This is a genomic window from Aerococcus sp. UBA6277 (assembly GCF_002440555.1).
In the GTDB taxonomy this organism is placed as follows: Bacteria; Bacillota; Bacilli; order Lactobacillales; family Aerococcaceae; genus Aerococcus.
The window spans coordinates 1-56,421 of record NZ_DJUR01000004.1; the positions used below are offsets into that span (position 1 = coordinate 1).

Below are 56,421 nucleotides of genomic sequence, written 5' to 3' on the forward strand. Positions count from 1 at the left end.
CAGTTTAACGGTAGGGTTTCAATATGGCAAAAGCTAAAAAAACCAATGTAATCCGTAAATTAGACCAACAAAAAATTCCCTATACAGAAATGACTCTTCCTGAAGATTTCACACCACATTCCAGTGAAGAAGTTGCTGAAGTCCTTGGCATTAATCCAGACCAACAATTTAAAACACTAGTCACACATGGAAAATCGAAAAACCATTATGTCTTTCTAGTCCCAGTTAACCATGAGTTAGATCTAAAGCTGGCCGCTGCTGCCGTTGGCGAGAAGAATATTCATATGATTGCTCAGAAAGATCTTGAACCTTTAACTGGCTACATTCACGGTGGGTGTTCTCCAATTGGTATGAAAAAGGCCTTCCCAACCGTTATTGATGCCACCGCTAAAAATTATGAGACCATTATTTTTTCGGCCGGAAAACGCGGTTTCCTAGTTGAAGCACCCGTTAATGACTTGGGAAAAGTGATTGCCCAATTAGATTTTGCCGACATTCTAGCCTAAAAAAACTAGCCAAGAGAAAAATGGCTAGTTTTTTCCTATTTCTATTCTACTATTTTATATCCATGTAAAGTGTATTTGACGGCACAATCCGTGCACCAAATGGCACAAGCGATAGTAGGGCTAGTTTAAAGTGTTGTTTGGCAAATGGGATACCGATAATGGTAATAGCTAAAATAACCCCCGTAAATAGGTGCATGGCTGCTAATTCAAGACCACCAAAGATTAACCATAGAATATTCCATAGCAAGCTCCCAAAGCCACTTTCTTCACGGACAACGTCCTTGCCAAATGGCATTAAGGATAATTTGGCCATCTTGAAACATTGTAGGCCTACGGGGATACCAATAATCGTTAAACACCATATACAGCCGATAAAGAACCAAGAAATGGCAGAAATAATCCCACCAAAGATCATCCAAATTAAATTTCCTAAACAACCCATGGGCGTTCATCCTTTCATTTTCGTTTTTAATTGTTTATGGTTATAATATAGCATAGATGAGTTTACTAGCCATCCGTCTAACGATGTAATTTTTAAATTAAAAGTAATTGTAAGCGCTATATGATCGTCTACAAAAGCTCGCTAGTAAAAAATTCAATTGGAGGATTTACATGACAGACATCAAATTAATTGCCATTGATATGGATCACACCCTTTTAAATGACAAAGGACAGATCCCTGAAAACTTTACTGACCAGGTCCACGCCTTAAAAGAAAAAGGCATACAAGTGGCCGTCGCATCCGGACGACCACTTTATGCGCTGGTAGATATGTTCAGTCATATTGAAGATGATTTGATTTTCGTATCTGATAATGGTGCAGCCATTACCAAACAAGGAGAACAATTATTTAATTCAATCATCCAACCAGATGACTACCGCAAATTGATGGCCTTTACCCTTGAGCAAAATGAAGCAACTGGCATTCCTATCTTGTGTGCTCTAGACGCAGCCTATATTCCAAAAGCCCATGACCAGTATGATCAAGTCTACCGGACTTTCTATACCAATATTTACTATTACGACGACTTTGCATCAGTGGATGCTGTTGCTAACAAGTTTACAGTGTATACACCAAATAACGATGCTGTTGACCAATATGAGAACATTTACGGCCCGGCTTTAAACAAACAATTTTCTGCCACCACATCTGGTAAAGAGTGGATTGATATTATGAACAAAAATATCAATAAAGGCCAAGCCATGTATCAATTGAGCAAGTTACTTAATATTACCACTGACCAAATGATGGCTTTTGGTGATAACTATAACGATATTGAAATGTTGGCTGCGGTGAAATATTCATATGCTATGGAAAATGCCCATGACGATATTAAGGCACAAGCTAATTTTATTGCCCCTTCTAATAATGATCTAGGTGTTTCAGCAGTCATTCAAAACTTGTTAGATGGTAATTTATAAAAATAAAATAAAAACACAGAAAGTAGTTGAACCTCACTTGATCAACCATTTTCTGTGTTTTTCACTCTAGTATGTTCTTCCTTATTCACCTGAAAACATCTACAAAGTGACGTAAAGGTCTTTAAACATGCCAAAGATTGCTCTTTTCAAGTATTAATCAAACAAACCTAATTGTTCACAGGCTTTATAAATGCCGTCATTCCAAACTTCAGAGGTGATGATATCAGCGGTTTTCTTAACGTTATCAGTTCCATTACCCAAGGCAACTGAGGTGCCGACTTTGGCCAACATTTCAAGGTCGTTATCAGCGTCACCAAAGGCATAAGTTTGTGAAACATCCATATTCAAAATTTCTAATACCCGGTCAATCCCATTTGCTTTAGACACGTCAAACGGATAGATATCCAAATGAGATGGCCCCGTTTGAACGACTTTCAATTCAGTCAACCAGTCGCTCACAATCCGGATATTTTCAGTGGTCACGAGCATTTGAAGGACGTGTTCAGGATATTCACTATCATGCACAATCTTAAACGGTTCACCGTAATCTCTGGCACGAACGACATTTGGTAGTAAGTGAAGGCCTTTCTTGGTGTCAAAAAAACCTGGCACATCGCGGGAACGCATCTCGTCAATCGTTCGTTCAACTAATGCTTGGTCAATATAGTTTTGATAAACAAGATCATTTTCGATATGAACTGCCTGACCATTTGAAGTGATGAATGAATCAATCTTTAATAAGTCACCCAAATTCTGGGCCCGATTCTTCCAGCGACCTGTCGCAATAATTGGCAATACGCCATTAGCTTTTAACTTGTCAATGGCAAGGTAGGTTGACTCAGGAACCTGTTGTTCAATGGGTAAATGGTACTTGCTTGAGTCAAATAAGGTACCGTCAATATCAAAAAATGCCACTCGTTCAATCTTCATAGAAGAGCCTCCTGTAATTTTCTTCCTTTCATTATAGCAGATTCCGCTTTCAATTGATCTGAGTGATTACATTGACTAAAATATTTCTGCTTTCAATTGATCAATAATTGCTGCGAATTTCTTAGTATCTGCCATTGGCATCCGGTTACTTTCTAATCTATCAGCTTTTAGATTGGCGTGTACATGGGTAATTTCACCATAAAAATCATCGACAACATTTAAGATTTCATTGTTAGTGACCTTATCGCCTACAATGAAGTCAAATTTAGTTGGTCGGTGGAAGTCATAAATCACGATTTCCCCTTTCGACCCTTTAATCACTGCTTTTGCGTCTGTTAATCGGTCAAAACCTGACTCTAGCACAGCTTCCTTACCGTTCACGTCAAATACCGCATTCACATATACTTCTACTTCTACTTGACTTTCATGTAAATGGTAATCCAAGTGTTTCAAGATAAATTCACCTGGCAAGAAATCTTCTAGTAAGGCCACGTTATAGACACCCATATCTAATAAACAACCACCTTGACCTGGTTCAAAATGGTAAGAAGCATCGGCTTCATCAAACTTTCGGCATAAAGAAGTGGTTATTGCTTTAATCTCACCGATTTCACCTTGTGCAACCAATTCTTTCACCGCTTGATAAGTCGGTGTAAAGCGACTCTTCATGGCTTCCATAAAGAAAACCGGTTTCGCATCTAAAGCTGCTTCAATTTCTGAAACTTCAGATTGGTTGATAGTCGCTGGTTTTTCACAAAGAATGGCTTTCCCTGCATCAATAGCTTGCAAGACCCATTCCAAATGGTATTTATGCGGTAAGGCAATGTAGACTGCATCCACTTGATCGTCGTCCAATAATTCCTGGTAAGACCCATAAGCTTTTTCACATGGATGGTTAGCTTTAAAAGCTTCAGCCTTTTCAATCGTCCGGTTGGCAACTGCGTATAATTCACCGTCAGTTACCTTCTCTAGACTATCCGCAAAACGGTTGGCGATATTTCCTGCGCCGATAATTCCCCACTTAATCATCTAATGCTCCTCTCTGGATTCGCGTAAACTTCTTGGCAATTTGTTCGTTATTTTTTTTGTAATTGGTCATAAAAATCATGGCATATAAAACGTTGAAAATATATTCAATGGCAATTTGCGAAGAGAAAGTCCCTATTTTCAAGGAGTCTGACCGCTCCAAATCAACAGTTGTCAGCCAATGGTCGGTCATCCCTGCTAAAACTTTAGCGTTTAGGGACGAAATCAAAATAGTTGACACACTTTCAGCTTTCAAAATCTCAATAAAATGTTGGTACTTGACCGAATCTGCCCGGTAAGAGGTAAAAATGGCACAGTCTGTCCTTGTAATATTGGACGCCACCCAAGCCTCATCCGCGTATTCTTCCGCAATCACAATGAAAATCCCTAATTTAGCCAGCTTATTCTGAAAAGACCGGGCTGAAATTTGCGTGTCGCCTTTGGCAAAAATAAATATCCGTTTGGCATCTAGCATAGTTTTCACACAGGCTTCAAAAGTCTGTTCATCCAAATTGACTTGCATAGCTTCAATCGTCTGCTTGGTCAAACTAGCCATTTTGTTGGCAATATCACTAGTCGAATCTTCCGGTACGAAGGGAAAATTGGCATCCACTGCCCCTTCTTTGAACCGATACTGCTGGGCATAGGCAATTAAAGCCACCCGAAAATCCCTGAAACCTTCAAAACCTAACTTTTGGGTAAAACGGACAATCGCTGAATGCGAGGTATAAGTTTTGGTCGCCAAGTCCCTTAAATTGAACTGGCTGGTCGCTAAAGGATTGCTCAAAATATAAGCCGCTATCCGTTTTTCATTGGGGGTAAATTCTTGATCATTTTTAAGTGCTTGCACTAAATTCATTTTCTCACCTTTTCCTGAAAGGGTTTCCTACTCTTAGCATTGTACGCTATCTGCCTGAAAATTGGTATGGAAGATGTCTTTTTGGTCAAAATGTTCAAAAGACCCCATCAATTTGACCCCTTATTGGCAGTTACTACCAGAATAATCAAATCGCTATCATTTTCCCATCAATACCGCTATATTTAAGATAAATACATTTATGGAGGTTATGTTCATGTTAAATATTGCTTATATCGGAAACGGTAAATCCACCAACCGCTACCACCTACCCTTTTCTAGCCGCCTACCGGAAATTGCCAACATTCAAACGATTTACTCACGGTCTGGGAAAAGTGCTTGGCCAGCCCTTGAAGGCGTCCATTACACGAGTAACCTAAATGATATCTACAAAGATGAAGCTATCAACCTGGTTGTCATTACAACACCTAACGCCAGCCACTATAATTTAGCCAAACAAACCCTTGAAGCCGGTAAGAATGTCCTGGTGGAAAAACCATTTGCGGAAACCCGAGACCAAGCCCAAGAATTATTCGACTTAGCCAAAGAAAAAGGACTTTTCATCCAGTGCTACCAAAACCGCCGCTACGATTCTGACTTCCTAACAACACAAAAAGTCATCGAATCAGGTGTTCTTGGCGACTTGATTGATGTAGAAATCCACTACGACCGCTATAATCCTGAATTTTCAGAAAATTCAACTTACACTTTAATCGATTCCTATACTTACGGCCTGGGTTCTCATTCCCTTGACCAAGCCATTTCTTACTTTGGTATGCCTGACGACGTCCACTTCGACACCCGTCAAATTCTTGGTGCCGGTAAATTGAATGATTACTTCGACTTTGATTTAAACTACGGCAATTTAAAAGTGGCTGTTGCGGGATCATTAATGCGGTTTGAAGCCAGACCATCTTTTGCCATTTACGGGAAAAGAGGTGTCTTCATCAAGCAAACAAAAGACCGTCAAGAAGACCACTTAAAATTAAACTATACCCCAGACCAACCTGGTTTTGGACAAGACTTGCCTGAACACTACGGTACTTTAACCTACCTTGACGACAATGGTGTCTATCACAAGGAAGCGGTTGTTTCTGAATTTGGGGACTACCGTCAAGTTTACCGTGATATTTATGAATCGATTATTAATGGCAAAGAGAAAGTCGTTAAAGACGAGGAAACATTGTTAGTGATGCAAATTATGGAAGACGGACAAGTCGACTTACATTAATTTTGACCCACTAAAGAAAGGAAACGATTATGAAATTAGGAATATTAGGTGCTGGTAAGATTGTCGTGGATTTCCTATCAATGGTCCACGATATCCCAGCTATAGAATTGGTTGCCCTTTTGTCATCTGAAAGATCATTGGTTAAAAACCAAGCAATGGCGGACGAACACGGGATCAATCAGGTGTTTACGGACGTGGCAGACTTACTGGCCAGCGATATCGATACCATCTACGTGGCCTTGCCCAACCATCTACATTATACCTTTGCCAAAAAGGCATTATTGGCCAATAAACATGTGATATGCGAGAAACCATTCACCTTAAACTTGGCGGAGCTAGAGGAACTGGAAACCATCGCTTTGGAAAAAGATTTGGTATTAGTAGAAGCAATTACCAACCAACACTTCCAAAACTTCAAAGCACTGAAAGCAGACTTGGCTAAACTGGGGACCGTCAAAATTGTTGAAGCCAACTACTCACAATACTCAAGCCGGTATGATGCTTTTATGGATGGTGAAATTTTACCAGTCTTTGATCCCAAAAAAGCTGGTGGTGCCTTAATGGACATCAATATTTATAACGTCCATTTACTCGTCGGCTTATTTGGCGCACCAAAATCAGCGACATATTATGCCAATGTAGATCGGGGAATCGATACATCAGGCATGTTGATCATGGATTTTGAAGATTTTAAAGCGGTCTGCATCGGGTCAAAAGATACCGACGCCCCAATTAAATCAACCATTCAAGGTCGAAACGGTGCCTTAATTATCGATGGCCCAACCAATTCATTGGCTTCTTATGATTTGGCCTTGCGCAAAAAGTCTTCACAGACAACCGACAAACGAATTCATAGCCACCGCATGTATGAAGAATTTGTTGAATTTGAAGACATCATCCGTACTCACGATATGGACCGGGTTAAAGCAAACCTAGCCCACTCTAAGGCGGTTATGGCAGTCATTGACCAAGCCCTTGATTCAGCAGATCTACAACTAGGATAATAACCACTAAAGTATACGACAAAAGCCTATGGCATCCACGATTGGGACCATAGGCTTTTCCTTTGTAAATTATTTTGATGCGTTTAAAGTCTCTAGTCCTAAGGCCACATCATCGGTAATGATATTGGTTACTTTAGCATTAATTAGTTTTTCCATATCTTCAGCTCGGTTTACAGTATAAGTGTTAATCCCGATTTTATTGGCAGCAAGATTGTCAAAATCTTCTGACTCTAAAGTCATGAAGAATGGGTGGTAGAATTCATGACCGTGACTAGCCATATAATCACCAGGATTCAAAATACCACTAATGGTTAAAAGTCCTGTTTTCAAATCTGGATTAACCTTTTTGGCATTGTTCATCGTGTGATGTTGGAAGGATGATAAGACTACTCGGTCATTTAGGTCGAAACTTTGAATTAAATCATTCACCTTTTCAACCAGACCATCATAGCGAAAAATATTGGTTTTTAATTCAATATTGACCATGATATCTAAGGGTTTAAACCACTCAAAAAATTCACCTAATGTTGGCAATTGAATGTCTTCATTTTCTTCAACTTGACCTTGGAATTTGCCGTAAAAATAGAAGGTTTTTAATTCAGCCAACGTCATATCTTTAATAAAACCTGTGCCATTTGAGGTCCGGTCAATCATTTCATCGTGACAGATCACAACATGACCATCACTGGTTAGTTGTACGTCTAGCTCAATTCCTGTGATATCAAATTTCGCCGCTTCTTTAAAAGCGAGCATGGTATTTTCAGGAAATAGCTTTGAATAGCCTCGGTGGGCGATGATGCCAGTCATTAAATAGTTACACTCCTTAATCTTCGTGGTAACGACGGTTTAAAATTGAATTACCTGTTGTTTTATCAAATAAGTATGCCTTATTTATATCAATTTGTAAATAGACATCAGCATGTGTTGGTACTCTTCGCGCTGGACTTAATCGTGCGGTCATATCAAGTTCTGATGAATGGAAATCAAAGTAGACATAAGTATCTGCACCGACTTGTTCAACATTTTTTGTTTGCACTAAAATCGTTTGCTTGTCAAAACGGTCATTCTTATATTCAAAGTGCTCTGGGCGTAAACCAATTTGAATTTCTTGACCAGTTGCTTCTACTAAAATGTTATCCTGCATCTCTTGAGGTAACGGAAAAATTTCTTCGCTTGATTCAATTGCCGTACCATTTTCCGTTTTCACTAAACGACCGTCAATCAGATTCATTTGTGGACTGCCAATGAATTCCGCAACAAAACGGTTCACTGGGTTATTATATAAGTTTTCTGGTGTATCAAATTGTTCAACGCAACCAGCATTTAACACGGCAATACGCGTCCCCATTGTCATTGCTTCTGTTTGGTCATGTGTGACGTAAATGAAGGTAGTTTGTAATTGACGATGCAATTCAACGATTTCAGAACGCATCGATACACGTAATTTCGCATCCAAGTTTGATAATGGTTCATCCAATAAGAAGACTTTTGGATTACGTACCATCGCACGACCTAAAGCCACACGCTGACGTTGTCCACCAGATAAGGCACCTGGCTTCTTGTCTAAGTATTCTGTTAGTTGTAGTGGTTTCGCTACGTCTTCAACTTTTGCATAACGTTCTTTTTTAGAAATACCTTCCATTTTCATGGCGAAGGCAATATTATCACGAACATTCATATGCGGGTATAAGGCATATGATTGGAAAACCATTGCGATGTCACGGTCTTTTGCAGGTGTGTTGTTGACAACCTCATCACCAATACGTAATTCCCCTTCAGAAATAGTTTCTAATCCTGCGATCATACGCAAGGTTGTCGATTTGCCACAACCAGATGGTCCTACAAATACGATAAACTCTTTGTCTTCGATGTCTAAATCGATATTATGGATAGCTTTAAATCCATCTTTATAAATTTTGCCAACTTTGTTTAATTGAACTTTTGCCATTTTAACCTCCTATTAACCTTTCACTGCCCCTGCAGTTAAACCTTTAACCATGTTCTTGGATCCGATAACGAAGATGGCTAGACTAGGTATCATTGAAACAATAACACCCGCTACCATTAAAACTAATGATTGCGAGTCTACACTATTCAACATTGAAATCCCGATTTGAACAGTTCGCGCATTATCATTATTCGTTACTAATAACGGCCACATGTACATGTTCCAACCAGCAAGGAATGACTGAACAGCCATTGAACCTAGCGTCGGTCTTAGTAGTGGGAACATAATTTCAAAAACGAAACGTAAATCTTTGCAGCCGTCCATTTTAGCTGCTTCATAAATTTCATAAGGGAAGTTTTGTAGCGCCTGTGTACATAAAAAGATGTTAAATGCTGAAGCCATAAAAGGTAGAATCAACACAATAATTGAATCATTTAAGCCCCATCCAGATACCATCAAGAATTGAGAGATAATCACCGCTTCACCCGGAACCATCATGGTAGAAAGGATTAAGGCATACACTAATTTACTGCCTTTAAAGTTTACAAATCTAAAAGCAAAACCGGCTAATAAAGATGTCAGAATCTGTAATAAGGTAACAGATGTTGCTACAATAATTGAGTTAATAATATAGCGACCTAATGGTGCAATATCAAAAACTTGAACAAAGTTTGTTAACGTTGGGTTTTGCGGGAATAGCATTGAATTTGGATCATATAATTCAGCTGATGGTTTCACAGCCATTAATACGGCATAAATTAAAGGAAACATCATAAAAAGCCACATGATCACGTTAAGGACAATTATGCCTACCCGTTGAACGCTTTGCTTCATCAAATATTTCTGATCTTGTTTATTACGGTTAGTAACTGCTGTTGAAATTGCATGCGTGCTGGCCATTATTTATTACCCCTTCCTCGAATGATGAACATCATAATGGTTAACACCATAATGATGACGAATAAAACAACTGATTCTGCTGAGGCAAAACCATACCGGTAGTTCATAAAGGCATTCTTGTAAATATCATAAACAATGACGTTTGTTGCTTCACCTGGACCACCTTTAGTCAAGATATTGATTTGACCAAAACCTTGGAAGGCATTAATTACGTTGGTTACAATAACAAAGAAGAACGTAGGGCCTAATGAAGGAATGGTAACATTGATAAATTTTTGAAAACCGTTGGCCCCATCAATTGAGGCACTTTCATATAAAGCATCATCAATACTCGCTAATCCAGAAGAGAAATATAAAAAGTTCATCCCCGAATTCAACCAGCCAGTTAAAATCCCTACAACTATCAGAGACCATGTTGGATGCGTTAAAAGGTTCTGATTAGTGCCGATTAACTTGTTTACAATCCCTACTGTCGGGTTTAACATGACTTGGAAAATCATGGCCATACCTGCAGATGCAATAGCCATTGGCATCGCATAAGAGGTAGAGAAAAATCTAATCCCAGGGAATGACCGTTGACATAGCATAGCCGCTATTAGTCCAACTGTCACACCAAAAAGTACAACAATCAAAACAAACTGGAATGATACCATCATTGCATTCCAGAATGATTTACTGGTAAATAATTCTGCATAGTTTCTCAATCCAAGAAACTGGGACATTTGACCGAAAGAATCGGTGAGATATAGCGAACGGAAAATCGTTTGGATAAAAGGCCAAAACATAAATACTGTTAAAACTAACAAAGCTGGTAACAAGTACATATAAGGTTGGATTCGTTCACCCAGGGTCTTCTTTGCTTTAATGATGACAATTTCATCTGTACGTTCCAAAATTGTGCTCCTTTCAAAATTTAAAACAGCCGGAAAAAGATTCCGGCTGTACAAAGTCTAAATCTTATTGATTCGTCGCATTGTAGTTCTCAAGTGCTGCATTTGTTTGATCAGCCATATTTTGAACTGCCTCTTCTGCAGTGATTTCATCATTTAAAAGACGTTCTAATTCTGCTTCGAAGTACATACGCGCTTCTTGGTTTACACCAGATAAAGCACCTTGATCTTCAGCTGTTGCATCATGTAATTGGTCGATCGCTGTTTGGAATTGAGGGAAATCTGCTAAGTTATCTTTGAATACTTGTTCGTCATGGGCATTTTTGTTTACAGGGAAGTAACCTGTGTCTGCATTCCATTGCGCTTGAACTTCTGGTGTTACGAGGTATTCCATGAAGTCCCAAGTAGCATCTTTCTTAGCTTCATCTTCAGATTCGATCATCCATAGTGACGCACCACCGATTGAAACCCCACCTTCATCTTCCGCAGATAATGCTGGGAAGTAAGCAGTACCTACTTCGAATCGGCCGTCAACTTCTGTTAAGATTTGACGTAATGTTGCTGTTGAAGCTAAAGTGATTGCAGATTGACCTGAAACGAACTCAGCTTGTCCACCTGTACGTCCTACGTTAGGTGCTACACCTTCGTCTTGTGCTTTTTTCCAAGTTTCTAAGGCACGTAACATGCTACCATTTTGGTCGAATACAGCTTCTGTTGGTGCAGCTTCACGGCCGTTACCATTGTTGTACATATCTTCTTCAGTTTTGTTGATAAATTGCTCGATGTACCAACCATAGATAGTTAATGACATTGGCATTTCAATGCCTGCTTTAGTTAATTGTGGTGAAATTTCAATTATTTCTTCAAATGTAGTTGGTACTTCCTCGATCCCTGCTTGTTCAAATAGGTCTGCGTTGTAGTACATTAACGGTGTAGAAGAGTTGAATGGCATAGAATATAAAGTATTACCTTTTGTATAGTAAGCTAATAAGTTTTCTTCTAAGTCAGCTAACTCGAATCCAGATTCGTCAACGTAATCTTGAACAGGAACTGTCAAACCTGAGTCGATCATGAATGTCATCCCTTGTTCAAATACTTGAACCAAGTCGGCACCAACATCAGAACCAGATGCAGATGAACGTAATTTAGTTAATGTTTCATCATACGTTCCTTGGTATTGTGCGTTTACAAAAACTTCGTCTTGTGACTCGTTGTATTGATCAACAATTTTTTGTAACGCTTCACCAGTAGATCCACCCATACCATGCCAAAATACTAATTCAGTTTCGCCTTCCGTAGCACCAGTAGACGCATTAGATGATTCAGAACCTGCACTAGCATTTCCACATGCAGCTAATAACGCAGCTGATAATAACCCTACACCAAAGCGCATCACATTCTTGTTAAATTTCATTGTCCTTATTTCCTCCCGAAAAATTGATCTCAAATTTTTAACTCCGCTATTTATCTTAAACTACCAATATTAACTTCCAATCAACTTTCAGTATTAGTTTTGAAAATAATCAGTAAAGTCTTTAATTCGAATTATTTACACTTAATTGATTTTATTTAACATATAAAAACGAATAAATCCCTATCACATCAAGCACGTCACTGTATTCAAGGGTTGCTGATTCCCAAATCTAGATGTGATTTTTGTAAATATTAAGTGAATTATTTACAATTACCCGGTATTAACATCCCGTATTCCTTTATTATGGATATTTCGATTAGAATATTCATAGCTATTCCCAGTTAATCTCTATTTTCCATTTCGTTCTATATATAAGATTTAAGTTTTCTAGACTTTTAGGTTATGATAAAGGGAATTCATTTTGTAAGGAGGATGGTCATTTATGACACAATTACATCAATGTAGTGTGGCCGATGTGGATGAGCTAAGAGCTGTCTCTATCGAAACCTATACGGATACTTTTGGAGAATTTAATTCAGATGAAAATATGCGGATTTACTTGGAGGATGCCTACAACCGCGATAAGTTGCTAGCTGAATTAGCAGAAACTAACAGTCAGTTCTACTTTTTGAAGGAAAATAATGAAACAGTTGGCTACTTGAAACTCAATGTTGGGGATGCCCAGACTGAATACATAGGTAACAACTTACTTGAGGTTGAACGGATTTATGTGCGGACAGCCTTTCTACGTAATGGTTACGGAACCAAACTAATTCAAACGGCTGAAGAAATCGCACGTGAACTTGGTGTAAACGGTATGTGGCTTGGCGTTTGGGAACATAACCAACGTGCCCTAAATTTCTATAGCAAAATGGGCTTCCGTCACATAAGCCAACATTCTTTCTTCATGGCTGACGATGAACAAATTGATTTAATATACTATAAAGACCTATGAAATAAATGACCTAGAAGAAATAGAAAATCCCTGGACATGAATCCAGGGATTTTTGCTTACTATTCTGTTTACGCTACCTCTTGCAATCTAAATTTCTGCCAAGATTTGATTTCATCGAGAATGAAGATTTCTTCCTCACGAATGCGTCCAACCACATTACTTTTACCATAATTTTCCATGTCTTTCAGCGCAATTTGTAGTTCACCAGCGTAATGGCCGTTTCACTACTTTCGATAATAATGTCCCCTCGATTAAAGTGCAGGGTATCGAATAAGATTCCTCTTTCGCTTGCTGGCAAGTCAGCGACTGGTTCAAAATCAAAATAGTTTATTTTAACCATATCTAAAGCACAATGATTTTTTTATCATTAGTAAAAGCAAAAAATCGCTTAAATCTATTGACTTTTATAGTGAAACGTTCATAATTTGGTAATCTTGAAAAAATTTTGAATATTATTGGAGAGTATAATGACAAGTAAAAATAGTATAAACAATAAACTTTCTTTTGCGGGATTGTTGATTGCAATGGGCGTTGTATATGGAGATATAGGAACTAGTCCTTTATATGTAATGAAAGCAATTATAAATGATAATGGTGGATTAACGAATATTAGTCCTGACTTTGTTATCGGTTCTGTTTCATTAATTTTTTGGACTATTACCCTACTAACCTCAATCAAATACGTCTTAATAGCGTTAAAAGCAGATAATAAAGGAGAAGGTGGTATTTTTGCCTTATATACTTTAGTACGAAAAAGAGCCCGCTATCTTATCATCCCAGCGATGATTGGTGGGGCTGCACTTTTAGCTGACGGCGTCCTTACGCCCGCTGTGACCGTAACAACTGCCATTGAAGGCTTGCGTGGTGTGCCGGCATTTTATAATCATTTTGGTGAAAGTCAACAAATTGTAATTGCCATCACCTTGACTATCATACTCCTACTTTTTGGGATTCAACGATTTGGTACTGATGTAGTAGGCCGAGCATTTGGGCCAATTATGTTTGCGTGGTTCACCTTTTTAGGTATTGTTGGATTATTAAACTTTATAGGCGATTGGACAGTTATTAGAGCTTTGAATCCTTACTATGCTTTTAAAATTTTATTTAGTCCAGATAATAAAAATGGTATTTTTATCTTAGGTAGTGTCTTTTTAGCAACTACTGGTGCTGAAGCTTTGTATTCCGATTTAGGCCATGCTCGATTAGCAAATATTCGTGCTAGTTGGCCATATATTAAAAGCTGTTTAACCTTGAATTACCTTGGTCAAGCAGCTTGGTTGTTGAAGGTTAGAAATAACCCGGACTACCAAGAAATTGAAGACTTAAATCCCTTTTTCGCAATGCTTCCAGAAGGTTGGCTAATATTTGGCGTAATATTTGCTACGGTTGCGGCTGTTATCGCCTCTCAAGCGTTGATTTCAGGCTCATTTTCTTTAGTTTCTGAAGCAATTAAGTTAAAACTATTACCGAGACTGAAAATATTATATCCAGGCTCTTCTATTGGTCAAATGTATATTCCAACAATTAATTTACTGCTATGGATTTTTACATCTTGTGTAGTAATCGCCTTTCAAACATCTGCGCGTATGGAAGCTGCGTATGGTCTGTCTATAACAATTACCATGCTAATGACAACTATCTTATTACATGCATATCTGATGCAGATTGGTCAACCTAAACTAGTCTCACATACCCTTACCTTATTCTTTGCGTTAATTGAAGGGATTTTCTTTATTTCGAGTATCACTAAATTCTTTCATGGTGGATATGTTGCTGTGATGATTGCTGCCATTATTTTATTCATCATGGTGATATGGCAATGGGGCAACCAAATTGAAGCCAAGACAGAAGATCTTATTGATATAGATGATTATTTAGACCAAATTGGTGAATTACGAAAAGATCCCTCATTGCCTTTAAATCAAACAAATGTCGTTTTCTTAGTTGCGCATATGAATGACTCTATTATCGGGCGTCAATATATCTATTCGATCCTTGATAAACGGCCTAAAAAGGCAAGAGTTTATTGGTTTGTAAATGTTGTTGTAACTGACGAACCTTATACAAAAGCCTATGAGGTTGACATGATGGATACGGACTATGTCGTTAAAGTGAAATTACATCTTGGATTCAAAGTCACTCAAGAGATTAATGTTTATATTCGCCAAATCATCCATGACTTAATGACAAGTGGCCGATTGCCAAAACAACCACAGAAATATACCATTACACCCGGTCGAGAAGTCGGTGACTTCCAATTCGTTATTATTCATGAGAAGCTTTCTCAGACTTCTGAACTAACATCTATTGAGCGTCAAGTTATGCAACTCAAATTATTTATTAAAGAACACGTTCAACCAACTGCTTCAGCCTTTGGCTTGGATTATTCAGAAGTATTAAACGAATATGTGCCTTTAGTTATTGGAAATGAGAGAAAAATAACACTAACTGAAATTACTAATAACAATGTACAATAGTAGGAGCTAGTTATATTGATTAATAACTATAAAATGGAACTCTATAATGTGTCCCAGAAGTCAGGCTAATTTTAAGAGCGTTGACCAATCGGCCAACGCTTTTTTATTACATAAATTAAATTGCTTCCTACATCTTTATATTCAACTAACAATATTTCGAGTTCGATCACTCTGCATAACGTTTCCACCTTCCAATTCCTTTCATAAATATACGCAACAAAAAAGCAACTTATTATTTTAAGCTGCTTAAAACCATATTTCTAAAAATTAAAATTATTAAATTCATGAATATCAATTAAATTTTTCGCTTTATCATTTATACCAGAATTATTTTTATACCGTTCTAACCATTTTTCCGTACCTTCAATAATTTCTTCACAGAATTCATCTACTTGTAATTGGAGGACATCATTAATCCTATTACGGTGTATAAAATTATTTGTATATTGATCAGGCTTTAAAAATATAAAATTACTTAGATGTTTTCTTGCCTTTTGATTAATAATTTCTGTCTCCCCTTGGTGTAGCATAGAACAACGTAATGCATAAAAATCTCCCCCAGTTAAGAAACTGACTTCCTCATGGTCTGCTCCTACCTCTTTTATATACTCTCCTTGCATATAATCTTCGAACCATTTTACATAACGCTCCCCAGTATATTTATCAGGGAATTGCAACTTTGATGTTACATCAGGCAAAGTAAATGCCACAACTAATGCACTGTAATAATTTCTAATATTTAAATCCATTCTTACAGCTTCAATAATAACACGAATTTTATCTTCTACAGTCGACATAATTTCCCACCCAAACTTTTACTTTAATATAGCACATTATTTAGAAGTATAAAAATGAAGAACTACAATATATAGGACTGATGACAAAAAACGAGGGTTACCATTATCATTAAGTTAATCATAATAAAAAATAAGACCTCATAAACATTGATTAAACGATGTTTATGAGGTCTTTTAGTACCATTATAGTACCGCTATTTTTTGGAAGCTCTAATATAGCAAGGATTGAGTGGTTTTTAAATTATTCCCACTCGACGATATTAATTTGCTACTAATTTAAAAATGCTTTTAAATCAACGTCCCTACTATGAGTATTATACATATTATTTGTAGTTTTATGTGTTTTAAACTGCTTTTGGTATCAAAATGGTATCATTGAATCTTTTTTCAATCTGAAACAATTTCACCCATTGGAATAAATGATTCATATTCATTCTCAAACTCTTGTTCAATGTCACGACTATCTTTATTCATCTCAAAAATGTATAAGTTACCAAATACCGCTGCTACTGTGTAGGTAGTATAGACATCATTATTTAATTTGTAAATTGCATACGCCGGACTAACATAGCACTCTGCTAACCAACTGTAATCAAGGTTAGGTTTATAACCAAGCGATTGTAACCAAACTGGTGTATTGAAATCTTCTTCTACTGGTGTTGTTGAAATAAGTTTCATGTCTTTACCCACCTTTTATTGTGATGATTGAATTATAGCATAAAAAAATGCCCTTACCTCTAATTAAGAAGTAAGGGCATTTAACGTGCTAAGTGGGAGCGAAGCACATCAGTAATATGAGTTATTTTAATGGAAAAATTTGCCACCACCGTTTAGGGTGAGGGTAATAATAAGTTATATGTAATCTAGAGAATAATCGAGAGGAGGAAAAATGTCACTAAACAACAAAATTTTCATATCGTTAATGTACATCTGATACGTTCTAGGGTGGTCATCCGTTTCTGGAAACGAGCTATCTTTATAAAGGTCATATTGCGTTGCATTAAGATTCTCAAACCCCACTTTTTCTTCATAAAATGGCACTGCTTCTTCAAGTGCTTCCAAGAAAACACCTTTTAATTCGACAAAAGGGCTTATAGTATTCATTATTCTGAAAGCAAAATTGATTAAATAAGTTCCATAACCCTCTCGAGCACTATGTTTGTCCACGGCAATAAAGTTAATTTTTAAAACTGGTATCTTTTCTTCTTCAGTCTTAATAATGTCTTTTGCTAATCTAACACGATCTAAACTATACACCATGTATGCAACTACCCTATGGTTTTCTGTAAGTACTAACATTCTATTTGTTCTTTCATAACCATTACCATTAGGGGTAATACGGTTAATCAGTACCTCATTCAATTTTGGAACTCCACAATCAAAATTAATATAATCCGATTCCGAAAAAATCAAATTATCTACATTAGCTATATTTACGTTCGCCATTATTATAAATATTTCCTACTTTAATATTTTTAGTCTTTTTTTGATTTTGAATAAAGTGTTCTTTTGCTGAAGATGACATAGAAGTAGAACTAAACGCACGAGTTACAGCAGCTCTATCTCTACTATTTTTAGGGTTTATTGTTAGGTTTTTTGTGATTACTGCCATTTTGCTACCTCCATACTTTTCTGACACACCCCGTGTGGTTGTCTAGTTTGTTCGTTAACTAAAATATACTACATTAAATATAAAAATGAAATAGATATGCTATAAAAATTAGCATAATTCGATAAAATTTAACATTATCTATAACGAGTAACAAAATAAAAAAAAGAGGTAGCAGACACTTAGTCCACTACCTCTACTAATTTAGAACTATTTAACTGTCGCACCAGTACCTGAACCAGCATAAATTGCTACTCGTCCTTTGACGTCAGTGTCAATTAAGTAAATATCTTTTGCCGGATTACCAACAATGTTATAAGTCAATCCACCATATTTCTTAGGTGTTAATAGATGAATCTCATTTCCAACTGTATAAGGACCTTTGACACGATACACTCGCCAAGTATCAGCGCTTGCAGGTAAATACAGTTTCTTAGTAGTATTAGCCACGCTACCACCCTTACCTGTGATAGTAGCACCCGTTCCTGGTCCTGCATAAATGGCAACAGTACCTTTGACGCTTGTCTTAATTAGATAAACATGAGGGGCTGGGTTGCCTAAAATGTCATAAGTCAACCCACCGTAAGCGCTAGGTGTTAACAAGTGTACCTCATTACCAGTGGTGTACGGACCACTAGCATTGTATACTCGCCATGTTTTAGCACTCACTGGTAAATGTAGCTGTTGACCAGTTGACGTTGTAGTAGCTGGATTAGCCACATACAGTTTTGATTCTGGGAAAATTAAGTTAGGGTTTTCTAGTTTATTCCACTTAACTAGATTATCAACTGTCACACCGTATTTCTTGGCGATCGCACCTAAAGTTTCACCAGTTTGAACCTTGTGCATTTTAGCTGTAACAGAAACATAGCCATCGTTTTGAGTTGTGTTAGCAGCTTTTTGAGCCACCTTGTAACCGGCCAATTCAGCTTTAAAGTTCTTCCACTTTTTCCAATCATTCCATTGCCAGTTACCTGGGCATAGCTTACCAGACACGTCGTAGTGTCGAATAACACGTTCGTCTGGAATATTATATTTTTTCTGTAATTGCTTAGTAAGCCACTTTGCACGCTTGATAGTTTCAGGATGAAAGTCCCAATGCCAAACGTCTGAACCAGTGGTAACGTCCTGACACATCTCAATACCGATTGAGTTGTTATTAGTCGCACCGTAGCCATGATAACCATTATAAGCACCCTTACCAGTACGGTATCCATCACCAACATGCCAAGCGGGCGTATCGTCTTCTACCACTTGCACAATACCGTTTTTGTCAACGAAATAGTGAGCTGAAGAACCACGATATACTGACTTAAAGTAATTAGCATTTCCCCACGCTTGTCCTTCAGCACCCACAAAATGTTCAATGATCCATTGTGGGTTGTTCAAGCCTTTAGCGCCTTTATTGATTAAAGTTAAGGCTTTTTCGATTTTGTAAGACATTATTTAACATCTCCTTTACTTGATTGTTTAATCAACTCGTTACCAAATACAGTTACACCAGCCACTAGCACTGCCTGCACGATGTTATTTGCAGTATAAGCACCTAGTAACAGTGGTGTGAATCCTAAGCTAACTACTAACAATACTAGCGGTATCCATTTGTTACCTAATAATTCTGTACCTTTTATAATCTCCCCAATAATAAAAAGGACTGGAATCATGACCAGTCCTTCTTGCACGACATAATTTAAAATGTCCATTATTTTTCTTCCTCCATTTTGATAAATCCATTCTTAACTTCTAACCGATAAATGCGCTTGTCGTGGTTATCCATTTCCTCGTCTAGCTCTCCAATTGCTTTAACATTCACATCAGTGATTTTATGTAGGTTATCGCTATCACGCCGTGTGTCCTCAATGAGCTGTTTCAAGCTATCAAGTGCTTCAACTAGCGGTTTCTGATTTTCTGAGGTCTTTTGCAAAATGCGTTCTTGAAATGCGTTCTGTTCTGCAATTTTTTCATCATCTTCTTTTTTTCGCCGTTTTTCCAATGGATTTAAAACGAAATATTTAATTGCCGTGAAAATCGTGACGATATAACCTGCGTTTACTGCTATTCGTTCAATTACATATTGCCAATCCATTTACACGCTCCTTTCAATAAAAATAAAAGCGCCCAAATCAATGAGCGCTAGCTATACTACCCAACTGACCCATTTAAGCTCACGTTAACCGCATTAGCTACTGACTGTTTGATATATACGATATCGCCTGCTTCTAAAACGATATTAAATGGCAACACTTCGTTCGTTCCTGCTAATACTTCATAGTCATATAAAATATCTGCACCGTTCAAAGTGATTGTGATTTTAGATGGTTCTGTTGAAGTGTTAGTAAACGTTGCTGATGTTAGCATACCTGTGCTACCTTGGGTGACAAAGGCTTGTAATTTGTCAGTTTGTGGTGTGTCAAAGTAAAACCTTTTAGCGTGTTGATTTAAAAATGTCATCATAATTATCTATCTCCTCTATTAAAAACCGTATGTACCGTCATGTATATAATATGTACTCTCAATCATATATTGAACGCCTCTTAAGCCCACTCCAGAAAACCAAATAAGTAGGTAATCATCGTTTTCTGATACTCGGATACCTAAGTTGTTATTATCTTCTGGATTGTTTACATCTTTCTTCCGCAGCATGTCGTTAGGATTAGATGCAAGTATAGTTTGTGCATCAACAGAATTCGGACCAATTGAACCATATACACTTTGAAGTACACTAACGTTATATTCTTGCATTACTAAATAAGCAGTTATTTTGAAAATTCGAGTGACTACTTTCCCGCTTGGTATTTCATTTGGGAAATGCAAACTATTACGCTTATGTACAACAACTTGCTCAGTTTGATTTAATTTGCTTTCAAAGTTTTTTCTGAAGTAATCTAAATACTCGTATTTCCCGTTAACTTCACTTCTTAGTGGCGTTCCAAATGGTTGCGTGATTAAACCTCCAGCGGTTTTTATCTTGCCTCGGAAATAGTTATCATTCCCGCCAATTTGCGTTACAACACCATCATGAGGTACAGAAGTAGCGTCAACATCCTCCAACGAATCCCATTGTCTGAAAAGATAGTGGTTAGTAGCGTCATCTTGTGAAAATATTCTTCCTCTGCTCACGTACCCTCTACTTACTGGTAAACCAATTGGCTTAACTGGATGGACGTAGGCGTTCCCTACTTTAATATTAGTAGCTCTTTCCCTAGTGGTATCGAAGATACCAGTTGTTTCGTCAATGTAACAGTCCATTAAATAAGCCTCTGGATGTCCTCCGGCTGTGTCCTCAAACCAAGATCCACTGAAATCAATATCAGAGGTGTTATAAATTTCAGTATCAACTGTGTGCATATACGCACCTAGCCAGTTATGTTCGAATACCGCTGCAATGTTGGCACGTTGGATATTAACTAATTCAACACCAAATTTATTATGCGTAAAGTAAGAATTTGTTACCTTAACCACGTTACCCATGGTATTTAAATCTTCATACTTACCAGTGAACAAAATACCTGTGGAATTGTTTCTAGGTACTCGGTCACCTTGCACTTGTACGCCTTTTGGTACTTCGGCTGTTATACGGTCTATATCAACTTCGTAAGGACTTACTACCGTCAAGGCATACTTCGGATAGTCGTTAAATTGTACATTACGAATTAAAACACGGTTACCCCATTCTAAAGTATTTCCATCGCTAGACCTACCGGTAAACCAAACACTTTCCGCTAGGGTTGAAGTTGTTTTCACAGTAAAATTAACCATTTCAAAAGTGAAGTTACGACCGTTAAAAGCTCTCGATTCAAAACCATTTTCTACACTATCTACAATAGGTTCATAACTTAGTTTCGTAGAATCTCTGCTCTCCCCAACCATTCTAATATGTTTAGTTACTTTAATAGGCCTAGTCCATACGTAGTCACCATTGGGAAAGAATAGTTCCTTAGCTGTTTCAATAGCAAAGTTAATAGCGTTAATAATAGCGTCTGTATCATCAGATTGTCCATCCCCAGTAGCGCCAAAGTCACGAACGTTAACTCGCCCAGTCTTATTGTCAGTTGAGTCCATTCTACTTCCTATGGTCGGGAAACTTTCTTCAGCCCCAAAAGGCCGTCTAGCAGAAATCACTTCATCGCTGTTAGTGGTGCCAGCTATTTGGTCATCGAAACGGTTCTGTGTGTCTTTAGACAGCAAATCCGCATTACTAGCTTTATTTATAGCTTCGCTAGCAATCAAACCAGCATATTCAACGCCTCTTGCAAATGATTCAGTCATATCTGGTAAATACACTTTTCTACGTACATTTTCAGCATGATTCTTAGATACTTCCGGTACTTTGCTTTGATCATATTCAACTGGGCCTAATTCTTTTAAATCTTCGTCCTTTAATTTAGGCACATACTCCCTTAATACGCTAAGCGGTATCATTCTGTCGTCCAAAATTATCAACTCCTTTTGTTTAAAATAAAAGAGCAGCCAAACGACTACTCTACTGGTTCCAATTCCTCATCTTGTTGTGGGTTTTTGATATTTTCAATCGCTTGTAAAACCTCATCAAAACCTTCTTGAGTGATAGCACCTTTTAACATATAACCACTTGCATAAATGTTTACTTGGTATTCATTGAAGGTTTTTGTTCTATACCCTTCGATTAAGTTTTCAACAATAAATTCTTCTAAGTTGAACATTAAATAGTACCTCCTAATGCTAATACGGCTTTTCTAAGTTGGTTAATTTCATATTGTTGAATATCGTCACGTACAATAGCTAACTCGTCAAAATATCCGTTGGTGTTAATTATCCAGTCCATGGTTTCTTTAGTAGGTTCGTTACCTGCACCAAAAATTTTGGTTAGGTTTAGCAGAATGACGTTGTCTATAAAGAAAGAATATTGGTCACTTATACTGTTCTTTGTAATGAAATACCTTGGACTTAACATGCTTGTATCACTTGTTTGAACAACACTGACTACTCCATTAAAAGTTGGTGAAATTTTCACTAGGTTGGTTCTACTAGCGTATTGAAAGTTTAATGTAATGTCATGATCATTCGGGTTATAAACGCTAACATTTGTATAAATAATATCATTCGTATCATACTTAACATTTATAGGTTGACTAACACCCGAATAATTAGTTGGGGACGTGTCGATTTTTAACCTAGAATCTACAACTTCAATTACACCCCCTTGGTGGCTCTTCCACCCTAATAACCCGTCGCTAAAATCACCGTTTTCTACAAGGTTAACTAATTTAATTTTAGTATTATTGAAAACTTCATTTCTGATTTTATTAATTTCTAATTCTCGCTTAGTTTCATTTTCAACACGCAATGTTTCCGCTTCGATACGTTGCTGTTCAGCACTTTGACGTGTGGTTTCCGCATTTGCTATTTCTAATTCTTGTTTTGCTAAAGATTCTAGCTCAACTCTTATATCATCAATCAATCCGTCTGCAATAGTACGTAAATTTTTCCAGTTGTTAACTTCGGTTAGTTGTGGTGGTCTATCATTGCTTAAGTCATTCTCGATTCTAAAAGCAAATTGTTTAGACGTAAAAACTTCCCCGTCTTTAGTAAATTGCAATTGTCCTATCCATTCTCCGTAATGAGCGATAATATCTGATTCTAATTCATACCAGTATTTATCTTGACCCTGCGTAACTGATCTAACAATAAAGCTTCGGTCATCTTTGTTTAATAATAAAATTTCAGCACTATCAAAGGTGTGTTCTTTTTCTAACAATTCAAACCCCAGCCACAATTCAGTGTCTGATGTATAAAAAGTTGTTGTATTTTTGACTATTTGAACTGACGACTTATTAACTAAATCAATATTAAATAACTTTTCTTTTTTCAATTTTTGACCCCCTTCTTAAACCGGTCTTGGTAATGTTGTTGTATTGTCTGCCGTAATGCCTAAGTAGTTCTGTGGATTCACTGTATTTCCACCACTGTGGAAGTTCCCATCTGGACTTAATTCGTAGTGCAAGTGCGGCGCATAGTTTCCGCCCGTACCACCAATTACACCAATCACATCACCAGCTTTTACAGTCTGACCAACTGATACACTGATTGATTTCAAGTGCATGTAGTTAGACCAGTAACCGTCAGCAGTATGTTCCACGTACACTGCATTACCAATTCCACCCGTCATGAATTCAGCCTTACGGACAACGCCATCAGTCGTTGCGTAGGCTTTATAGTTTCTATCGCCATTAGTACCAATGTCATGACCACTATGTAGCACGCCATCGCGCATGCCATAGGTCATGTCATATTCGATTGAACCAACTGCTTTACCTTCACGAACGAAAAAGTTAACGCCCTCTAGAGTGTAGTCTACTGGGAATACACGACTGGTTGCATATCCATTTTCGTCTGTTGGTGGTGTTGGTGGTTGTTCTAAAGATTCTAGTCGTTTAATTAAGTCTGGTAGTGTTTCGTCTTTAAGAGTTTCATAGTAGCTTGTTGCCGTACTTGCCAATCCACTAACAGTAGTTACTTGTTTAGTAATTCTTTTGCCAAACACTTCAACGTTCTGTTGCAGTGATCGAGCGTTTCTAAGTTGCTTCTCAAGGTCGATTTGCATTTCAGTTGCAGTTTTGAATTTATCGCCAATTGTTAGTGAACTATCTTCTGGATTCATAATATCGATTGTTTTACCGATTACTCTTAACCGCTCAAATATATTCATCACTTGATTAATCAGCATATAACTATTACCGACTTCAAAACTTTCATAATCTTTACCTATTAAATATAAATCTAGTGCAGTGACCATATACTGGTTCAACACTAACTTTTGATTTTTGAAAAAGTTTTCTCCAGCAGTAAGTAATGCTTTCTCAGTAGTTATATCGTCATAGACTTTTACACCGCCACGTATACCAAACACACTTATGAGTTCTTGGTTATCGATGTAATCTTTTCCATTATTAACTGACTTAATATCCAACCTAGGATATTTCACATCTCTAGGCTCGTTTTCGTCATAATCTTCTGGATCTAATGTTTCACCAAGTGGCTTTAATCTAGTGACTATATCTGTTGGGTCTACAGATTTGCTATAAGACTGTAAATTCTTGTCGAGATCGATTATCACATCACTATCATGACCTCGCCTTACAACATAGTCTAAATAGCGTATGCCACCTTCTTTTCTCATGACTAATTCTCCACCGTACACATCAATTAGCGTACGGTGTAAAGTATCCCAAGTGGATTCAGATTGTTCTAAATACACATAGTAAAAATTGTTTGGATCGGTAATCTCGACGTTTCCAACTACAAAACATTTATATGGTTCGATAAATTTATTGTGGTTATCAATAATCAATTCAAACAACTCTTTAGGCGTTCCCCTAAACTCATAGAAACTTTGGTAGCTATCGTGTAGAAATGCCAATTCACTATCACATTCGACTTCGAAACCTATGTCGTTTTCAGATAAGAACTCCTCGTAAGTGTGAACTCGACCTTCAAAATCAAACTTACCAGATAACGTATTAAACACTTTGATTAGTGTCGTCATTGGTTTGATTTTAGTATGAATTGGATTGTCTGGTAGATATGAGAAATTAAAACTATCTATATCATTAATCGATTGATTAATCTTACCTTCGGTTAGTTTCAAATCTGACATATTCGGACTATGGATAACTTGACCAGTAGTGTCCTCGAATCCGTTGTACATCATCACTTGGTACATTAGATCAGCTCCTTATGAAAACTGAAATCCAACTCAAGTGTCACATTGGCGATATAAGCTTGCATTTTATTGATTCCTGGATTAAGTGTAAGCTCACCGTTGCCATAAGTACCTGGCATCAAGTTATAGATTTCATTATCACGCATAATCGTTACCTTATGACTAGTTGTAATAATTGGTGTCACACCAGTAATGCCTGGGTTAACAAGAACGAATTCTAAGTACTCTGTTTGAGCTTGCACAACATCTTGTTCAAGTAGCCAACCGCTATGACCTGCTAATTTATAAGCATACCTAGATGGTCGTCTATCAGACATAGCCACCGATATTTTATCTATAATTTCATAAGTGTATCCGTGAAATTGTGGACTTATACTTGCACCACCACCAGTAGAGCTATTAGGATCATAATATTGTGTACTCCAAGCGCCATAAGTCGCATAATCGCCAATGTTCAATTGCTTAAAACTAGACCATGTAGATTTATAAGTAAAATTCGTACGCTGACGAACATCAAAAGGAATTTTCATGAAAGCGACTAAGTCATGACCTTCAGGTAGCATATCTATCATAAACGGATAACACTCGAATACAATTTCTAAAACACCGTCATGCACATGTTGCAAGTCATATTCCACATCACTAACTAATTCCGCCATGAAATAAAATCCAGGTATTTCTGAATAATAAAAAGGTCGACGACCAGAAGCCATCAACCAATTAATTATTTTAGAATTTTGGAAATATACTGAACTTTCTGACTTGTTCATAATGTGAAGTGGGAATTTGAGTAAGCGGTTGGTGTATTTCTGACCGCCATACAACTTACTAAAGTCATATTGCTTATTTGACCAAATCGCATCTTTAATCTTCTTATCTTTGCTTGGGTAACCAATCTCGACATCTCTGCCAATAGTTAGTCCAAAATCTCTTGTCGATTTACCGTTAAATTCGAAATATGGTATTAGCGCCATCTATCAACCGCCACTCCTCTCCTTATTGCATTTGTTCTATTTGCAGACTTCTGGTCAATAGCTGGTATCAACTCTTCGGTCATTTTTCTTCTGTTCATAACAATTTCATTATTAATGATTTTACCTTCTTGAATGCTATCGTTAATTCGTTCTAAAAGCGCTTCTAACGGCTTTAAATCAATAGTAGGCATACTTACATTAGTTGGTACATTAGCACGTTCTAAACTGATGGAATCTCTAATAAACTGTGCATCATTTGTTATACCAACACCATCTGCGTATTGTGGTAAACCTGGAAACATTGTGGCAGTACTTGAAGCTTTCAATACTTTCGAACCGCGAGGTAAATCCATAATTACGTTTCGGCCGGTAGGTATATATTGCGTACCATCTGGATACTCAATCATTTCACGGAATCGTGAACCTTTTTGGTCATTTACCATAGCAAAACCACCCGGGTGGAAATTAGTACCTCGTTCATATCCAACTAAACCTTTTACAGTGTTCCATGCACCTCCAACCAATTGTGCAATAAATTGAATATTTCTTACTGTAGGTACAGAATAAAAAGCGCTTCTAGCTAATGATGCTGTGCTTGACACTTCTTCACTAGCTAAGAAATCTGTTAATTTACTGGTTGGAACGCTTGAATGCGCTGTTTTTGCGTTACTAGCTTTATTGGAGACATCTTCACTTGCATTAAAATTAGTCTGCTTACTAGTCGGTACACTGGCATGAGCTCCCTTGGCGGAACTTGCGTTTGTTGATACTTGTTCAGATGCACCAAAATTCGTGTGTTTACTTATAGGTACACTACCGATTGCGACGTTCACATTTCCAGCAACTGGAGTTAGGCTCTCTTGTGCAGTAAAGAACGTATTTCTAGCTTCTGGAACTGATAGAATATTGTTAGTTGCGGTGGCTACTCCATCTGCTGTTTGGTCAGTTGCATGCAGCATCTTTTCAGCATCCGGCAATTGCATAAATTCTTGTACAGTCTCAATAGCTTGTTGGCCATTGTCCTGGCTATCAACTACTAACTTCTTATATTCTTCAGCAGACATTACGCCCCATTGTTCAAGCAATTTGCCGATTTTATCGGTAGCATCATCCGCATTGGTGTCAATCGATGCAAATTTATCTACAAACTCAGCGTTTGACCATAACCCCATAGACTGAATTCCATTTGCAACTTCTGGATCTACTTCACCTTTTAATACTGCTGATTTCTGTTCAACTGTTAAATCATTCCATTTGCCCAAATCTTGTAGAGCTTTTTCTAAATCTTCGCCATTTTGTACTTGATATAGTAACTCTTTTTCTTCAGTCGTCAAATCATTCCAAATACCTAAGTCTGTTAATAATTCTTCAACTTTTTGGGTAGAGTAATCTGTATCAATTTTCATTTCTTTAGGCGGAAGTTCTTTAGCGCCATATCTATCTAAAGATTCAATGACGATATTCATCGCTTCTTCAGTAGTTTCTGCATTTTTTAAATTCTCAATTGCTTCATCATTTAAGATGCCCATTCGATTCATTGATTCAATTGCAGTCTTACTGGTTAACAATTCCATATTATCGCCCAACATCGCCATCAATTCATCGTTTTCAGTTAATGACTCACCGGTAGCTTCAGAAATTTTATTCAAGCTAAGGATCATCGACAATGCTTCATCTTCTGTTAGCTCTCGTCTTTCCTTAGCAGCATTTGTTAAAATTTCCGTAATCGATTGTTGAGATGTTTGGATTGCATAAATCTCATTTTGAGTACGTGCATTTATTGCATCTATTTCCTGTTGGTACTGCTCTGGACTATACATATCTTTTCGAGCTTCCAAAGCATCTAATTCGGCTTGTCTGCGCTCTTGTAAAGAAGTAATTGTTTGGGTTGTGACACTTTCAACAGCTTGGATTTGAGCACTAGCCCATTCTGGCGACACTTTTATGCCATCTTCTAAAGCCCGCATTACTTCCGAGCTAGCATTACCTAACATCGTTCCATAGTTATTGAAAGCTTCTGCGACCCGATTGATTTCTTCTTCGGATGCACCAAATTCTTTCATTTTTTGGTTAACTTCATCTAATTCTAAAGTAAATTGTTTGGAGATAACGCCTTTAAAGAACTGATGTTGGTTATTAAACAAACCTTCATCAAACATTGCATCAAGTGAATTTTGAATATCTGCGTTCGCTTTTTGAATATCTCTAGCAGCTTGCTTATATGCTTCAGCACTTGCTTCCGCACCATCAACCGCTACGTTTCCGACTTCTTTCACTGAATCAATTCCTGAAGTAACACCGTCAAACCAGTCTTGGTAGGCCCCGTCTGTCTCTTCAACTGATTCTTTAGCACGCCTTTGTGGTTCTGTTGCTTCATGGTAAATGGCATAACCAATTCCACCAATTGCAGCTACTGCTAACCCAGCTCCAATCACCCAAGGATTGAATGCTGTTGCACCTAACCCAGATACTTTTCCTGCTTTACTACCAACATCATCGAGTCCTTTACCAGCATCTAAAGCACTGTCAGCAATATCTTTCATTGCTTTTTTACCAGCATTGTTAGACATTAAGTTGATTAAACCTTTACCTAGCATACCAACCCCAGTGGTTAATTTACCAAAAACGAATATTCCTTTACCCGCTATTGTAAGTACCGGTCCAGCTGCCGCTGCAATACCAGCCCATTTTAAGATATTATTTTGTTGTTCTTCCGATAATTCGCTGAAGGATTCAACTAGGCCAGTTATATATTTAACACCATCATTAAACATTGGTAGCAACTTCTCACCAACTGTAATTGATAATGTTTCTAATGAACCTTGTAATTCTTCCCAATTACGTGCTGATTCACTCATTTGTGAATCTGCTGCTTCTTGTGCCGCAGTTGCATCTTCAGTAGCTTTTTTATATTCTCCTAATCCAGCTGAACCTTCGTTCATAAATACTGTTGCAGCACGAACCGCATCACTACCGAAAATAGTAGCCATAGCTTGTTGTTGCTGTTCTTGTGATAGTCCAGTGAATCCATCTTGTAATTCTTGAGCGACGTCAGTCATTGATTTCATATTTCCATCAGCATCATATAGATTAATACCTAAATCAGCCATTAATTCAGATGCCTTAGAAGTTGGTGCTGACAATCTTTGGAGCATTGATTTTAATGATGTACCAGCATCCGAACCTTGAATACCGGCATCCGCCATCGCAGCAATTGCTGCAGTTGTATCTTCAACTGACCATCCTGCCGTGTTGGCTACTGTACCAACCTGACTCAAAGCTTGACCCATGGATTCCACACTAGCGGTAGATGCATCCGCACCTCCGGCTAAAGCATTAGCGATTTGACTTGAATCCTCAGCTTCAATATTAAACATGTTCATCCCTTGAACAGTCATTTCGGCCGCATCCGCCAAAGCAATATTACCAGCCGCTGCTAAGTCCATTGCAGTCTTTAGACCACCAGCTTCAATTTGAGCGACACTCATACCACCTTTAGCCAATTCAACCATTGCTTCGCCTGATTCTTTTGCACTAAAAATAGTATCTTCACCCATCTGAATAGCTAGTTCACGCAATCGACTCATTTCTTCGCCTGAAGCTTTAGAAGCGTATTGTAACTGGCTCATGGAATCTTCAAAAGACATCGAAGCCTTGATTGCTGCCGCACCTAATCCGATGATTGGAAGTGTGATACCCGTGGTCATTTTGCCACCAATATCAGCAACTCCTTGACCGAATTTAGATATCTTTTCGCCACCAGTGACTAAATGATCACTAGCTTTATTTAGAACACCAGTCCAACCTTCAGTTTCGACTTTAGTACGAGCGATTTCGCCTGCTGTATTTTTTAATTGATTTTGATAATTGAATAATTGGGATTCAGCTTGTTTCAGTTGACCAGCTAACTTTTCAGTTTGAGCGGTAGCCTTACCATCAACAAATGATCCTTCGTAAGATTTTTTTAATGAATCGACTTGTTTCTTTTGAGCTTCAATGACTTTGGTTAAACCTTTGAAATTAGCTTCTAACCCTTGCATTTTATTACCCGCAAGTTTAGCAGCATTCATTTCAGATTTCATCGAATTCGCCCAAGTCTTTACTTCTCTTTTTGAAGATTGTAGACCTTTACCAAAATCGGAACTATCCAATCCTAATTCAATAATCATTTGTCCCAAGGGTGCATTCCCTGCCATATTTTACCTCCTTTCCTAAATTGTTTTGATAAAGTCTGCTAAATCAACTGCATCTTGTTTAGTAGATTTTTGACTAAATAGCACACCCATTAGCATGTCATAATCAGTGTCTAACACATCATTAATTGTGTAGCCATCTATACCCTTAACGATGTTTCTAACTAAGCTGTAGAGATTATCTAAAGCCTCTTTAGCGGTTATTTTTCCGCCGCCTCCTCTTTTTTTGGGTCAAGATCAATACCCAGAACTACCCAAATTTTTTGTTGAATCGCTTCTTGGAAATCACGAGCATCTAGTCCATCTAATAAAGCTTCTGGTGTCACACGTTCGTCATCAAATAGACCAGCGACAAATTCAACTTTTTTAACAATCACGTCTAAGCCTTGTTTAATTTCGCCCTCTTCAATCGCCTTTTCAATTTCCATCCATTCAAATAATTTTCGCATTGGAATATCTTTCTGAATAAATGTATTAATGTTGCCTTTTTCATCTTTTAATTCTAATCGTAATTCTTTTGCCATATTTTTAACCTCCAAAAAAATAGGCTACTCCATATGGAAGTAGCCGTTAACTGTTGTAAAATTATCCTTCTGGTAACGTTGGGAACACTTGGTTTTCCAGTTTTGTGATTGATTCTTGCGCATCCCCCACATATTTACCAACTACTTGACCAAATGATTCGCCTTCTTTAGTATCTTCAATCGCGCTGAATACATAAGTTTCGGCCTCAGGCGTAAATGCTTCATTGTTCAATGTATTTAATGTGATTGATTCTTTTGAGATTTTACCTTTGAAGAAACCTAGCATCGCTTTTTCTCCTTGTAAGTTTCCTGATTCAAGCATAATCGCTACATAAGGCGCTTCAGTATCGTTACCGATATATGAAATACCTTCAGTTGAAGTTTTATAACCTAAAATTTTATCATTTGCTGCATCCGGTAAATCTAATAATCCTAAGTTGACTGAGACATCACCAGTACCACGTTGCGATACGTAGTAAGCAATATCTGAACCGTACACTCGAGTTGCTTCTTTAGATAATCCTGTAATTTCTGCTGTGGTAGTTGCACCTTCTTCAGCCTTACCTTCAACAATAATTTTTTCAGTTACTGTACCATCTGATCCAAAAATACCGATGGTAGCACGTTTAAATCCTACTAATGTCATTTTATCTCTCCTTTAATAATTCGTTTCGTATAAATTAGTCACTTTACGGTATCTTCTGACATCAACAAATCGTTGAACATCGTCTAAATACTCATCCAATCCAAATTCCAGTTGACCAAAACCTAAATTCCACATTATATTTTTAATTTGATAAGCAAGTTCTTTAACTTGTTTGCGATTGCCACCTTCAACACTCAACTGATAAGTCATTTCTATTGCCAACTCTTGGTTAGATCCATAGACTGCTGGGATTGGTGTTGAGAATGGTGTGATGATGATAAATGGTGTTACCATTTCATCATTCTCGTTGTACGTGTAATAGCGTATACGCCCTTTAACTTGTTCTTGTATAATCTCATCATAATTCAATTCATCATAAATGATATCCAGCATATCTAACATCTATTTCACCAACTCACTTAAATTTTCACGCATATTTGACAAGAATTGATTTCTTGAACCATCAATATACCCTTGGATTACACCCATTCCACGAGGACTGTACGAACGTCCATGACGAACATAGCCAAATTCGTTTAAATGAATTAACTTATACCTTTGCATTGGACCACGCCAACCAACCTTAGCAATATGTCTACCGCTAGAGTTTTTAGTCGCTCTACCATGAGTTGTCTCCTCAACTGTAGCCCCTGTATCCTTGTATGAACTAATTGCCTTCGCTAACCCTTCAGTATATTCATCTGCTGCAGTATTAATAGCTTTATTGACGATACTTGAGACACGCCGTTCAGAAAATTGCTTTTCTAAATTAGCAACAATTTCATCAGCACCTTTGATTTCAAAATTAAAGTCCATTACGCATCCGCTCCAAGCAGAACCGTAATGAACTCACTATTTTGAACATCCGGACGAATATCAGTGATATTCCACTTCATGTTTTTATACCTAAAATCATCGATAATAACTACATGATGAGATTGTGGTTGATAGTCAGTTAACGGGTCTCGAATTTTAATCGTGATACCCTGTTTCACACTCGTACTATGCATAATTTCCAAGTCCTTCATCGATGGGTTGTATACTTCTGCATAGCAATAAAACAATTTAGTTAGTTCAGTTTGATTAGGTTCTGGACCACTCGTTTTTGATTCATAGAAACTTACTGGTGTACGTAACTCCCCGATATCTGTCACTGGCTTTTTATATTGTCGATTCATCATTCGTCAGCTCCTCACCGTTTAGTCTGAGCGATAAATCGAAAATACGTGATTGAAAGTTCTCGTAAAAGAACTCTAGATTACCTGTATAAGCGTACCTAGCACGATTAAATACAAGTTCCTTTACTTCCCTATCCGAAAGACTACCGCCCACCAGAGCCAAAATATCGAGCTCTGATGCGCTAAGTAAGTCCATTAAATAGTCATCTTCAGCGGAATGGAATATACGCATGTAAGTTTTAAAACTTTCTAGTAATGGCGTATCAACCATATTCATCACCTACTTTTCAGTTTTTGGTTCATCCAATCGCTCTAAGAAAGTATCGTCTAAGTTTTCAGCTACTTCCGTAGAACGTTTAACCGTCATCTCGATTTCATCATTTTTGGTATAAACTTTACCGTTTTTAATATCCTTAAAATCTTTTAATACTTTAAATTTAGCCATCTATTTCACCTTACCCTTCTGGTAAAGTTGCTGGTTCAGCTAATGTCCAAACCGCAGTTGCTTTACCATCTTTTGCTTTACCATACGCAAATTGTTTAGCGGTGTATAAGTCTAAATCTTCCAAAGCGAATGTTTGGTCAAATTTACGCAAAGTGATACCGCCACCGATGTACGCATCGTAACGAGATTTAACAAATGATACTGCCGTACCTTTTTCTTGGAAAACAGATTCAACAATATTGATGTTAAATGGCACTGCATTTACATAAACACCATTTGCATTTAAGATAGTAAATTTCGCTTCGATATCTGCTTTATCTTCTGAAGAAACTACTAGGTATAATTGACCTGCAGTATTAATTGCTTGTCCATTAGATTTAGTAGAGTGGTGCTTCTTAATATCTTTGAATTCTTGGATGATTGAATCTGTATCGGCAAATGATAAAGTCCCTTGAGCTGTTTTAACTGGATAAGTCGTCACGCCACCAGATACAGTACCATTATCGATATCACGGTTTAAACCAATTGGTTTATCATTACCATCACCAGATAGGAATGCTGCTTCTAAAGCAACTGCAAATGCTTCAATGATTTGCAAGCGAACAAAACGTTCAATCCAGTTAACAGATAAATCAGTCAAGTCTTTTGGAACAACAACAAATGCTGTTAATTTGTTTTGAATTGCTACTTCGTCGCTGAACGCTGCATCTAACTGACCTTTGATTTCATCGAACACTTTACCCCAAACTGCTTGGCCAGACGTTTCAGAACGTAAGAATTTCAAGCGAATACCAGCGGATTTTAAGCCGATTGCATCTAGTAATGGATGTTCAGTTGTTAAATCTTCGAAGATTTCATCAATTGTTGTTTCTGGTAATAATTTTTCTTCTTTATAACCAACCTCTGTATTGATTTCATTGAAGAATTGATAAGTTTCTTTGCTCATTTTAGCTTTATTGATGTTTGCAGCTTGGTCAACTTGAAGATTAACTTCTTTCTTAGCTTCATCCATTACATCTTCAGCTAATGCATTAATCATATTTAAATAAGCGTCACCTTGTGCTTCTTGGTCAGCACCTTCTTTTACTGCGTTAATAAACTCTTCACGTTTAGAAGCGAAGTTTGTCATAGATTTTAATTTAAACATTTATTTTTCTCTCCTTTAATTTGGTGTACTAAAAAAGGAACCGTTCAAAACTAGTAGTAGCTTTGGGTTCCTCTTCCTTGTTATTTTCAATTTCAACATCAAAATCAGCTTTTAGCTTTTCATAAATCTTGTCCACAATTTCATCAGTGTTTACTTGAACACTAGCCATTGGTAGCTGTTTATCATTCCGAACTTTATCAATCACGTTTTGAGGGATAATACCATTCGTTAATCCATTCGCTACAAGTTCAAATACTGGTGTCGATTCAGTGTATTCAATTACTTCATCAACAAATCCGTATTCTAATGCTTTATCAGCATCCATCCACGTTTCTTTATTCATCAAAGCTAACGCTTCTTCTTTAGCAATTCCAGACTTACCAACATATGCATTTGCAATTGCTGAGTTAGCCATTTGTAATGCTTCGCTAGCTGCATCCATTGCATGATAGTCGCCTTGCGCGCCAACTGAAGCATTATGAATCATAATACGTCCAATAGGTGCCATTCGTACTTTATCTCCAGCCATCGCAATAACTGATGCTGCAGAACCAGCCATTAATACCTCTACGGTTACATTCCCTGGGTAATTTTTCAAATCTGAATAAATCTGATTACCTGCATCAACATAACCTCCATAGGAATTAATTTCAATCGTCACATCTTCAGTTGTTTCAGCCAACGCATCAGAAATATCTTTAGGACTAGTTGAATCCATATCAAATAAATCATAAATCCATTTATTATCATTAGTTACAATTGTACCGTGTACTTTAATTTTCTTCACTTATATCCTCACCCCTTTCAGTGTTCTGATATTCAGTATAATTTTTCGTGATATAGTGTTTATCCATCATAGGGTCATCCACTTTATCACGTCCTAGTTCTTCTAGAATGTCATTAGGACTAAAGACTCCTGAAGCTACCAACTTATCAATCTGAGTAGATAACTCAAAAACATCTGTAGTCAATACGTTTGAAATAGTTAATCGTAATCCCTTTTGATAATCTGATTGAGATATCATTAACCCATTCATCTCATCGGTAAGCATTTTAATCAGCGGATTAACTACATTTTCTTTATACAACTTTTTATTTTGATCTAACTCTAGTTTATCTCCAAACACTAAATTTGATGGTATTCCGACTAATTCAGCAACTTCAGCAGTCATTGCATAACGCGCACTATTTAAATCGCTAAAAGGTATATTACTTGAATTACCCCTATTAGAGAATTCTTCAATACTCATGCCATTTGGTGTCATAACATAGGCTGTTTCTTTAGTATCAAAAATTTTGAACATATTATTCAAATAACTTTGGACCTGATCCGTCCGTTCTTTAGCATCTGCAAAAGTACCGGTTTTGTTAATAGAAACAGAACCACGGACTTGACCGTTACGCCAAACTGACTTTAATAATGAATTAAATAAGTCCGCATAATCTTCAAAAAGACCATCAATCATTTTAGATAGTTGCTCATTACCATATTTTAGATATAGAACTTCAGAACGAATAAATGGTCTCTTATAGGTATATTGACCAACAACCACATCAGTGAATCGATAGTCATATAGACTTATAGAATCATCTTTAACAAATGAATCCGCAATTAGTATTTGGTCATCATCAGATATAATAATTAGGACTTCATTATCGTAAAGTAATTTATAGAATACCTTTTGCCAAAATTCTGTAGCATTTTGATTTCGATTAGGTCGCACATTTAGCTTATATTCCCAATCTTTTATAAAATTGTTGTCTTTATCATCCGGTGTCTTGATAATGAATTTAGCAGTAGACATTGTTCTTGCAACATAATTCACGACTTTATCAATGGATGTTTGTTTTAAATAAACACGCTTCGTGTGATCATCAATCGGATACTCATAACCAATCAATTCTACTTTATTTATTCGATTCTTAATTGATTCCCATAGTCCCAAAATTTCCCTCCTTTCTAATATTGTAATTGGCTAACCATATCGAAAAATTCATCTAAATCAGTCTGGTCGTCCAATTCATTCGCACGATACATTGCATGAACTAGCGCTTGGAATCCATCAGTTTTACGCTTCACTTCTTCTTTTTTATCAAAAATTTTACCGTTAGATGTTTCTTTTACATACACGTTATTGGTGTACCAACGCATCAGAGGATTATCTTCGAATATGATTTTATTATTTGCGAATCCATCTTCAATTCTTGGTGCAACCAGCGGATGAATAGATTGCGGACGTTTAATTAAATCGACCTCAAAACCTTCCTTTTCAAGTAAAGGCCTTAATATATCCAACTTAAAGTTATCGGCCACAATTCTTTCAACGCCATATTTTTCTCTAGCATTTACAAACCACTCCACTATATGCATTGGATCAAGAGATGGTTCATCAATAACTGACATGAGTCCTTGTTTTTCCCAAGCTTTTATGGGGGCTTTCTTGCTTCCACCCAAGGAATTGGCTGAATTTGAATAACCATAATGAACATCAACAAAATGTTTAATAGCGAATGAATGTGTTTTGAATGCATACTCTTCTCCTTTTTTAAATAAAAGTCCACATGCTGCAAAATCTCTTACAGATCCATAATCTAGTGATCCAATAGGTTTTAATCCGTCTAAATCAAAAAATGGTCGGTTAGTTGCTAGTAACTCTTCTCGACTAGCAACGCTATGTTCAGAGTCACCTTCAATTACGTTCATTCGTTTTGTAACAAACATAGGTCGTCCAGATGGCTCATAGGTTAAGTCTGCATACTCATCTTCCATCGTTTGAAATAATCGTTCCGCACGTCCTGTTAATGGTTTCTGTAGAGTAGGATTAGCTTTCTCCCATAAATCTGGACTATCCATCTCTTTTATATCATCCAACTCACAAATAAATGGAAAATGGCCATTAAATGGTGCATCACCATTTAAAATATTCGTTGCACGATCATAGAGCATATCGAAATAGCCCTCTCTAATGAATCCTTTCGTACCAATGAAAAATTGTCTTGGGTTTGGTTTCTTGCCAAGACCACCAGTAAACACTTTTACTAATTCTGAATTCTCATATTCGTGGAACTCATCGAATATCAACGCACCTTCACGGCCACCATCTTTTGTTTTAGCATTTGATGTGTGGTACATAATTTTAGATTGTGTTTCTTGACTAATAATCTTGCTTTTCCAAGGTTCAAATTCGCCAATAGGCTCATCTTCAAAAGTAGTGTCACGAGTATTAACTGCTGACAATCTAGGATCTTTGATTATTTTGTTATAAATTTCTTCAAAGGAAGTTTTTGCTTGATGTTCCGAGTTGGCCACAATCGATACATCATATTCTTCAATTCCATGCAAACTTGATGCCAAGAAATGAGCCATTGTTGATATAAAACCATTCTTACCAGCACCACGACCCATAACCAAGATGAATATTCTAAATACTGGTGTATCATTAGAACGCTTATAAAAGAAAACAAAAGAAGCGAGGAACTTTTCCCAATCATCTAAGGGATAGTACCATCGCTCACTAAAATTAATATAATCTTCAATTTGCTGGTCATCAAAATAATACTCATTATCCTTGGATAAGATATCTCTTTTTAACCACTCAACTAACTGAATCCGTTTTTCATTGAATACCAAATAACCTTCTTGAAATAGTTCCAAATAAAAATCAACATGTTCTGTATGCAACATAGGCTAACCACCCAACAAGTTTTCTCTCGCTGAACTTTTAGCTTCCTTTGGCAATAATTCAGTTAGCTGCTTGATAATATCTTTATAAGTTTTATCTCGATTATCATAATTTTCAACAATCGGACGTTTTCGGTCGTATGGAATTTGGTCTTTTGATTGTCTAAATCGCTCATACTCTCCATTCTCCAAAATATCCTTCCAATTGTCATCCAAAAGGATACGCAGTCGAGCAGCTTGAATGATTAAACCTTCAGCAATATCTAGTTGCTCTTTTGGTATATTTTTGAAAATTTCGCGTAATCTTAGTTCTTCAATTTCAGAACGATTTTCCATTTCTTCTATACGGTCATTGATTAAATAAAGTAAGGAAACATCTAATGCTTTAGCGATGTTATTTAATGTTTCTATACTAGGTGAATTGTTGCCTGTTTCAATTTTTCGATAGTAAGATTCAGAAATATTTGCTGATTCAGCCAACTCTTTTTGAGTTAGTTTATGTTCATTTCTTAGTCGTTTAATCCGTGTGTTAATATTCAATTCCAACCATACTCAACCTCCTTTCTTCAAACGTTAATATGGCGGGGGATAGGGGTGCTAGAAACGGTTACGTCCGTGCAAAAGACCCTTCCCACCGGTTCCCCAGAAAGGCTTTGTATCAACCTTTTCGACCGGGGGTATCCCTTACCAAAATTCATCGTTCCATTTTATATTTTTCTTTTTTTCGCGATAATTGAAGCGTTCATGCCTTTTGTTATGGCAATCTTTACACAGTGTTCTTAAATTAGATTCATCAAGTGCAAGTTCAGGATAGTCTTTCAGCTCTTTGATATGATCTACTTCAAGGACTGAGTCTAATTGACTAGTGACCTTACCATCTCTTTTACACCACTGGCATTCATAGTTATCGCGCTCTAATATATAAGCTCTCATCATTCGCCAATCAGAACTTGTATAGAATATTCGTCTAGCTTTCTTAGTTGAAGTATCTAGAATAGTTATCACAACTCCTTTGCACTTTAGCTAACGCTTGACTGCATGTCAGTCAATCCAAGATACTGGATCACGCTCCTTATTATTTACTGTGTTCATATCCATCACCTTTTCTTTTTAATAAAAAAGACACTCTAATGAGTGCCTGTTGCAAGTGTGAATCATTGCTTAATAATATGTGTGAGTGATTACGCTTGCTAAAGCGCTGGACAGCCTTGCAACTGTCTAGGTAGCTTATCTACTCAGCGCCCACATTTTAAAGGAGGTATTACCAAGATGTACAAATGGAATGTCGTCGTTAACCAATTGGTACATCTACAATATACTACATTTTGAAGCGACATCACACGACATGACCCGACATTAGACGACATGTTTTAAATAACTTCTACAATTACTTTGTTATATACTTTCTCAAACTCTAGTAAAGCATAACCATGTAGCCTTTGCGTATGACGTTCCCCATAATGCAAGATATCTGCTATCTCCTTTAAATCTTTACCGTTGATATAATGTTCTCTAAGTATAATTCTAAACTTCTGATTATCTATAAGATCAAATAATTCACTCGCTTTAATCTTCAAGGTAACTAATTCATCTATCTTCTCGTCAATTAAATCAGACTTTTCAGTTAATCTAATTAGTTTCATTTCATTCGGATTAGTTTTTGAAGAATCAACTCTTTCGGTAGTATAGTCTGTTGACTTAATAAACGCACTCTTAATTGAATCATGTTCTTCTTGTAGTGCATTGATCTCAGCATTTAAAAATCCTAATTGCTGCAGGAAATACTTATGTTTACTTTCGCTCATCCTTTACCTACCCTTCTGATTTTTATCTAAGAAATCCAAGTGAGCTGACAGCACGCAAACGACTAATGGGTTTTCATCATACTTCCTGGATAGCTCTCCACACGACATGATGACGTAATCCCAGTAATCACTCTCACTAAGTGTTTGACTCTTTAGATTCACTGACTCTACCCAATCAGCTAAATCCATGTAAAACTGTCTCATGCCCTATACCTCTTCAATTCGGATGTAGATCCCTGGCACTGATCCGTTGACCCAAAACTTTTGAATGTGTTCGCTAACAACTAGTGCATCGTCTTTCCAAAATTCTAAATCAGTCATCACATCGAATAACAACTTATTCATATTGTGCGTATCTGGTTTAGTAGTTTTCCACGACCCGTCTTTATGTTTAGTTGTTGGGAATAGCCACTTCACTGTGCATTGTACTGCTGAGTTAAACGGTTCATCAGGTACGCAAGGCGTTAGGTGATTCGTCAATTGTGCTCTTGCAGCTTTCAGTGAATCTGGTTCATAGAATACTGGTTTGCCCTTTATGATTGTTACTTGTTTCTGTTGATGTGTAGTCGTTGGTGGATTCTTCATTGGCATAAAAAACTCTAGCATTTAATCACCTCATTATTTAATATCTTTTATACTTTGTCGGTGCTCTTCCATTTCTTTAATGTCTGTATCTTCATATTTGACGACAGTTTTAAAGGCATGAGCAAAACAAATCATTAATGCAATCCATCCGCCACCTAGTAAGAAAGTAAATAATATTAATCCCCACATAGTTAGACCTCCTCGAAATCAGCGTTGGTTTTATCTACACCTAATTTACTCCATTCTTTTATAGTCAAACTATATATATTATCTAAAACTTCACCGTATGAACCGATGTCAAGGAATACCTCACCTTGATAAACATACACATACCAGAACATATCCTGCTCTAATAAATCAGAACCTTTAATTTTGGCCACATAAAGTGATCCCTTTGTAATTTCAATTCCCATCCTGCTACACCTCCTGATTACCAAATCTTTTACGCAATTCCATTAACCATTCATTACGCCAATAAGGAGCAGCATCTTGAAATGCTTTTAAAACTTCTTGAAAAGTTAAATCCTCAATATGTGCTTCTCTTAAAATTTCTAATTCTGAATTCACAACATATAGTCTGTCTGCTTCGATATCTTTAAAATTACCAAACTCGTCATAATCATCTAAGAATGTTCTCCAAACGATATCATCAAACGACATAAACTTTTGATACAGTTCCCAAAGCAGCTGTTTACCTGTGTAGATATAAATATCATTTGTCATTTTTCTGCCTCCAAAATTTTAATATATTTTTTTTATGCGCTAGTCGCTTGCGTGAAGTGGGTAGGGGATGGCAAACATTACATGCCATCCTACCGTACGACTTCAGGTTGCAGAACATCCCCTATAACTCTGTAAAGAGTTACCTCTGCACTGCAACGGTGCAACTCCTTGTGCCCCAACGGTTTGCAGTAAAAGTTGCATTTTGCATTTGTTCCAACTTTTGCACTGCGGTGGCATTGCATTTGTTCCAACTTTTGCACTGCAATTAAGTTGCAACTCATGGAGCTTTTGCAATACTGCAACAACTGCAATTAGTGTTTTGCATTTTGCATTTGTTCCAACTTTTGCAATTATGCATTACCAATTTCAACAACCAGTCCTTGTTCAATTTCAAAGTCTGGGTGTTCTTTTACACGATCTCTAGTTGCTCTATCTTTCAATCCTAAACCTTCAGCTAGATCTTCAACAGATATTTTTCCGTCTTCCGCTAACTCATCAAATGTTACTTCTAATGATTCCATCCGCTGCCGTTTGCGTTCTTCTTTTTTATCCTTATTTGCTTTCGGTCCTGCTTTCTGCCAAGGAGCCTTTTCAGATTCTGGCTGTACTTGTTTAAGGATTCCACTGTCGTCTACATTATGTGTTGGATATTCAAACCACATATCAACGGGTGCGAACTTTTCAAACTCACGCAATGTACCTTCAACTCGCCAAGCCGATTTCTTTTTAGCGCGTTGGCCAGCTTCTAATGTAGCTATAGCTAACTGTTGTTGGTAATCTTTAAGGCCTTGTTTTGCATGATTATCCATGGCGACTACGCTTAATTGATCATCGCGACTGACCCATGTATCAAAGTATCCTGGGTTATATTGCTTGAACCAACGTACGATTTCATCACACACTGCTCTGTCTGCTTGTTGATTCCGGATGCCTTCGTTAACGTCTAACTCGATAAGGTCCAAGATTGCGTCTGGGTCTCGTGCGAATACGCCAGAACCACTAGCACGATCCATAGAATGTTTACCACCTTGTGCACCTTTTGAATGATGATGAGCATAGATTACTGCAGTTTTTAATGCTGTGGCGATTTTGTCAAACTGATTGGTAAAAGCTGCCATATCCTCGGCTGAGTTTTCATCCCCTGTTAAAACCTTGTAAATTGGGTCAATGATGACGGCGATATAGCCTTTCTTTTCCGCACGTCTAATCAGCTTCGGTGCTAATTTATCAAGTGGTGCAGTCTTACCACGTAAGTTCCAAATATCGATATTTTGGATATTATACGGTTGTAAACCTAATGCGGTATATACGTCTTTGAATCGATGATAACCACTGGCGTCGTCCAATTCTAAGTTGACGTACAGTACACGCCCTTGTGTACATTGCCAACCTAACCAACGAGTGCCTTCAGCAATTGCTATGGCCAACTCGATTAAAGCAAATGACTTACCCGCTTTAGATGGACCAGCAAACAATAGTTTGTGTCCTTGACGTAACACACCTTGGATTAGCTCTGGTGCTTTTTCAGGCATGTTATCCCATACATCAGATAAAGGAGCTGGGTCCGGTAAATCGTCGTTAACTTCTTCAATCCATTCTGACCATTCTTCATATGACGGTTTACCGATATTGGTATCTACAATGAATTGTTTCTTACCGTTACGCATGATACCGGGTAATCGACTTAACCGACTTGGGTTCTTGTTCTGTGTATCTACCTCTAAACCATTACGCTGACAAACCGCGTATAGATGATTTACACGCTCTTTATACTGAGGCAAGGAGTTAGCGTCTATTCTTACGATTGCGTGTAAGGAACGACCACCACTATGTACTAGCATGGCGATTGGTAATTCTAGTTCACGTAACAATGAGTTTTGACGGGCAATTTCAGTATTGTCTGATTCAACTAAGGCATATCTAAAATCTGTAACGTTATCATTCTTTACACCTTCACCGTCTAATGGATTGAATCGAACCCAAGCGCCTGCTTCAGGATCTGTGTCACCCAATGCTGCACCTAAGTCGTCACCATATTTCTTGATATCTTCAATAATTTGACCGGCAGTCTTTGAGTAGATACCTTTACTTGGTAAATGCTTACCATCGCCTGTTTCGTATGTACTCGTCACATATCCAACGTAATCATTGGAATCAAATAAGGTATTAATGTAGCGTATGACTTCTTCGTGTGGCTTCCAATTAACTGGCTCATGTACTTCTTTATCTTCAATCCAAGCGTCGTCTACAATGCGTAATTCATCTGAAATGACTGAATCCCACGACAATGCACCACCTTGTAAATTGCTGCGTTTTGATTGCCAGCCATGGTCTTTGGCCATCTGCGTAATTGTCGCTCCTGTAATACCTGTATCTTGGAACGTATCCCATTTGATGTAGCATTCTCCAGATTTGTGTCGGCTATCACTGGCTGACCATTCTTCCCAGTCGTGTGCTGTGTAGCCCTCTGCTTTTAATGCCATACCTACATCAACCCATTCCTGGTATGATAAGCTTGCTGGGTCAATTTGGTTTAATGGATCTAATAAATTAAATTTCGACAAGGTATCACCTACTTTCTGATAAAACTGATATAATTTGATTAACTAAATTTGAAGGAGTGAAATAATTTGGAAAAGATTTTTAAGGAATTCAACATACAAATTAGTGGTACTACTAATGGATTTGTTTGTCCTCACTGCAATGTTTTTTCAGCAGCTGACTATAATTTGGTAGAACAGTTCAAGCACAATCATTTAAAATATGGGATTGTAATGTCTGATTGTGATTCATGTAGAAACGTTTCTATTTGGTTAATTAAAGATATTTTCCATTCATCTGAAGAAGATCTTTTATATCCTAGAAATGCAAAGAACATTGAACCTGCAAATATCGATATGCCTGATGACGTTAAGAAAATATACCAGGAAGCATCTTTAATTTTAGAAATTTCGCCGAGAGCATCTGCCGCTTTATCCAGGTTAGCCATTGAAACTCTTGCATCAAAACATTTAAATGCAGGAAAAGGATCATTAAACGACATGATTGGTAATTTAGTACGTAATGGTTTATCATCTAGAATCCAAAGAGCTTTAGATGCAGTTAGAGTTATTGGGAATGAAGGTGTACATCCTGGACAAATTGATATATCAGACGACAAGGAAATTGCTCATACATTATTAAAATTGATTAACATTATAGTTGAAGATCAAATTACTAGAGATAGAGAGATAGACGAAATATACAGTTTAATCCCTGAAAATAAACTTAGAGGCATCGAAGGAAGAGATGCTAACTCTAATCAATAAAATCTTTTTCAAAAAGTAAATTACCTTCAAGGTCCCAATATTGTTTTGTGTACCGAATAGGATTTGATTCAGTTCCATCTCCAACTCTAAAACTAATTTCAATGACTTCTTTAATTTCCACATTTTCTGGAGAAGTCTGTAGTCTTGCGATATCTTTATATTTTTTCATTTGTTCTCCTAACTAGGCTGATATACTTCTGCCTGTGCCTTTGAGTGAATACTACGCCATTTGTTTGCAGCGATTTGATCTATTAAAACTTTAGCTTGGTCAAACTTCCAATTGGCCACATTTTGATAACCACGCTGTTCAAGTTGCCTAATCTGTTTAGGTGTTGATAAATCTTGTTGATTACGGTAATTGACACGTTTAAGTAATTCATCAGCTTTACCTTTAGAATCAATCGAAGTCGGGTCAATCCCGGCTTTTTCTATTTGATTCAGTTGTTCTTTAGTTGGTGGATCTAATTCTTGGCCAAACATTGGAACGTAATTCTGTAAGTCTTTGTCTTGAATCTGCATTTCAAACTGAATCGGGTCTACTAGACGTTTCTTCTTGGTCCGTAATTTCTCTAATTGTTTTGCTAATGCTTCTTCACGCTCGTTCGTAACGTCTTCAGCAGCTTCTTCAATGATATCTTCAATGTTGACAGGTTCATCTGATTCTTCAATCTTCTCTGTTGCCCTTTTGGCCACTTCTACATCTTCAGCGATTAAATGTGCCGGGTGTACTAGCTCATGTCGGTCTGTGTGCCATAAGAAGTCTAGTAATAATAGTTCTGACTTACCTGAATATAAACGTGTCCCACGCCCAACCATTTGACTGTATAAACTACGTACTTTAGTTGGTCTAAGAACTACAACGCAATCAACTGCTGGACTATCCCAACCTTCTGTCAAAAGCATTGAATTACATAAGACGTTGTATTTACCATCGTCAAAATCTTTTAAAACTTCATCACGATCTTTTGAATTACCGTTAACTTCTGCAGCTTTAAAACCTTTAGCGTTCAACAGCTCAGTAAACTTTTGACTAGTCTTAACTAAAGGCAGAAACACAACTGACTTTCTATCCTTGGCATGTTCTACCATTTCATCGGCAATGACTTCAAGATAAGGGTCTAATACATGACCAACTTGAGTAGCATTGAAGTCCCCTGCCGTTTGTTTGACACCATTTAGGTCTAAATGTATTGGTAACGTTAAAGCCTTAATCGGTGTTAAGTAGCCTGATTTAATAGCCTTAGGTAATGTGTATTCATAAGCCAATGAATCAAACAACTGTCCTAAGTTCTGCATATCACCACGGTCTGGTGTGGCTGTCACACCTAGCACATTCGCCGTTTCAAAATGCTTTAATACGGTCTGATAAGTTGATGACAAAGTGTGATGTGCTTCGTCCACAATAATGACATCAAAGTGCTCTGGACTAAATCGACTTAACCGCTTAGCCTGCGCCATAGACTGCACACTACCGACTGTAATCCGTGTCCATGATCCAATAGACGTTTCTTCCGCCTTTTCTTTAGACACTGATAACCCTGTTGATTTCTCAATTTTATCTGCTGCTTGATTTAATAATTCGCCACGGTGTGCCAGGATAAGCACGCGCTTACCCTGTCTAACCGCTTCTTCTGCGACCTTACTAAATACGATTGTTTTCCCTGTACCAGTTGGCAATACTAGCAACGTTTTCTTGTGGCCAACATCCCATTCTTGAAATATCCGCTTAACGGATTCTTCTTGGTAATCTCTAAGTTTCATTTAGTCCTCCACTCCGAATAGGTATTTCTTGATACGTTCTTTCCCGACTGACTCGATTGCTTGTTGGGCTTTTTCTTCACTTTCAAAGTAGATAGCTCCTTGGGTTTGAGAAGATTTCATGGAATTAAACATGATACCGTCGAACTCATGGTCATAGTAAAATTCAATATTACTTTTACCATTTTCAAAATGCTTGCCTAACTTCCGTAATTCTGCTTCAACTCTTAGTTTTTCTGCTGCGAACTCTGCTTCTTCTTTGGTTTTGTAAACATTGCCAACTTCAAGTACACGCTTTTCGGAAGGGACCCCTACCCAATCTTCACACAGAATGGATCCGGATAGACTAATGTACCAATACTCATCACCATATTGTGGAAACTCTTCTTCCTGCTGCGCTTCAACTTTCAATGCTTCAATCTTCTCGGCAAATTCTGTTTCTAAAGCTTCAATTCTTTCTTGGATGTTCATAGTTAGCCCTCCAATAACTCTATGTTTTCATAAATGTTTCCGATGACTTTCGCAGAATTAAATCTGCCATTTTTTGTGTATAATGTGTCGTATTCATCTTCTTGAAATGTCTCACCGATGTTTTTCCCGATAAATTGCGCCCTTGTCGAATGGTATTTAATGACACCCAGATAAGCGTCACCAGCCATCAGAAAATCGCCATCATAAATCTCAACGCCATTCTTGTCTTTTAAGCCTGTGTATTGCATTAGAATAATTCTGTCGGTGTAATCATCCATAACTTCACCATTCCAACCAAAATTGATATTTCCGTTTAGCTCAATGTACAAATCTCCCCTATCATCATCAAACCAATCGTTCTTCTTCTTATCCCAAGCTCTGAATTTAATATCACGCATCGTTAATTCTCCTACTTTCCGTTTTCTCCGCCATTTTAGTAAGTTGCCAGTAAATTGGAAATGCTTGTTGGTTCTTCGTCTGTCATTTCCAGTCCTCCTAAAATTGGAATCCTTGATTGCCACTTTGTGGTTGTTGTTGTGATGGTGTTTGTTGTGTTGGTTGTTGTACAGTCTCTTGGTGTTGTGGTGTCCACCCAGCCTGTGGTGGTTGTTGAGATGGCTCTAAGAATCGCGTAATACGGTTGTTCTTACTTTGATTACCATCTTTCTTGGTATATTCATTAACTTCAATTTCACAGCGTCCAGTAGCGCCTACTACATAATTCCAATTAGGTGTTAAAGGTTGGCCTGGTTGTTTTTGTCCGATTGCGATAAAGAATTCTGAAATCTTAAATTCAGTTTTAGTGTGTAAAATCAAACGTTCGATGACTGTTGTATTCCCTTGTTCTCCACCAAAAATCTTGATATGTAATTCAGCCTGTGGTGACACGTCACGAATAGATGATTTTTCAGACGGCTGATATTGTCCTCGTTCCATCTTTTCTACTTTGAATTCATACTCACCAGGATCTAGCAGCGTAAATGATGATTCTTTTGTAATTTGGCTATCCCAAGATAATGCGCCTTCGAAGTGGTTGTTTGTCATAATTAAAACTCTCCTTTTTTGATTTGAATTAATTTGTCATATAGTTCTATGTCGCCTTTAATTAGGCATTTAGCAATAGCTTTATCTATCTGTTTTCTGAATGTAATTCCTGATTGTGCAATGATCCATATTCTCTTAATTTCACTTAGATTGAATTGTTCAAAACGTATTCGCATTAACTTATTCATAAATGCGTTATCTTCTTGAACACTGTCGGTTTCTTTATTTGCACTAGCTGTGCGATTGTCTACGCTACTTAACCTTTTATCTGAAACTTCCTTATAAGGCATTCGCATATTAACCACCTACTTTGATATCCATATTTGCTACTGTTTCAGACGGATTCGAGTCATTCACTTTAGCAAACAAATCTGTTAGCATTTGTGGATTAGCTCTGATTTGATGAACAACATCCATCACGCCGTCCCAGTTGCTTGCAAGCCCTCCAGTAAAGTATTCGGGTGTTGAATTAGCAATGTTTTCAAACGGTGTGTTGATTGGGAAATGCCCCCGTATACCCATAACACCACGAATCTCATCGTCAGAAACATCATTCGCATCCATTAAATCTGTCAACTCTTTTGGTAAAGCTTGGTGATGTTGAATACCGAATGCATTATCTACTTGTTCGTTGACCGCTGCTACTTGCTCCGGTGTTTGCTGAATAGCTTGACTTGCAAATGGATCTGGTGTCGATTCTGTTTGAGTAGGTGCTACAGGTTGTTGCGTAGGCTGTGTAACAGGTTCTGTTGGTACTTGTTGTTGTGCCATGTTTCCCTGGTTTAAATTAGGTACGACATGTGCAATTGAGCTGTAGTCTAAAGGTAGGCTTGGTGCTAAACCGAAGCGATTTTTCGCATCGTATTGTGGTGAATGTTCCGTATAGATTTTGCGTTGACCACCTTGTGCTGCATACTTGTTGCCCATACCTTCACGTTTAACAACCGTTACGTCATAGTTAAGGAATAACACCATATCTGCCCATTCCTTTGTTACACCAGCAATATGGCCGTTAGAACGCTTAGATAGTTTCAACTCATAACGATCATATGCGCCTAAGTCTGTTGGGTCCTCAAACTTTTTAATTTCAGAGTGAGCCGTTAACACTACGTTGATACCTTGCTCTCTAACGTCCGATAACTTGTCTAGAAACTTGGTCCACTTTTCACGAACGGCAACATAGCCCGCACCGTAACCAGGTGATTCAATCGACTTCCAATTGTTTTCAGCTAGTACCTGATTTTCTGCTAGTGTCTGCGCCCAATCCGCTGTGTCAACAATCAGCGTAGCGCATGGCTTGTTTTGAATAACAAAGTCTAGTTCTTCCATTAACATTGTGAATGATGTCGGATTAGGTAATCGATTTACATTCATATGCGTTGTAGATTCTTCAGTATCAATAAATAGCGGGTCAGGAAATTGTGCAGCAAATGATGATTTACCCACCCCCTCGGGTCCATATGCTACCACCTTCAACGCTTCGGTTTTAACACCACTTGTAATTTCAAAATTCATTAAAATCCACCTTTCCATGTATTTGTATCCTGTGTCGGCACCTCAGCTACTGGGGTAGGATTATCGTCTACTACCATCCCGTCTTGGATTATAATCGTGCATTCTTCTCCACCAGAAACTCGTGTGGCAATAGCTTGCAGTTGCTCTTGTTCTAACCATTGACCGAACTCTTGCATTGTCTCGATATCCATTTGCTCCAGCTTATCGATGAGCACAAAACCACATTCCGGGTTTAATTTGCGCACAATAGACACTGCTACAATCAACTGTTGTGAACCGGACATGTTATCCCATTTTTGACCTTGATAAGTGATCTCGCTATCCACGACTGATAGACCAGGCAGTGGTAAGTTAGCATTGTTTAAAAGCTCCATCTTGCTTTGACGAATATCTTCAATATCTTGGTTCAAGTCTTTATATTGATTTTCTAATCGCAATGCTTCATCTTCAGCCATTGCCTTTTCAGCGTTCGTACGGACTTTGTCGTTAATCGTTTCGATTTCAGCGATACTTGCTTCAATTTCTGCCGTAGACTCATCTTGTAATTGCGCTGCAGTTTTATTCGCATTTTCCAAATCGGTAGCCGTTTCTGTATGTTTAGCTTTCATATCTGATAGCTCTTGTTGGATACGTGCTAATTCATTTTCTTTTTGTGTAATCAAATATTTTTGGTTCTCATATTGGTCAGCCAATTGTTTTGCTTGGTTTCGTTTCTGTTGGTTAGCCCCATTGCGCGCTAGAATTTCTTGTTGCTGGTTAACCAAATCAGAAGCCTTGATATAGTCATTAGGAGCATCTGGATACTCTGGTAATTCATTCGCATGAGCTCGCTTAGATCGTGCTTCTTGTCCCGTATATAAGCGCTGATTAGCCTTTTCTTGCTCCTCTTTTTCGAGTTGTGCTAACTGGTCACCGACACCGATAATCTGCAGCAGTGTGTCAGCCTTTTCTTTTGCAGTTGACTCCATAAACTTTGGTAAATCGATGGCCAACTCCGATACGAAACTATCTAGTAAGTTTTGACCCGCTTTATCACCTGATGGATCAGTCACTTTTAAATCTGAGTTTTTACCCTTACGCTCGACAATTAGCCCGTTTGATAGCTCTACTTTTAGATATGGGTCAGACATACTACCTTCACGATTAGCTTGGCTAGGACGCTTACGATTACCACCTAAGGCCCATGCAATGGCATCTAGTACAGATGATTTACCTTGGTTATTTCTGCCACCCAAAACCGTTAATCCGCTCGCTGACGGCTCAAGCATTACAGCCTTCACACGTTTTGTATTTTCAATTTCTAATTTATTAATTTTCACTGTCATGATATACTCCTTTATATGTGTAGTAATAAGTCGTCATAGCCCTGACGGCTTTTTTTACGAATAATTTTTCCATTTATCGACATAGCGCTGGTCGATAATTAGGTTGTCGTAATAATCATTAATGCGTTTAATATCATCTAAGTGTTCTCTTAAATTAGTACCGTCGTAATCGTTGATAGCCTTTTGAATCTGCCATCGACGGTTCTCTTCGATGATGTCTATTGGTGATTTTTTCACTCGCAGTCCTCCTCAACCCATATGAATAGGTCAGCTGTCTTAGCATATTGATAGGTTTTATAAGCATTTCCAACTAAAGCCCAAAATAGTAGTGTTGTAATGAAACCGTTGAAGTTAAATTCAATAGCCGATACCCAACCAATGAAATATGCAACTGTCACGAATGACCAATATAGAAACTTCTTACTATCGTGATTCATTTTCTTCATCCTCTCTAAATTCGTTAATATTTACGCCTAATGCGTCTGCTAACTTGAATGCTGTACTTAATTTCATATCCTTAGATTTCCCCGTAAGAATTTTATGCACTTGTGTGGGACTGACTCCCATCATCTGGGATAATTGGTATGGATTGATACCTTTTATATCAACTATATGTTGTAGTTTGTCTTTTAATAACACTATTGAATCAACCTCCTTTTTTATCCACAACTATATATTGTATCTGTGGATAAAAGCTGATATACTTTACCCGAGGATAAAACGCCTTCGCCCTGGATGTTTTATCTATCCTACACATGGAAACGAGGTGAGATTATGAGTTTTAAAATGAAATGGAACAATGACTTCGAGAAACGCTTAAATCAGTTAAGTGAAGATGCTGATAAAATATCCGGTGATAACCAAGTGCCTTTTGAAGATCTCTTTAACCAACAATTCATGTGGAAATACACTGAATTTGATTCCATACTTGAATTCGTAAATGAAAGTGGTTTTGACTTTACAAAAATGGAATCCATTGATGAATCAGAATTAGATGAGTTTATCGAAGCACATACCAGTTTCTCTTCATGGGAAGATATGAAGGGTAAAGCTGCTAAATTATGGATTACTAAGCAATTAGGCTTCTAATGATTTCAAAAGCGCTTTATATTCATCTAGATCGGCGATTTTGACAGTCGTTTTCAAATTGCGTATATTTCCTTTATTCACTCGCTCGAAAGCTTTAACTGCTGCAACAGTAACTGTGATTAGTGCGAGTGTTTTTATTGTCTTTTTCATCCTAAATCCTCTCCTCTAGATACTTCTTATTTACTTTTCCACGTATTGTGATTTTGCCTTTTGCTGCTAATTCATCATTCAGTGATTTGATGATTTTATAAGCGTGAGCTTGACTACATCCAAATATTTTCATGATGTCTTTGACGTTATAGAATTCAGGCATTTCCATAGTCATCTATTTCTCCTCCAATTCTTCTTTCAAAATTTCTTTAATTTGATCTATACGACTTGGAGTCTCTCGGGACCCTTTTAGCAACTCGCCTAAATAAGCTGGAGAAATCCCCATCTCCTTAGCTAATCTAGCTTGCGACCAATCTTTCTTAATTAGTGCAATTTTTACTTCTTTTTCGAATGACATTCCTTCTAACTCCTTTCCGTTGATTATTTTCCACAGTAATTTTCTAATCCCATTGACACACAATGGAAAATATCCTATTATATAAGCATAGGAAATAAGCATAAAAAGTAAACGTATGTTTAATGGCTGTCTTGGCGGACTTTGTTTATTAAATAAGTTGCTTTTTATATGCTTAAATATCTTGCTTATGAAATGAGTATAATTGATTATTTTCCATACGTCAACACTTAATTGGAATATTTTCCATTTTATTTTTCATGAGCTAGAAAATAGGAGTGGAAATATATGAGTTTACTAGCAAATATAAAGGAATTAGCTATAGCTAAAGGTATGACTATTGCCGAGTTAGAAAGGAAACTCAACCTTAGCCAAGGTAGTATTCGTAAATGGGATACAACTAATCCGGGGATTGATAAAGTTCAGTCAGTAGCAGATTTCTTTGGAGTGTCAATTGATGAATTATTAGGAAGGGAAGAAAATACGAAACATCCTAATGTTCTAGCAGCACATATTGCTGATGATGTAACTCCCGAAGAAATGGAGGAGATTTTAAATTATATCAATTATATAAAATCGAAAAGGTTGTGATTAATTGAACGAATTAGAAGCAATCATGTCAAAGTATGATGAGTTCGAATTTATTTTTAAAAACGATATGCCTCCAAAACTATATGGATATATAGATAATGAAACAATTTATATTAATGACAATATATCTTATGAAGATAAAGTGGCTACTGTCATGGAAGAAGTTGGGCATTATTACATGACTATTGGTGATATCGTTGATTATTCAGACATGAAAGAAGAATATAAGGCTAGGCTGTGGAGCTACGAGCAATTAATTTCTATAGATCGATTGAAAAAATATCAGATGTCTAACGAACCTGTTCATGATTATGAAATAGCTGAAGATTTTGGCTTACCAGTGAATGTTGTAGTTGATGCGATTAGAATGTTTTTTATCAAAGATATAATTTAGGGGGTAATGCTATGAAGAAAATCGTTTTATTGGGTTTATCAGTTATGCTGTTGGGGGCGTGTAGTCAAGAAAATTATAATGAATCAGAATCATCTAGTTTTGATAAAACACAAATCGGGAAAAAAGCTAACGAGAATTACCGGACAAGTAAAGAAAGCACTAAAAAAATTATAGTTGATGAAGAATCTGAGAGTGTGACAAGTAAAGTTCACTCTTCTTCAGATAATGATACTACAAGTGTATCAACCTCTGAGGCACCAAAAGAAGAAGAGTATAGCTATTCATCTGAAGAAAGTTCTGAAAGCATAGTATCTATTACCAGGGAGCAAAGAAATGCCCTTTCTACAGCAAATGATTATTTAGACTATTCAGGATTTTCATCTTCTCGCTTACGTGAACAATTGGAGTATGAAGAATTTCCACAAGATGCCATCGACTACGCTATGGATAATATTATAGTTGACTGGAAGGAACAAGCTCTTATGAGTGCTGAAAGCTATGATGAATATGCATCAATGTCTGATTCAAGACTTTATGACCAATTAATTTACGAAGGTTTTTCTGATGAAGAAGCTCAATATGCTATTGATAATTTAGAATAAAATAAAAAACACCCCACTCTCCACTTTTGCCGGTCGATGAGTGAGGTTACTGAAGTTTTAACAAAACGCACTACGTGTGTGCTTTTTGTGTACCTATATTTTACCACAGACAGGAGGTAAATTAATATGCCAGCTTATAAAGATAAGAACACTGGGAAATGGTATTTCAGTATCAGATACCAAGATGATTTCGGTGCAAATAAACGTAAAGTCAGACGTGGATTCAAAACCAAGAAACTAGCCCTTGAAGCTGAACGAGAATTTATGAATAAAGAAACTGGTGAACTTGACATGACGTTTAACTCACTAATAGATATCTATTTACATGATATGTCTCACCGATTAAGAGAGTCGACAATGGATAATAAGAGAAATATTATGAATAAAAAAATTAAACCTTTTATTGGTGAAATTAAATTATCAAAGATAAATGAGCGCACTGTACGCAAATGGCAGAATGACATTCTATCCTTGAAAGATAATAAAGGTAACTCCTATTCTCAAACATACATTAAAACCATTAATAATCAAATGTCCGCAATTCTAAATTACGCAGTTAAATACTACGGCTTGAAATCAAACCCCATCCATACGATTGGATCAATAGGTAAGAAACATGCTGATGAAAAGAATTATTGGTCATTAGAACAGTTTAACAAAGCAATGACATATTATGATTTTAGAGATTCTCAAACGACTTATAGTTTCCCCACCTTACAATATAGATTTGCTTTCCACTTATTATTTTTCACAGGTATAAGAGTTGGTGAGTTACTAGCCTTAACTGCTAACGATTTTGATTATATAAATAAGGTATTAACGATTAACAAATCTTACCAACGGTTACGTGGGAAAGATGTAATCAACCGACCTAAAACAGACACATCAATCAGAGATATAACCATTCCACAATTTATATTGGATATGCTTGATACCTACTTAGAAACCTTATATGATTATCAACCTGACGATAGAATTTTTCCAAACGTGAGAAAAGATACTCTAGCTAAGCAGCTTCAAATGATTTCTAAACATACAGACTTACCAAGAATACGTGTACATGATTTAAGACATAGTCACGCTAGTCTGCTAATTAAACAAGGCGTTAACTTTAAAATCATCCAACAAAGATTGGGACATAAGGATATCCAGACTACTTTAAATACATACTCACACTTATGGAGTTCCGCACATCAAGAAGTTGCCGAATTACTGAATGGTATCAAAATGGTATCAGAGTAAAAAATAAGACCCTACAAACACTGTTAAATCAATGCTTGTAAGGTCTTTTATTTTTATTCCCACTCGATTGTTGCAGGTGGCTTGCTCGTAATGTCTAAGACTACGCGGTTGATGTGTGCACATTCGTTTACGATACGTTTAGAAATCGTGTCTAATACGTCGTAAGGAATACGTGCCCATTCAGAAGTCATACCGTCGATTGAGGTTACGGCACGAATACCGATTGTGTATTCGTATGTACGCTCGTCACCCATTACCCCTACTGATTTGAAACCAGGTAGGACTGTAAAGTATTGCCAGATGTCGCCTTCTAGACCGTTTTTTCTAATTTCATCGCGTAGGATAAAGTCAGATTCACGAACGACTTCTAGTTTTTCAGGGGTTACTTCACCGATGATACGGATAGCTAAACCTGGTCCTGGGAATGGTTGGCGCCAAACAATCTTATCTGGCATTCCAAGTTCTGTCCCTACTGCGCGGACTTCATCTTTAAATAAGGTATTTAAAGGTTCGATCAATGAGAAGGTCATGTCTTCTGGTAAGCCACCAACGTTATGGTGAGACTTAATAGTTTGCGCTGTATCTGTCCCTGACTCAATAACGTCAGTGTATAAAGTACCTTGCGCTAAGTAATCGACGTCTTTAATTTTTTGTGCTTCGTCATCGAATACGTAAACAAATTCGTTACCAATAATTTTACGTTTACGTTCTGGATCAGATACGCCAGCTAATTTGCTTAGGAAGCGGTCTTCAGCATCTACTTTGATGATGTTTAAACCAAATTTACCACCTAGCGTTTCCATTACTTCTTTTGCTTCGTTTTTACGTAATAAACCGTGATCTACGAAGATACAAGTTAATTGGTCGCCAATGGCTTTTTGTAATAAAACACCAACAACAGAAGAGTCTACCCCACCAGAAAGGCCTAGTAAAACTTTACCTTCACCGACTAATTCGCGGATTTCTTGGACTTTAATATCGATAAATTTCTCCATCGACCATGATCCC

Annotated in this window: 72 protein-coding genes (1 of these 72 only partly in view); 12 read left to right on the plus strand and 60 right to left on the minus strand. The window is 37.3% G+C overall.

The genetic code is table 11. The features are described 5' to 3' along the window. The first annotated feature begins 23 nt into the window (after window positions 1-23). Window positions 24-506 carry a Cys-tRNA(Pro) deacylase gene (gene ybaK / locus B2V22_RS00670; RefSeq protein WP_290489855.1) on the plus strand — a complete coding sequence of 161 codons (483 nt, stop codon included), beginning with the start codon at window positions 24-26 and terminating at the stop codon, window positions 504-506. A 49-nt stretch (window positions 507-555) separates the two neighbouring features. On the opposite strand, the gene B2V22_RS00675 is transcribed toward ybaK, so the two are convergent. Beyond that, window positions 556-948: a YccF domain-containing protein gene (locus B2V22_RS00675; protein ID WP_290489856.1), complete on the minus strand. Its 393-nt coding sequence runs from the start codon at window positions 946-948 to the stop codon at window positions 556-558. Between the two features lie 170 nt (window positions 949-1,118). On the opposite strand from B2V22_RS00675, the gene B2V22_RS00680 reads away from it, so the two are divergent. Continuing rightward, the gene (locus tag B2V22_RS00680) at window positions 1,119-1,928 is read left to right on the plus strand and encodes an HAD family hydrolase (RefSeq protein ID WP_290489857.1); all 810 of its coding nucleotides are present in this window, start codon (window positions 1,119-1,121) and stop codon (window positions 1,926-1,928) included. Between the two features lie 153 nt (window positions 1,929-2,081). On the opposite strand, the gene B2V22_RS00685 is transcribed toward B2V22_RS00680, so the two are convergent. The 3 genes from B2V22_RS00685 to B2V22_RS00695 form a co-directional block, all read right to left on the minus strand. Then, window positions 2,082-2,858 (minus strand): Cof-type HAD-IIB family hydrolase, encoded by a 777-nt coding sequence (locus B2V22_RS00685; protein WP_290489858.1) that lies wholly within the window; start codon window positions 2,856-2,858, stop codon window positions 2,082-2,084. Between the two features lie 75 nt (window positions 2,859-2,933). Beyond that, window positions 2,934-3,887, minus strand: coding sequence for a Gfo/Idh/MocA family protein (locus B2V22_RS00690; RefSeq protein ID WP_290489859.1), 954 nt, complete (start codon window positions 3,885-3,887; stop codon window positions 2,934-2,936). Beyond that, window positions 3,880-4,743, minus strand: coding sequence for a MurR/RpiR family transcriptional regulator (locus B2V22_RS00695; RefSeq protein WP_290489860.1), 864 nt, complete (start codon window positions 4,741-4,743; stop codon window positions 3,880-3,882). The genes B2V22_RS00690 and B2V22_RS00695 overlap by 8 nt, the downstream gene beginning before the upstream one ends. A 214-nt stretch (window positions 4,744-4,957) precedes the next feature. On the opposite strand from B2V22_RS00695, the gene B2V22_RS00700 reads away from it, so the two are divergent. Both B2V22_RS00700 and B2V22_RS00705 read left to right on the plus strand, forming a co-directional pair. Next, window positions 4,958-5,971 (plus strand): Gfo/Idh/MocA family oxidoreductase, encoded by a 1,014-nt coding sequence (locus tag B2V22_RS00700; protein ID WP_290489861.1) that lies wholly within the window; start codon window positions 4,958-4,960, stop codon window positions 5,969-5,971. A 29-nt stretch (window positions 5,972-6,000) separates the two neighbouring features. Beyond that, a complete protein-coding gene (locus B2V22_RS00705; RefSeq protein ID WP_290489862.1) occupies window positions 6,001-6,975 on the plus strand; it encodes a Gfo/Idh/MocA family protein in 975 nt (324 codons plus the stop codon). Window positions 6,976-7,044: 69 nt separating this feature from the next. On the opposite strand, the gene B2V22_RS00710 is transcribed toward B2V22_RS00705, so the two are convergent. From B2V22_RS00710 to B2V22_RS00730, 5 genes are all read right to left on the minus strand, one after another. After that, complete coding sequence (locus tag B2V22_RS00710; protein ID WP_290489863.1) at window positions 7,045-7,782, minus strand: glycerophosphodiester phosphodiesterase family protein; 738 nt, start codon at window positions 7,780-7,782, stop codon at window positions 7,045-7,047. A gap of 16 nt (window positions 7,783-7,798) precedes the next feature. Further along, window positions 7,799-8,923 carry an ABC transporter ATP-binding protein gene (locus tag B2V22_RS00715; RefSeq protein ID WP_290489864.1) on the minus strand — a complete coding sequence of 375 codons (1,125 nt, stop codon included), beginning with the start codon at window positions 8,921-8,923 and terminating at the stop codon, window positions 7,799-7,801. A gap of 12 nt (window positions 8,924-8,935) precedes the next feature. Then, on the minus strand, window positions 8,936-9,823 hold the full coding sequence (locus B2V22_RS00720) for a carbohydrate ABC transporter permease (protein ID WP_290489865.1): 888 nt from the start codon (window positions 9,821-9,823) through the stop codon (window positions 8,936-8,938). Next, window positions 9,823-10,716, minus strand: coding sequence for a carbohydrate ABC transporter permease (locus B2V22_RS00725; protein ID WP_290489866.1), 894 nt, complete (start codon window positions 10,714-10,716; stop codon window positions 9,823-9,825). The genes B2V22_RS00720 and B2V22_RS00725 overlap by 1 nt, the downstream gene beginning before the upstream one ends. Window positions 10,717-10,780: 64 nt before the next feature. Beyond that, on the minus strand, window positions 10,781-12,127 hold the full coding sequence (locus tag B2V22_RS00730; RefSeq protein WP_290489867.1) for an ABC transporter substrate-binding protein: 1,347 nt from the start codon (window positions 12,125-12,127) through the stop codon (window positions 10,781-10,783). 442 nt (window positions 12,128-12,569) lie between these two features. Here B2V22_RS00730 and B2V22_RS00735 point away from each other — a divergent pair, with 442 nt between their 5' ends. After that, window positions 12,570-13,082: a GNAT family N-acetyltransferase gene (locus tag B2V22_RS00735; RefSeq protein ID WP_290489868.1), complete on the plus strand. Its 513-nt coding sequence runs from the start codon at window positions 12,570-12,572 to the stop codon at window positions 13,080-13,082. A 68-nt stretch (window positions 13,083-13,150) separates the two neighbouring features. Here B2V22_RS00735 and B2V22_RS00740 read toward each other — a convergent pair whose 3' ends face one another. Both B2V22_RS00740 and B2V22_RS00745 read right to left on the minus strand, forming a co-directional pair. After that, on the minus strand, window positions 13,151-13,261 hold the full coding sequence (locus B2V22_RS00740) for a phospho-sugar glycosidase domain-containing protein (protein ID WP_290489869.1): 111 nt from the start codon (window positions 13,259-13,261) through the stop codon (window positions 13,151-13,153). Window positions 13,262-13,266: 5 nt separating this feature from the next. Continuing rightward, on the minus strand, window positions 13,267-13,422 hold the full coding sequence (locus tag B2V22_RS00745; RefSeq protein ID WP_290489870.1) for a hypothetical protein: 156 nt from the start codon (window positions 13,420-13,422) through the stop codon (window positions 13,267-13,269). 127 nt (window positions 13,423-13,549) lie between these two features. Between B2V22_RS00745 and B2V22_RS00750 the strand changes: the two genes are divergently transcribed. Beyond that, on the plus strand, window positions 13,550-15,559 hold the full coding sequence (locus B2V22_RS00750; RefSeq protein WP_290489871.1) for a KUP/HAK/KT family potassium transporter: 2,010 nt from the start codon (window positions 13,550-13,552) through the stop codon (window positions 15,557-15,559). Between the two features lie 260 nt (window positions 15,560-15,819). On the opposite strand, the gene B2V22_RS00755 is transcribed toward B2V22_RS00750, so the two are convergent. The 34 genes from B2V22_RS00755 to B2V22_RS00920 form a co-directional block, all read right to left on the minus strand. Continuing rightward, window positions 15,820-16,356 carry a hypothetical protein gene (locus tag B2V22_RS00755; RefSeq protein ID WP_290489872.1) on the minus strand — a complete coding sequence of 179 codons (537 nt, stop codon included), beginning with the start codon at window positions 16,354-16,356 and terminating at the stop codon, window positions 15,820-15,822. A 387-nt stretch (window positions 16,357-16,743) separates the two neighbouring features. Then, window positions 16,744-17,034, minus strand: a complete 291-nt coding sequence (locus B2V22_RS00760) for a hypothetical protein (protein ID WP_290489873.1) — start codon at window positions 17,032-17,034, stop codon at window positions 16,744-16,746. Between the two features lie 174 nt (window positions 17,035-17,208). Further along, complete coding sequence (locus B2V22_RS00765; RefSeq protein ID WP_290489874.1) at window positions 17,209-17,802, minus strand: GNAT family N-acetyltransferase; 594 nt, start codon at window positions 17,800-17,802, stop codon at window positions 17,209-17,211. Continuing rightward, window positions 17,780-17,968, minus strand: coding sequence for a hypothetical protein (locus B2V22_RS00770; RefSeq protein ID WP_290489875.1), 189 nt, complete (start codon window positions 17,966-17,968; stop codon window positions 17,780-17,782). The genes B2V22_RS00765 and B2V22_RS00770 overlap by 23 nt, the downstream gene beginning before the upstream one ends. Window positions 17,969-18,175: 207 nt before the next feature. After that, window positions 18,176-19,408 (minus strand): N-acetylmuramoyl-L-alanine amidase, encoded by a 1,233-nt coding sequence (locus B2V22_RS00775; RefSeq protein WP_290489876.1) that lies wholly within the window; start codon window positions 19,406-19,408, stop codon window positions 18,176-18,178. After that, the gene (locus B2V22_RS00780) at window positions 19,408-19,668 is read right to left on the minus strand and encodes a phage holin family protein (protein WP_290489877.1); all 261 of its coding nucleotides are present in this window, start codon (window positions 19,666-19,668) and stop codon (window positions 19,408-19,410) included. The genes B2V22_RS00775 and B2V22_RS00780 overlap by 1 nt, the downstream gene beginning before the upstream one ends. After that, a complete protein-coding gene (locus B2V22_RS00785; protein ID WP_290489878.1) occupies window positions 19,668-20,051 on the minus strand; it encodes a hypothetical protein in 384 nt (127 codons plus the stop codon). The genes B2V22_RS00780 and B2V22_RS00785 overlap by 1 nt, the downstream gene beginning before the upstream one ends. 56 nt (window positions 20,052-20,107) lie before the next feature. After that, entirely contained in the window at window positions 20,108-20,419 is a 312-nt protein-coding gene (locus tag B2V22_RS00790) for a hypothetical protein (protein ID WP_290489879.1), read from the minus strand. Window positions 20,420-20,437: 18 nt separating this feature from the next. Then, window positions 20,438-22,399 carry a glycosyl hydrolase family 28-related protein gene (locus B2V22_RS00795; protein WP_290489880.1) on the minus strand — a complete coding sequence of 654 codons (1,962 nt, stop codon included), beginning with the start codon at window positions 22,397-22,399 and terminating at the stop codon, window positions 20,438-20,440. A 44-nt stretch (window positions 22,400-22,443) separates the two neighbouring features. Further along, window positions 22,444-22,647, minus strand: a complete 204-nt coding sequence (locus tag B2V22_RS00800) for a hypothetical protein (RefSeq protein WP_290489881.1) — start codon at window positions 22,645-22,647, stop codon at window positions 22,444-22,446. Then, window positions 22,647-23,816, minus strand: coding sequence for a hypothetical protein (locus B2V22_RS00805; RefSeq protein WP_290489882.1), 1,170 nt, complete (start codon window positions 23,814-23,816; stop codon window positions 22,647-22,649). The genes B2V22_RS00800 and B2V22_RS00805 overlap by 1 nt, the downstream gene beginning before the upstream one ends. Before the next feature lie 15 nt (window positions 23,817-23,831). Next, a complete protein-coding gene (locus B2V22_RS00810; protein ID WP_290489883.1) occupies window positions 23,832-25,667 on the minus strand; it encodes a phage tail spike protein in 1,836 nt (611 codons plus the stop codon). Beyond that, window positions 25,667-26,641, minus strand: a complete 975-nt coding sequence (locus B2V22_RS00815; protein ID WP_290489884.1) for a hypothetical protein — start codon at window positions 26,639-26,641, stop codon at window positions 25,667-25,669. The genes B2V22_RS00810 and B2V22_RS00815 overlap by 1 nt, the downstream gene beginning before the upstream one ends. Continuing rightward, complete coding sequence (locus tag B2V22_RS00820) at window positions 26,632-30,837, minus strand: phage tail tape measure protein (protein WP_290489885.1); 4,206 nt, start codon at window positions 30,835-30,837, stop codon at window positions 26,632-26,634. Before B2V22_RS00820 ends, B2V22_RS00815 begins: the two co-directional genes overlap by 10 nt. Window positions 30,838-31,034: 197 nt before the next feature. Continuing rightward, window positions 31,035-31,358 (minus strand): phage tail assembly chaperone G, encoded by a 324-nt coding sequence (gpG, locus tag B2V22_RS00825; RefSeq protein WP_290489886.1) that lies wholly within the window; start codon window positions 31,356-31,358, stop codon window positions 31,035-31,037. A 61-nt stretch (window positions 31,359-31,419) separates the two neighbouring features. Then, complete coding sequence (locus B2V22_RS00830) at window positions 31,420-32,004, minus strand: major tail protein (protein WP_290489887.1); 585 nt, start codon at window positions 32,002-32,004, stop codon at window positions 31,420-31,422. 12 nt (window positions 32,005-32,016) lie between these two features. Then, window positions 32,017-32,406 carry a hypothetical protein gene (locus B2V22_RS00835; RefSeq protein ID WP_290489888.1) on the minus strand — a complete coding sequence of 130 codons (390 nt, stop codon included), beginning with the start codon at window positions 32,404-32,406 and terminating at the stop codon, window positions 32,017-32,019. Then, window positions 32,407-32,820, minus strand: coding sequence for a hypothetical protein (locus B2V22_RS00840; RefSeq protein WP_111856905.1), 414 nt, complete (start codon window positions 32,818-32,820; stop codon window positions 32,407-32,409). Further along, window positions 32,820-33,185 carry a phage head-tail adapter protein gene (locus B2V22_RS00845; protein WP_290489889.1) on the minus strand — a complete coding sequence of 122 codons (366 nt, stop codon included), beginning with the start codon at window positions 33,183-33,185 and terminating at the stop codon, window positions 32,820-32,822. The genes B2V22_RS00840 and B2V22_RS00845 overlap by 1 nt, the downstream gene beginning before the upstream one ends. Further along, window positions 33,166-33,453, minus strand: coding sequence for a head-tail connector protein (locus tag B2V22_RS00850; protein WP_290489890.1), 288 nt, complete (start codon window positions 33,451-33,453; stop codon window positions 33,166-33,168). Before B2V22_RS00850 ends, B2V22_RS00845 begins: the two co-directional genes overlap by 20 nt. Window positions 33,454-33,462: 9 nt before the next feature. Continuing rightward, entirely contained in the window at window positions 33,463-33,627 is a 165-nt protein-coding gene (locus B2V22_RS00855; protein ID WP_181463274.1) for a hypothetical protein, read from the minus strand. Between the two features lie 10 nt (window positions 33,628-33,637). Further along, window positions 33,638-34,774 (minus strand): phage major capsid protein, encoded by a 1,137-nt coding sequence (locus B2V22_RS00860; RefSeq protein ID WP_290489891.1) that lies wholly within the window; start codon window positions 34,772-34,774, stop codon window positions 33,638-33,640. 28 nt (window positions 34,775-34,802) lie between these two features. Then, window positions 34,803-35,561 carry a head maturation protease, ClpP-related gene (locus B2V22_RS00865; RefSeq protein WP_290489892.1) on the minus strand — a complete coding sequence of 253 codons (759 nt, stop codon included), beginning with the start codon at window positions 35,559-35,561 and terminating at the stop codon, window positions 34,803-34,805. After that, window positions 35,548-36,720 carry a phage portal protein gene (locus B2V22_RS00870; RefSeq protein ID WP_290489893.1) on the minus strand — a complete coding sequence of 391 codons (1,173 nt, stop codon included), beginning with the start codon at window positions 36,718-36,720 and terminating at the stop codon, window positions 35,548-35,550. The genes B2V22_RS00865 and B2V22_RS00870 overlap by 14 nt, the downstream gene beginning before the upstream one ends. A 14-nt stretch (window positions 36,721-36,734) precedes the next feature. Continuing rightward, a complete protein-coding gene (locus B2V22_RS00875) occupies window positions 36,735-38,459 on the minus strand; it encodes a terminase TerL endonuclease subunit (RefSeq protein ID WP_290489894.1) in 1,725 nt (574 codons plus the stop codon). Between the two features lie 3 nt (window positions 38,460-38,462). After that, entirely contained in the window at window positions 38,463-39,002 is a 540-nt protein-coding gene (locus B2V22_RS00880) for a helix-turn-helix domain-containing protein (RefSeq protein ID WP_290489895.1), read from the minus strand. A 138-nt stretch (window positions 39,003-39,140) separates the two neighbouring features. Continuing rightward, on the minus strand, window positions 39,141-39,452 hold the full coding sequence (locus B2V22_RS00885) for an HNH endonuclease (protein WP_290489954.1): 312 nt from the start codon (window positions 39,450-39,452) through the stop codon (window positions 39,141-39,143). A 374-nt stretch (window positions 39,453-39,826) separates the two neighbouring features. Then, entirely contained in the window at window positions 39,827-40,261 is a 435-nt protein-coding gene (locus B2V22_RS00890) for a hypothetical protein (protein WP_259799364.1), read from the minus strand. Window positions 40,262-40,264: 3 nt separating this feature from the next. Then, window positions 40,265-40,465, minus strand: a complete 201-nt coding sequence (locus B2V22_RS00895) for a hypothetical protein (protein WP_290489896.1) — start codon at window positions 40,463-40,465, stop codon at window positions 40,265-40,267. 3 nt (window positions 40,466-40,468) lie between these two features. After that, a complete protein-coding gene (locus B2V22_RS00900) occupies window positions 40,469-40,867 on the minus strand; it encodes a RusA family crossover junction endodeoxyribonuclease (RefSeq protein WP_290489897.1) in 399 nt (132 codons plus the stop codon). Window positions 40,868-40,879: 12 nt separating this feature from the next. Continuing rightward, window positions 40,880-41,035 carry a hypothetical protein gene (locus tag B2V22_RS00905; RefSeq protein WP_290489898.1) on the minus strand — a complete coding sequence of 52 codons (156 nt, stop codon included), beginning with the start codon at window positions 41,033-41,035 and terminating at the stop codon, window positions 40,880-40,882. A gap of 2 nt (window positions 41,036-41,037) precedes the next feature. Then, on the minus strand, window positions 41,038-41,259 hold the full coding sequence (locus tag B2V22_RS00910) for a hypothetical protein (RefSeq protein WP_290489899.1): 222 nt from the start codon (window positions 41,257-41,259) through the stop codon (window positions 41,038-41,040). 4 nt (window positions 41,260-41,263) lie between these two features. Beyond that, entirely contained in the window at window positions 41,264-41,569 is a 306-nt protein-coding gene (locus tag B2V22_RS00915) for a hypothetical protein (RefSeq protein WP_290489900.1), read from the minus strand. 350 nt (window positions 41,570-41,919) lie between these two features. Continuing rightward, window positions 41,920-44,133: an AAA family ATPase gene (locus B2V22_RS00920; RefSeq protein ID WP_290489901.1), complete on the minus strand. Its 2,214-nt coding sequence runs from the start codon at window positions 44,131-44,133 to the stop codon at window positions 41,920-41,922. Between the two features lie 66 nt (window positions 44,134-44,199). Here B2V22_RS00920 and B2V22_RS00925 point away from each other — a divergent pair, with 66 nt between their 5' ends. After that, window positions 44,200-44,877 carry a DUF4145 domain-containing protein gene (locus B2V22_RS00925; RefSeq protein WP_290489902.1) on the plus strand — a complete coding sequence of 226 codons (678 nt, stop codon included), beginning with the start codon at window positions 44,200-44,202 and terminating at the stop codon, window positions 44,875-44,877. On the opposite strand, the gene B2V22_RS00930 is transcribed toward B2V22_RS00925, so the two are convergent. From B2V22_RS00930 to B2V22_RS00980, 11 genes are all read right to left on the minus strand, one after another. After that, the gene (locus B2V22_RS00930) at window positions 44,867-45,046 is read right to left on the minus strand and encodes a hypothetical protein (RefSeq protein ID WP_290489903.1); all 180 of its coding nucleotides are present in this window, start codon (window positions 45,044-45,046) and stop codon (window positions 44,867-44,869) included. The two genes, B2V22_RS00925 and B2V22_RS00930, sit on opposite strands and share 11 nt — an antisense overlap. A gap of 8 nt (window positions 45,047-45,054) precedes the next feature. Next, the gene (locus B2V22_RS00935; RefSeq protein ID WP_290489904.1) at window positions 45,055-46,638 is read right to left on the minus strand and encodes a DEAD/DEAH box helicase; all 1,584 of its coding nucleotides are present in this window, start codon (window positions 46,636-46,638) and stop codon (window positions 45,055-45,057) included. Beyond that, window positions 46,639-47,106, minus strand: a complete 468-nt coding sequence (locus B2V22_RS00940; RefSeq protein ID WP_290489905.1) for a hypothetical protein — start codon at window positions 47,104-47,106, stop codon at window positions 46,639-46,641. Between the two features lie 2 nt (window positions 47,107-47,108). Continuing rightward, complete coding sequence (locus tag B2V22_RS00945; RefSeq protein WP_290489906.1) at window positions 47,109-47,504, minus strand: YopX family protein; 396 nt, start codon at window positions 47,502-47,504, stop codon at window positions 47,109-47,111. Window positions 47,505-47,601: 97 nt separating this feature from the next. Then, the gene (locus B2V22_RS00950; protein ID WP_290489907.1) at window positions 47,602-48,150 is read right to left on the minus strand and encodes a hypothetical protein; all 549 of its coding nucleotides are present in this window, start codon (window positions 48,148-48,150) and stop codon (window positions 47,602-47,604) included. Between the two features lie 2 nt (window positions 48,151-48,152). Beyond that, on the minus strand, window positions 48,153-48,446 hold the full coding sequence (locus B2V22_RS00955) for a hypothetical protein (RefSeq protein WP_290489908.1): 294 nt from the start codon (window positions 48,444-48,446) through the stop codon (window positions 48,153-48,155). A 1-nt stretch (window position 48,447) separates the two neighbouring features. After that, on the minus strand, window positions 48,448-49,665 hold the full coding sequence (locus B2V22_RS00960; RefSeq protein WP_290489909.1) for an ATP-binding protein: 1,218 nt from the start codon (window positions 49,663-49,665) through the stop codon (window positions 48,448-48,450). Continuing rightward, window positions 49,665-50,990 carry an AAA family ATPase gene (locus tag B2V22_RS00965; protein ID WP_290489910.1) on the minus strand — a complete coding sequence of 442 codons (1,326 nt, stop codon included), beginning with the start codon at window positions 50,988-50,990 and terminating at the stop codon, window positions 49,665-49,667. Before B2V22_RS00965 ends, B2V22_RS00960 begins: the two co-directional genes overlap by 1 nt. Window positions 50,991-51,044: 54 nt before the next feature. Further along, window positions 51,045-51,227 carry a hypothetical protein gene (locus B2V22_RS00970; RefSeq protein ID WP_290489911.1) on the minus strand — a complete coding sequence of 61 codons (183 nt, stop codon included), beginning with the start codon at window positions 51,225-51,227 and terminating at the stop codon, window positions 51,045-51,047. Further along, a complete protein-coding gene (locus tag B2V22_RS00975; RefSeq protein ID WP_290489912.1) occupies window positions 51,224-51,427 on the minus strand; it encodes a hypothetical protein in 204 nt (67 codons plus the stop codon). The genes B2V22_RS00970 and B2V22_RS00975 overlap by 4 nt, the downstream gene beginning before the upstream one ends. Next, entirely contained in the window at window positions 51,414-51,629 is a 216-nt protein-coding gene (locus B2V22_RS00980) for a helix-turn-helix domain-containing protein (protein WP_290489913.1), read from the minus strand. Before B2V22_RS00980 ends, B2V22_RS00975 begins: the two co-directional genes overlap by 14 nt. A gap of 135 nt (window positions 51,630-51,764) precedes the next feature. On the opposite strand from B2V22_RS00980, the gene B2V22_RS00985 reads away from it, so the two are divergent. After that, a complete protein-coding gene (locus tag B2V22_RS00985) occupies window positions 51,765-52,079 on the plus strand; it encodes a hypothetical protein (protein WP_290489914.1) in 315 nt (104 codons plus the stop codon). Here the strand turns inward: B2V22_RS00985 and B2V22_RS00990 are convergent. From B2V22_RS00990 to B2V22_RS01000, 3 genes are read right to left on the minus strand one after another with little or no spacing between them, the layout of a single operon-like run. Continuing rightward, window positions 52,068-52,229, minus strand: a complete 162-nt coding sequence (locus B2V22_RS00990; protein ID WP_290489915.1) for a hypothetical protein — start codon at window positions 52,227-52,229, stop codon at window positions 52,068-52,070. The genes B2V22_RS00985 and B2V22_RS00990 overlap by 12 nt on opposite strands. A gap of 1 nt (window position 52,230) precedes the next feature. Beyond that, entirely contained in the window at window positions 52,231-52,404 is a 174-nt protein-coding gene (locus B2V22_RS00995; protein WP_349680096.1) for a transcriptional regulator, read from the minus strand. Next, on the minus strand, window positions 52,405-52,587 hold the full coding sequence (locus B2V22_RS01000; protein ID WP_290489916.1) for a helix-turn-helix domain-containing protein: 183 nt from the start codon (window positions 52,585-52,587) through the stop codon (window positions 52,405-52,407). Between the two features lie 285 nt (window positions 52,588-52,872). Here B2V22_RS01000 and B2V22_RS01005 point away from each other — a divergent pair, with 285 nt between their 5' ends. The 4 genes from B2V22_RS01005 to B2V22_RS01020 all read left to right on the plus strand — a co-directional run bounded on the left by B2V22_RS01005 (window position 52,873) and on the right by B2V22_RS01020 (window position 55,413). Beyond that, complete coding sequence (locus B2V22_RS01005; RefSeq protein WP_290489917.1) at window positions 52,873-53,175, plus strand: helix-turn-helix domain-containing protein; 303 nt, start codon at window positions 52,873-52,875, stop codon at window positions 53,173-53,175. A gap of 4 nt (window positions 53,176-53,179) precedes the next feature. After that, window positions 53,180-53,569, plus strand: a complete 390-nt coding sequence (locus B2V22_RS01010; RefSeq protein ID WP_290489918.1) for an ImmA/IrrE family metallo-endopeptidase — start codon at window positions 53,180-53,182, stop codon at window positions 53,567-53,569. A gap of 11 nt (window positions 53,570-53,580) precedes the next feature. Then, on the plus strand, window positions 53,581-54,171 hold the full coding sequence (locus B2V22_RS01015) for an Ltp family lipoprotein (RefSeq protein WP_290489919.1): 591 nt from the start codon (window positions 53,581-53,583) through the stop codon (window positions 54,169-54,171). A gap of 126 nt (window positions 54,172-54,297) precedes the next feature. Beyond that, on the plus strand, window positions 54,298-55,413 hold the full coding sequence (locus B2V22_RS01020; RefSeq protein ID WP_290489920.1) for a site-specific integrase: 1,116 nt from the start codon (window positions 54,298-54,300) through the stop codon (window positions 55,411-55,413). A gap of 53 nt (window positions 55,414-55,466) precedes the next feature. Here the strand turns inward: B2V22_RS01020 and guaA are convergent, their stop codons facing one another. Further along, window positions 55,467-56,421, minus strand: the 3' portion of a protein-coding gene (gene guaA, locus B2V22_RS01025) for a glutamine-hydrolyzing GMP synthase (RefSeq protein WP_290489921.1). 605 nt of this gene lie beyond the right edge of the window; the window shows 955 of its 1,560 coding nt (coding positions 606-1,560); its start codon lies off the right edge, out of view — the gene reads right to left on this strand; the stop codon is at window positions 55,467-55,469.

Bases quoted from the DNA above. Each gene is read 5' to 3' on its own strand.
- ybaK (WP_290489855.1), top strand. From the start codon at position 24: ATGGCAAAAGCTAAAAAAACCAATGTAATCCGTAAATTAGACCAACAA.
- B2V22_RS00675 (WP_290489856.1), bottom strand. From the start codon at position 948: ATGGGTTGTTTAGGAAATTTAATTTGGATGATCTTTGGTGGGATTATT.
- B2V22_RS00680 (WP_290489857.1), top strand. From the start codon at position 1,119: ATGACAGACATCAAATTAATTGCCATTGATATGGATCACACCCTTTTA.
- B2V22_RS00685 (WP_290489858.1), bottom strand. From the start codon at position 2,858: ATGAAGATTGAACGAGTGGCATTTTTTGATATTGACGGTACCTTATTT.
- B2V22_RS00690 (WP_290489859.1), bottom strand. From the start codon at position 3,887: ATGATTAAGTGGGGAATTATCGGCGCAGGAAATATCGCCAACCGTTTT.
- B2V22_RS00695 (WP_290489860.1), bottom strand. From the start codon at position 4,743: ATGAATTTAGTGCAAGCACTTAAAAATGATCAAGAATTTACCCCCAAT.
- B2V22_RS00700 (WP_290489861.1), top strand. From the start codon at position 4,958: ATGTTAAATATTGCTTATATCGGAAACGGTAAATCCACCAACCGCTAC.
- B2V22_RS00705 (WP_290489862.1), top strand. From the start codon at position 6,001: ATGAAATTAGGAATATTAGGTGCTGGTAAGATTGTCGTGGATTTCCTA.
- B2V22_RS00710 (WP_290489863.1), bottom strand. From the start codon at position 7,782: ATGACTGGCATCATCGCCCACCGAGGCTATTCAAAGCTATTTCCTGAA.
- B2V22_RS00715 (WP_290489864.1), bottom strand. From the start codon at position 8,923: ATGGCAAAAGTTCAATTAAACAAAGTTGGCAAAATTTATAAAGATGGA.
- B2V22_RS00720 (WP_290489865.1), bottom strand. From the start codon at position 9,823: ATGGCCAGCACGCATGCAATTTCAACAGCAGTTACTAACCGTAATAAA.
- B2V22_RS00730 (WP_290489867.1), bottom strand. From the start codon at position 12,127: ATGAAATTTAACAAGAATGTGATGCGCTTTGGTGTAGGGTTATTATCA.
- B2V22_RS00735 (WP_290489868.1), top strand. From the start codon at position 12,570: ATGACACAATTACATCAATGTAGTGTGGCCGATGTGGATGAGCTAAGA.
- B2V22_RS00740 (WP_290489869.1), bottom strand. From the start codon at position 13,261: ATGGAAAATTATGGTAAAAGTAATGTGGTTGGACGCATTCGTGAGGAA.
- B2V22_RS00745 (WP_290489870.1), bottom strand. From the start codon at position 13,422: ATGGTTAAAATAAACTATTTTGATTTTGAACCAGTCGCTGACTTGCCA.
- B2V22_RS00750 (WP_290489871.1), top strand. From the start codon at position 13,550: ATGACAAGTAAAAATAGTATAAACAATAAACTTTCTTTTGCGGGATTG.
- B2V22_RS00755 (WP_290489872.1), bottom strand. From the start codon at position 16,356: ATGTCGACTGTAGAAGATAAAATTCGTGTTATTATTGAAGCTGTAAGA.
- B2V22_RS00760 (WP_290489873.1), bottom strand. From the start codon at position 17,034: ATGAAACTTATTTCAACAACACCAGTAGAAGAAGATTTCAATACACCA.
- B2V22_RS00765 (WP_290489874.1), bottom strand. From the start codon at position 17,802: ATGGCGAACGTAAATATAGCTAATGTAGATAATTTGATTTTTTCGGAA.
- B2V22_RS00770 (WP_290489875.1), bottom strand. From the start codon at position 17,968: ATGGCAGTAATCACAAAAAACCTAACAATAAACCCTAAAAATAGTAGA.
- B2V22_RS00775 (WP_290489876.1), bottom strand. From the start codon at position 19,408: ATGTCTTACAAAATCGAAAAAGCCTTAACTTTAATCAATAAAGGCGCT.
- B2V22_RS00780 (WP_290489877.1), bottom strand. From the start codon at position 19,668: ATGGACATTTTAAATTATGTCGTGCAAGAAGGACTGGTCATGATTCCA.
- B2V22_RS00785 (WP_290489878.1), bottom strand. From the start codon at position 20,051: ATGGATTGGCAATATGTAATTGAACGAATAGCAGTAAACGCAGGTTAT.
- B2V22_RS00790 (WP_290489879.1), bottom strand. From the start codon at position 20,419: ATGATGACATTTTTAAATCAACACGCTAAAAGGTTTTACTTTGACACA.
- B2V22_RS00800 (WP_290489881.1), bottom strand. From the start codon at position 22,647: ATGTTCAACTTAGAAGAATTTATTGTTGAAAACTTAATCGAAGGGTAT.
- B2V22_RS00810 (WP_290489883.1), bottom strand. From the start codon at position 25,667: ATGTACCAAGTGATGATGTACAACGGATTCGAGGACACTACTGGTCAA.
- B2V22_RS00815 (WP_290489884.1), bottom strand. From the start codon at position 26,641: ATGGCGCTAATACCATATTTCGAATTTAACGGTAAATCGACAAGAGAT.
- B2V22_RS00820 (WP_290489885.1), bottom strand. From the start codon at position 30,837: ATGGCAGGGAATGCACCCTTGGGACAAATGATTATTGAATTAGGATTG.
- gpG (WP_290489886.1), bottom strand. From the start codon at position 31,358: ATGGCAAAAGAATTACGATTAGAATTAAAAGATGAAAAAGGCAACATT.
- B2V22_RS00830 (WP_290489887.1), bottom strand. From the start codon at position 32,004: ATGACATTAGTAGGATTTAAACGTGCTACCATCGGTATTTTTGGATCA.
- B2V22_RS00835 (WP_290489888.1), bottom strand. From the start codon at position 32,406: ATGTTAGATATGCTGGATATCATTTATGATGAATTGAATTATGATGAG.
- B2V22_RS00840 (WP_111856905.1), bottom strand. From the start codon at position 32,820: ATGGACTTTAATTTTGAAATCAAAGGTGCTGATGAAATTGTTGCTAAT.
- B2V22_RS00845 (WP_290489889.1), bottom strand. From the start codon at position 33,185: ATGATGAATCGACAATATAAAAAGCCAGTGACAGATATCGGGGAGTTA.
- B2V22_RS00850 (WP_290489890.1), bottom strand. From the start codon at position 33,453: ATGGTTGATACGCCATTACTAGAAAGTTTTAAAACTTACATGCGTATA.
- B2V22_RS00855 (WP_181463274.1), bottom strand. From the start codon at position 33,627: ATGGCTAAATTTAAAGTATTAAAAGATTTTAAGGATATTAAAAACGGT.
- B2V22_RS00860 (WP_290489891.1), bottom strand. From the start codon at position 34,774: ATGTTTAAATTAAAATCTATGACAAACTTCGCTTCTAAACGTGAAGAG.
- B2V22_RS00875 (WP_290489894.1), bottom strand. From the start codon at position 38,459: ATGTTGCATACAGAACATGTTGATTTTTATTTGGAACTATTTCAAGAA.
- B2V22_RS00890 (WP_259799364.1), bottom strand. From the start codon at position 40,261: ATGAGCGAAAGTAAACATAAGTATTTCCTGCAGCAATTAGGATTTTTA.
- B2V22_RS00895 (WP_290489896.1), bottom strand. From the start codon at position 40,465: ATGAGACAGTTTTACATGGATTTAGCTGATTGGGTAGAGTCAGTGAAT.
- B2V22_RS00900 (WP_290489897.1), bottom strand. From the start codon at position 40,867: ATGCTAGAGTTTTTTATGCCAATGAAGAATCCACCAACGACTACACAT.
- B2V22_RS00905 (WP_290489898.1), bottom strand. From the start codon at position 41,035: ATGTGGGGATTAATATTATTTACTTTCTTACTAGGTGGCGGATGGATT.
- B2V22_RS00910 (WP_290489899.1), bottom strand. From the start codon at position 41,259: ATGGGAATTGAAATTACAAAGGGATCACTTTATGTGGCCAAAATTAAA.
- B2V22_RS00915 (WP_290489900.1), bottom strand. From the start codon at position 41,569: ATGACAAATGATATTTATATCTACACAGGTAAACAGCTGCTTTGGGAA.
- B2V22_RS00930 (WP_290489903.1), bottom strand. From the start codon at position 45,046: ATGAAAAAATATAAAGATATCGCAAGACTACAGACTTCTCCAGAAAAT.
- B2V22_RS00935 (WP_290489904.1), bottom strand. From the start codon at position 46,638: ATGAAACTTAGAGATTACCAAGAAGAATCCGTTAAGCGGATATTTCAA.
- B2V22_RS00940 (WP_290489905.1), bottom strand. From the start codon at position 47,106: ATGAACATCCAAGAAAGAATTGAAGCTTTAGAAACAGAATTTGCCGAG.
- B2V22_RS00945 (WP_290489906.1), bottom strand. From the start codon at position 47,504: ATGCGTGATATTAAATTCAGAGCTTGGGATAAGAAGAAGAACGATTGG.
- B2V22_RS00950 (WP_290489907.1), bottom strand. From the start codon at position 48,150: ATGACAAACAACCACTTCGAAGGCGCATTATCTTGGGATAGCCAAATT.
- B2V22_RS00955 (WP_290489908.1), bottom strand. From the start codon at position 48,446: ATGCGAATGCCTTATAAGGAAGTTTCAGATAAAAGGTTAAGTAGCGTA.
- B2V22_RS00960 (WP_290489909.1), bottom strand. From the start codon at position 49,665: ATGAATTTTGAAATTACAAGTGGTGTTAAAACCGAAGCGTTGAAGGTG.
- B2V22_RS00965 (WP_290489910.1), bottom strand. From the start codon at position 50,990: ATGACAGTGAAAATTAATAAATTAGAAATTGAAAATACAAAACGTGTG.
- B2V22_RS00975 (WP_290489912.1), bottom strand. From the start codon at position 51,427: ATGAATCACGATAGTAAGAAGTTTCTATATTGGTCATTCGTGACAGTT.
- B2V22_RS00985 (WP_290489914.1), top strand. From the start codon at position 51,765: ATGAGTTTTAAAATGAAATGGAACAATGACTTCGAGAAACGCTTAAAT.
- B2V22_RS00990 (WP_290489915.1), bottom strand. From the start codon at position 52,229: ATGAAAAAGACAATAAAAACACTCGCACTAATCACAGTTACTGTTGCA.
- B2V22_RS00995 (WP_349680096.1), bottom strand. From the start codon at position 52,404: ATGACTATGGAAATGCCTGAATTCTATAACGTCAAAGACATCATGAAA.
- B2V22_RS01000 (WP_290489916.1), bottom strand. From the start codon at position 52,587: ATGTCATTCGAAAAAGAAGTAAAAATTGCACTAATTAAGAAAGATTGG.
- B2V22_RS01005 (WP_290489917.1), top strand. From the start codon at position 52,873: ATGAGTTTACTAGCAAATATAAAGGAATTAGCTATAGCTAAAGGTATG.
- B2V22_RS01015 (WP_290489919.1), top strand. From the start codon at position 53,581: ATGAAGAAAATCGTTTTATTGGGTTTATCAGTTATGCTGTTGGGGGCG.
- B2V22_RS01020 (WP_290489920.1), top strand. From the start codon at position 54,298: ATGCCAGCTTATAAAGATAAGAACACTGGGAAATGGTATTTCAGTATC.